This window comes from Chryseobacterium sp. UF-81, assembly GCF_058245105.1.
The window spans coordinates 115,344-171,556 of sequence record NZ_JBSIBX010000011.1 but is presented as its reverse complement, the minus strand read 5'-3'; the positions used below and the strand labels follow the sequence as shown (position 1 = coordinate 171,556).

Sequence of the window (56,213 nt, the reverse complement as noted above, 5' to 3'; positions counted from 1 at the left end):
AGATCCTTATACACTCATGGTAGCTGTAGCGCTTTCTGCACAGACCACAGATAAAAAAGTAAACCAGGTAACTCCAGCCCTCTTCGAAGTGGCAGGAACGCCGCAAAGGATGGCCAGGCTGGAGGAATATCAGATCAAGGAGCTGATTAAAGAGATTGGACTTTCCAATACCAAGGCTAAAAACCTTAAGAGAATGGCCGAGCTTTTACTGGAAAGGCATAACGGTATTGTTCCCCAAACCTACGAAGAGCTGGAAGCACTGCCGGGAGTAGGGCATAAAACAGCTTCCGTAGTAATGAGCCAGGGTTTCGGGTTTCCGGCCTTTCCTGTGGATACCCATATTCACAGGTTGATGACACAATGGAAGCTTACTTCAGGAAAGAATGTGGTAGAAACGGAAAAAGATGCCAAAAACATATTTCCTGAAGAGGTATGGAACAAGCTTCATCTTCAGATTATTTTCTACGGAAGGGAATATTCGCCGGCCAGAGGAAAAGGGGAGAAGGATTTTATTACTAAAATGCTATTCGAGAAATAGAATTATTCCTTGTGTAAACTTTTTTGTATAAAATCCCGATTTCTGATTTGTATAGATAGCTCTCTGTATAGTACAGAAGCTAGGTCTATGCTGATATCTGTAAACGGATTTTCATACATCATAGAAAGAGACCCGGTGCCATTTACTGAAATAACAACATGGCAGAAATTATCCTGCATAAAATTTTGAACTTCAATATTGTATTCCTGACAAAGATTAATGAAACCGGTATAAATATTTGTATTTTTAATTTTCTCATCAATGGTATTGATAACCAAGGTGCTGCTTCCTTCGTTTCCTTGCTTTTTCACAATCAGTTCTTCAAAGCTTGAAGTATTAATGACAGGAGTAAATATTTTCTTCATATTTTATATATCCAGCAGCCTTCTGTGATAATTAATCTGCCCCAGATGATAATCCAGATGGGTAATCAGATGAATTAAAAAGTAACCCGTTGTCATTGTATCTTCGAAAACAACAAGAGGATATTCCTTTTCAAGATCTTCAGCGGTTAATTTACTGAGCACATCATCTACCATAGTTGTTGTTGCTGTTACTTTTTCAATAAGTTCTGCCCTTGAAATATCCTTTAATGAAAATTCCAGTTCCCTGTTCCTGACATATCCCGTGTTACCAAGCTCTGCACCTATGTAATTATTGAGGTTTCCAACTAAATGCAGGCAGAGGTTTCCAGCAGAATTTGCAATGTTTTTATCAGTTTTCCAGACTGCCTGTTCATTCTGGTAAGCTTCTATTTCTGTTTTTAATTTATTTAAATCTCTGTTGTAGAGAGATCTTAGGTTTTCTATGATCATAGTAATTGCTATTATTAACTTGTTAAACTTATCTCAAAAAAACAAAAAAGACGGGACATTAAAATTAATCATCCCATCTTTAATATTACCTGTTTAAAGAAATTATTTCTGTTTTTTCGCCCAAAGCTCCATTTTTCTGTTCAGAACATCCAAAGGAAGACAACCTTGGCTCAACACTTCATCGTGGAATTTTGCTAAACTGAATTTAGTGCCTAGTTCCTTTTGATATTTATTTCGTAATTCTAATATTTTCAAAGAACCAATTTTGTAACCTAAAGCCTGACCGGGAATTGCCATATATCTTTCAATTGCAGAAACCGCATTTTCTTCTGAATCAGAAATATTACTGAGATAATACTTTACAGCCTGCTCCCGTGTCATTTTTCCTGTATGAATTCCTGTATCTACAACCAATCTTACAGCTCTCAGCATCTGGTCGCTTAAATACCCCATTTTCTGATAAGGATCCGTATACAGCCCGAATTCCGGCCCTAAGGTTTCGCAATAATGCGCCCAGCCTTCACCATAAGCTCCAAACCATCCGAATCTCATAAACTTGGGTAATTTCGTGTTTTCCTGCTGTAGAGAAATCTGGTAATGGTGCCCCGGAATAGCTTCGTGAAGAAAAAGAGATTCCATCCCTGAAGTTACATTGAATTTGGACGGATCCGGAAGCGGCATATAAAATATTCCCGGTCTTTTTCCGTCCGGAGTCCCCTGGATATATTCTGCACTGGCGCTTGCCTCCCTGAATTTTTCCGTTTGCCTGATCTCAAACTTGGTTTTTGGGGTTACACTGAACATAGTCTTCAGCTTAGGCGTAATCTTCGCTAAAATACCGTTAAAGCCGTCCAAAACTTCTTTGGAAGTCTTATAAGGCATTGCCTTAGGATCTGTCTTTACAAAGTTGATAAATTCTTCCAGTGTTCCTGTAAAGCCTACCTGCTGCTTTACTTTTTCCATTTCTGCACGGAGCATTGCCACCTGCTGCAATCCTATTTTATTGATCTCTTCAGGAGTCTTCTTTGTTGTTGTCCAGCTTTTAGCATAATATCTGTAAATCTCATTCCCGTTCGGAAGGCTGTTATAGCCATCCGTATCCCGTGCTTTCGGAAGATATTCCTTTTCCAGAAATGTTCCCATTTTGGTATAGGCCGGAATGATCTTTTTGGTAATGGCATCAGCATACAGGGCAGAGTACTTATCCTTCTGAGCTTTTGTAAAGCTTTTCGGAAATTTTCTGACAGGCCCGTAGAAAATATTTTTTCCCAGATCGGTTGTGGTGATCTCTTCAGCTTTCATCTGAGGGATCATTTTGACAACCAGTTTTTTAGGAAGCACCATCTTATTGTTGATGCCTTCACGGAAATTTTCTGCTGCAGCATTCATCCAGTCGGGGAATTTTTCCATTCTTTTCAGCCAGTCGTCGTAATCTTTTTCTGTTTTAAAAGGCTGGCTTCCCTCTCCGCTTCCATACAGCGGAAAATTCAGAGGAAGACCTGCAAACTGTGTGAATGGAATGTATTCCGGATGATAGGCATATGCTTCGATTTTATCTTTTAAAGTATAATCCAGAACGTCATAAACAACCTTTTCCTCATCCGAAAGACCTTTATAATCAACATTTTCCAGCTGTTTCTGAACAGAATTGTAAAAAGCGATCTCTCCGGAAATAAAATCCCTGTCAATATTGATGGGAAGCTGGTCATTATACCTCGTATCTCCCTGAGATGTTGCATCTAAAGGATACAATTTAAGATACTGCTCATAATAGTTGGATGCAATAGAATCCATATTGGTGGGCGTTACCTTCGTTAAAGGAGAATCAGATTTTTTGCAGGCTGCCAGGCTGATCAGCAGTCCCAGTCCCAAAATACCTTTTGATAAAATGTTTTTCATTTTCAGAATCTTTATGAAACAAAAGTAAGTATTATTGGCTTATACGGAATAACTAATCATAATGATTTAAAAAAATAATTTTCAAAATATTTTTAACTTTGAATCAATTTTTTATCTTTGTCTAAAACGTTTAACAATCATATTATTACAGCTCTTTTTTAAGAAATAATGAAAGGGATTTTAAAAATTTACCATCCGGAGGAAACCCTAAAATACAATATTAGAAACACTTATTGTAAAGCGGTCTACAGCAACCAACAACATTTACTAGAGGTTGAAATTATAACGGATGACAGTTTGGATCATGTAGATGATGATTCATTACAGTACAACTTTCCGCAGCTTTCACTCGAAGTTTTTGATTTTCCGATCGAATCTAAGGAGCTTGAAGGGAAAACGATCAAAATCGATGATTCTGATGAAGAAACTTATACAGAAGTGGATTTATTTGATGATGAGGATGCATTTATCTATGATAATGAGCTCCAGTTTGAGAAAAGTGAAGAAGGTGAGCTTCAGGTGATCTGGAAAGGAACTATTGACGATTTCTATACAGGATCCGATACGCCTATCCCATTCCGTCTAAAATGCGAATTTAAGCAGGACAATATTGATATAGACGAAGACTAACCGTTTTCTCATCATTTTTTACAGCAGATTTCTTTTCAAAATTTCTTTTGGAAAGAAATTTGCTGTCTCTTAATCATAACAAATTTTAAGTTGTTTTTAAGCAATTTTTAAGAGAGCAATTCATAATATTCCACTACATTTGTCGTTAAATTTTTATAAAAATTCACATTAATGCTGTTAACGGAACTTACTCAGATTTTATTTGCACAGATTACTGCTCCTGCAGTTGCAACAGACGATTTAGAATTTTCATTTTGGAAGATCATGTTCCACGGAGGGGCTTTCGCTAAAATTGTAATGTTTGTCGTTTTGGCCTTGGGTGTATTTTCACTGTATCTGTTCTTTGAACGCTTTTTCTTTATCAAAAGGCTGACTTCAAAAACAGATGCCAATTTTATGGAGAATATTGAAGATTTTATCAAAGAAGGAAAGATAGAGTCGGCAGCGGATTACTGTAAAAGACAGAATTCCCCGGAAGGAAGAATTTTAGAAAAAGGGATCTCAAGATTGGGACGTCCCGTTTCTGACATCGTAAGCGCCATGGAATCGCAGGCCCAGATAGAGGTAGCAAATATGGAGAAGAACCTGAACCTTTTGGCTGTGGTGCCAAGTATTGCACCGATGTTGGGGCTATTAGGAACGGTTATCGGGATGATCATCGCGTTCTTCAACCTTTCCCATGCCACAGGATCTTTCTCGCCCAAAACATTATCTGAAGGTATTTACACAGCCTTGGGACAAACGGCGGTAGGTTTGGCTGTAGCTATTCCCGCCAACTTTTTTTACAATATACTTCTAACGAGAATTGATAAGTTTGTATTGAAAGCGCAGAATATGTCGGGAGAATTTTTAGACCTTATCAACAAACCTTTATAAATCTTTCTTATGAAATCACTACAAATCTGTTTTTCTTTCAGAAATAATAGATTAAGCGATTCCATCTGACCAATAAAAAAGTAAAAAGAAACAGATGAAAATTCAGAGAAGAAATAAAGCAAACCCTGAATTCAGTTTAGCAGCGATGACAGATGTTATCTTGCTGATGCTGATATTCTTTATGATAACTTCCTCAGCAGCCAATCAAAGCGCGATTGATGTAAAGTTGCCAAAAGCGGGTGCGGTAGAAGATAATATTCCCAATCCTTTAACGGTAAGCATTAAACCCGATGGAACTTATTTTGTTGATGATAATCCTGTTACAAGAGAGCAGCTGGAATCAGTAATTGTCAGTAAATTAACGGGTCAGGCGAATAAATCATTTACCATTCGTGCAGATGAAAATACCATGCATAAAGATGTTGTTTTTGCCATGGAAATAGCTGAAAAAAATAAATTTAATATTGCTATTGCAACGGTTAAAGATAAATAACGCCTCCGGAACTGCCGGAAAGAATCATTTAAAATGAAAAGTTACACAGTAAACAAAAATGAACAAAACAGAGACAGGATAAAAAGTGCCATACTTTCTATCCTTATTTGGTCTGCGATTTTGCTTTTTGTTTTTCTTTATAAACTAAAACCTGAGCTGGATAAGCAACCCGATGAGGTGATGACCACTATGCTTGTTAATTTCGGGGACAACCGGAACGGGAACGGAATTGAAGAACCTGCCGATCAGCCGGGAAGTTTGGCTGCAGCTACAGAGGAAGTAACTCCTGAGCCTGCTGAAACACCTGTGCCGGAAACAAAAACGGTCATAAAGCCAGAACCCGCACCTGAACCTAAAAAAACAGAGGTAAAGGAAAAAGTCATTACAGGCAACAATCCGAAAATCAGCGTACCGAAAAAAGAAGAATCAAAAAAGACAGATAAAAAGACATCGACAAGTTCAAGTGCTTCAAAGAATACTAAAAAAGCGGGAGCAACAACATCCAATTCTAAAACCGGAAGCGGTGACGGAAAAGGAACTGCCGCCATCGGAAACCTCATCAGGGGAAGAGGAACAAAAGCCGGAAGCCAGGGTACAGGCGACGGAATAGGAAATGCGGGAGATCCATTAGGTGGTGACGGTAACGGAGACAGTAAAGTAGGAATTGACCGAAAGCTTATAGGATATATTCCCGGAACAATGGGAAGAGGAGGTGCACAGCCAAGCAATAGCTGTACAGCAAGCGGAACCATTACCATTGCTTACACAGTAGATAAAGCCGGAAATGTAGTGTCTGCCAAAAGGTCAGGAGGAACATCCGATCCCTGTATTTCTTCTACCGGAATTTCTTGGGTTAAAAAGTATGTAAAAGCCGAGAAAGCAAGTACATCTTCCACCGGAACTTATAAAATTACATTTTAAAATACAAAAGCACTTTATTCAAGTGCTTTTTTTATTTCATTAATTCTGTTGATCACGGGAAGGGCGAAAATTCCGCTGGTCTGAAGATATAATTCGTAAAATGTTTTTGATTTATCTAAAAAGTCTTTGCTGCTCTCTTGTTTACCCTTAAAATAAAAAAGATTTCCCAGCATTTCATAATAATCTTTATGGTCTCTTTCCTGCCTTTCATTCACAATAGCAATGATCTCTTCTTTTGTTTTTGAGGAAATTTCCGTGAAATCTATTTTAAAAATATCTTTCATCAAAGAATCAAAATCCAGTTCTTTCTGCATTAGGCTTTCTTCAGGTTTGTCCAGGATCAGTTTTTCCAACGCTTGAGTTAACTGACGGATTAATCTTAATGTGAATTCTTTATCTGTGATCATAATGATTTTTTATATTTAAAGTAACTGGTGACTTCGAGTGCCTCAGCCACCTATCGGTGTTTGTCGTTATTTTTGTGATACTTATTCTTAATATTTTTATTGGAAAATATTTGTGATGGCTATTCGTTGGTGGCTGAGGCTCTCGAAGCCACCGTTCCCTTAAGCAAAAAACAAATATGCCAGCGCAATTGCAGTAATAACCCCAACCAAATCCGCCAGAAGCATGGCAATTACCGTATATCTCGTATTCTTCACGGCTACTGCTCCAAAATATACTGCGATCACATAAAACGTAGTATCTGAGCTTCCCTGAAGAACCGCTGCCAATTTCCCCTGGAAGCTGTCTGCCCCAAATGTAGCCATAGTATCCACCATCATTCCCCTCGCGCCAGATCCGGAAAGAGGCTTGATCAGTGCAGTAGGAAGTCCGTCTACGAATCTGGGATCAAAGCCGGCGGTGTTGGCCACCCATTTCATCCCATCAATTATTACATCGAAAACGCCTGAAGTTCTTAAAAGAGAAATTGCGATTAACATTCCCACCAGATAAGGAATGATCTTAACGCAGGTGGTGAAGCCTTCTTTTGCACCCTCAATAAATGCATCGAAAACATTAATTTTTTTATAAACGGCGCCAAGAACAATTGCAAGGAAAATGAAGAGAATCAACCCGTTACTTAATACTTTACTGAACGTATCCAATTCATCCTTGCTTAATTGCACCAAATAAACAACCAGAAGCGCAATAAGAGCTGAAATTCCGCCCACATAAGCAATGACTACCGGACGAAGCAGATTGATCTTCTGATACAGAGATACAATGATCATTGCAGCCAGCGTTGCTGCAAAAGTGGCAATCATGCAGGGAAGAAAAATATCGGTTGGCGTTTTTGAACCCATTGAGGCTCTTATCGCGATAATAGAAACAGGAATTAAAGTCATTCCTCCAGCATGGAGGCACAGAAACATAATCTGTGAATTGCTGGCGGTATCTTTATTTGGATTTAAGGTCTGAAGACTTTCCATCGCCTTTAAGCCAAATGGAGTAGCGGCATTGTCTAATCCCAGGAGATTGGCACTGAAATTCATCAGCATATGCCCGAAAGCCGGATGGTTTTTAGGGATATCAGGAAAAAGTTTTGAGAAAAAAGGCTGGATAAACCGGCTTAAAAGATTGATTCCGCCTGCTTTTTCTGCAATACTCATGAATCCCATAAATAGGGTCATGATCCCAATCAGGCCTATACAGATCTTTACTGCAGTTTCAGAAGTTCCGATCACGCCGTCTGCTTCCTGAACTCTGTAGACCTTTACATTTTGTTTTAAAGAGTCTGTTTTATAATGGATCCTGCTGTCTGCAAAATCGTTTTTTTTCATCAGACTGTCCCGGACAATAGGAGTAAGCGCATTCATCGGCTGTGAAGCGATCTGAACTGTGTCACCGCCTTTTCCTACCACCATATCATTGAAGATGGTTTTGTAGTGGGCAGATGAAATGTATTTAATACTGGCAATGCCAATGGCAATGATAATGAAAGCCGACCAAATTCTGCTGAGGACCATTTAATTAAATTAAAATTTTAGAAAAGATAATAAATTTAATGTAAAACCTGAAAAACTTTTATTACTGGAAGTTTTTATTTTATTTATAATTGAAATGCTTCGACTTCGCTCAGCATGACAATGCTAATGCTAACGGCTTATATATAAGCAAAATAATTTTACCTGTGTCATGCTGAGCGAAGTCGAAGCATCTTTAATTTTTAGTCATTTAAATACACCAGATGTCCCTCAAAGTCATCATCCAGGCTTTTCAAAACCCGGGCATCATTCATTTTCTCGGCAAGGCTGTCAATAAAAAAGCTTTTCTCAAAAAACTGGCGGTGGATTCCCGGGAGCAGCTCCATGAAATAATCCATGCCGATCTTGTTGTTGTGAAGATCCATTTTAGTTTCCAAAGGCTTATTGGGGAACAGTTCTTCATGCATATCTGTAAGTCTTTTGCAGAAATCCAGCGCCTTTTCCGGAGAGGAAACCTTACAGCAGTACATCATAATGAAGCAGCACCACAGAGCGTGCCTGTAAGCATTCCCAATACCATTGTTAGACGCTGTTTTGGGAAATTTTTTCTGTGCTATAGTGAAGGTCTGTACTGTTGCATAAAAGCTTAATAAGGCAAAAAGAGGATGAGGTAAAAGGAGAGATAAAAGACGCATGATCTTTTTCAGGCTCATGCTTCGGATGGTATTTAAAAATATCTTAAAAGTCCTCATAAATAAAATCTCTCCCTAATTAGAGAGAGACTGTATAGTTTTTGTTACAGATCTTAAGCGTTTACAGCTAATAAATTTACTGTTTTAGCTACTGTATCTTTAATTTCAGTTCTTTTTACGATAAAATCTACAAATCCTTTTTCCTGTAGAAATTCAGAGGTTTGGAAGCCTTCAGGAAGATCTCTTCCGATGGTTTCACGGATTACTCTTGGACCTGCGAATCCGATCAGCGCTCCCGGCTCAGCCATAATAATATCTGCTGTCATAGCGAAAGAAGCTGTAATTCCTCCAAAAGTAGGGTCACAAAGATATGCGATGTACAAAAGTCCCGCTTCAGATAGCTGGGCCAATTTAGCCTGTACTTTGGCAAGCTGCATCAGAGAGTAAGTGGCTTCCTGCATTCTCGCTCCTCCGGACTGACAGATGATCATGTACGGAAGTTTGTTGGCAATACAGTAATCTACCGCTCTTCTGATTTTTTCTCCCATTACAGAACCTAAAGAACCCCCGATAAAAGCAAAATCCATACAAGAGACTACCATTTCAGTTCCCTTTACGGTTCCCACGGCATTTCTGATGGAATCTGTAAGCTTTGTTTTAGCTCTTACTTCTTTTAAACGATCTTTATAAGGTTTTGTGTCTTTGAAGTTTAAGATATCAATACTTTCAACATTGGCATCCAGTTCTGTGAATTTCCCTTCGTCAAAAAGGATCTCAAAAAATTCAGCACTTCCTATTCTTACGTGAAATCCGTCTTCAGGAGAAACATAGCTGTTTCTTCTCAACTCATCATGCTCCACTATTTTTCCTGATGGAGTCTGATGCCAAAGGCCTTTGGGAACATCCTTTTTTTCATCAGTAGAGGTCGTAATGTTTTTTGCTTTTCTTTTAAACCAGTCGAATGCCATTTATGAAATTTTAGATTTTGAATTTTAAATTATAGATTCTAAAATGGTGTATTCAATTTAAAATCTATAATTCAAAATTTATAATTTATTTAAGTGTATTTACGTTATTTAAGTCTTCAAACGCTTTAACCAGTCTTGTAGAGAAAGTTTCTTCACCTTTTCTTACCCAAACTCTCGGGTCGTAGAACTTCTTGTTAGGTTTTTCTTCTCCTTCAGGGTTTCCGATTTGAGCTCTTAAATAATCAATATTGTTAACCATATAATCTCTAACGCCTTCTGTATAAGCGAACTGAAGGTCAGTATCGATATTCATTTTAATTACTCCGTAGTCGATAGCTTCTCTGATCTCTTCTAAAGTGGATCCAGATCCTCCGTGGAATACGAAGTTAACCGGCTTGTTTGCTGTCCCGAATTTCTCCTGAACAAATTTCTGGGAATTGTCAAGGATTTTCGGGGTAAGAACCACGTTTCCTGGCTTATAAACTCCGTGTACATTTCCAAATGCTGCTGCAATCGTGAAATTGTCAGAAATAGCTTTTAATTTTTCGTAAGTATAAGCTATATCTTCAGGTTGAGTATATAATTTGGAATTGTCTACATCAGAATTGTCTACACCGTCTTCTTCACCACCTGTAACACCGATCTCAACTTCTAAAGTCATCTGCATTTTAGCCATTCTTTCGAAATATTTAGCAGAGATTTCCAAGTTTTCCTCTAAAGGTTCTTCAGACAGATCCAGCATGTGAGACGAATAAAGAGACTTTCCTGTCTGCTTGTAATGCTCTTCACTTGCATTTAATAATCCATCGATCCAAGGCAACAATTTCTTTGCACAGTGGTCTGTATGTAAAATTACAGTAGCTCCGTAAGCTTCTGCAAGAGTATGAATATGTTTGGCACCGGCAATAGATCCTAAAATTGCAGCTCTCTGACCATCATTGTTTAGTCCTTTTCCTGCGTTGAACGCAGCTCCGCCGTTTGAAAACTGGATAATTACAGGAGAGTTTAATTTCGCTGCAGTTTCCATAACAGCATTTACATTGCTTGAACCAATTACGTTTACTGCAGGCAGTGCAAATTTGTTTTCTTTGGCATACTGAAAAATATCAGTAACTAATTGACCTGTGGCAACTCCTGCCGGAAAAATTCTGCTCATGTTTTACTTTTTATTTTAAATTATTGGGCGTTTTTAAAATTCCTGTAAAGATAATCATTTTTGAGGAATTACTAATTTCTTTTGTCCCTGCCCCAAAGCAGCTTCTGACGGATTGTTTCGTAGAAGCTCAAATGGTTAGGCTGTACCAGAAGGATTTGAAAATTTGCCTTTTTGATGATAATTTCTTTGTCAGTTTCTATATGGACAAGTCTGGAGTCCAGCGAAAGAGAATATTGCGGCACTCTGCTTTCTACTTTAAATTTTATTTCTACTCTGTCATTGACAACCAAAGGTCTCACATTCAGATTGTGGGGAGCAATAGGGGTAATAACAAAATTTTCGTTGTTTGGAGAAATAATCGGTCCGCCACAGCTTAAAGAATAGGCTGTAGATCCTGTAGGCGTAGAAACGATAACTCCATCACCCCAGAATACATTTAAAAATTCGTCATTGATATAAGAATCTACCGTAATCATGGATGTTGTTTCTTTTCTTGATACGGTAACATCATTCAGGGCATATGGGAAAAAATCACCGGATTTGGGAGAAACAACTTCAATAACGGCACGGCGGCTTGTTTTGACGTCGCCTTTTAAGATCGCATCAAGTTCTTTGAACGCTTCCTCTTTCGTAAAGCTGGCCAGAAATCCTAATCTTCCGGTATTCACACCTACAATCGGGATCTCCAGGTCTTCAATAAAGGTGAGTGAATTCACGATCGTTCCGTCACCTCCAAACGTAAAGAAAAGGTCTACTTCCTTATCAAGAAGGTCCTGTTTGTTGTTGAATGTTTCAAATATCTTCGAGAACTGAAGCGCTTCAGCCATTTCATCATACAGAACAGATTTTACGCCTCTGGTTTCAAGTTCTGAAATAAACTTGCTTAAGTATAAAAAAGTATCGAGGTCTTTTTTCTGAGAATATATGGCTGCCTTCATTTTTATATTTCTATGAATTTTTGGAAAAACCCAAATCTGTCCTTAAACAGATCCGATTTTTCATCAGAATAGTATTTTTCAACAATTCTATAATCGTACCGGTCGAAAGTGGCGTCTATCGAAGACAGGTTTTCGTTGCTGATCTTAATGGTTACCTGGATCACTTCATCAGACATAAAAGAAATGAATCCTCCATAGAACTTTGAGTTGTTGCTTTCCACAATGTTGGCAATCTCGGTCATCGAATATTTTCTGGCCGGGGTTTCTATCGTAAGGATGGCTCCGGATTCTGAAAAAAGCGGATAACGGGAAAGATTCTGGAAAATGTCTTCACAGGTGATGTACCCAAGATACTTTTCATTTTTATTGATCACCGGAATCACATTGGCACTGAACGTATAGAAAAGGCGGATGCTGTCCATGATATTATTATCTTCCAGGATGGCAAAACGCTCAATCTGATGCTCCAGGTCCTTGAGTGTTCCATCACCATCATAAAGGAAATCCTCTGCGATGGCTCCATAAAAGTGATGGGATTTTTTTATGAAAACATGGGAATAGCCAAAATCCTCTAATGTATTCCTTGCTGATTCTATTGAGTCAGTCAGGCTAAAACACGGAAAGTCTTTTGAGATATAATCCTTGATAAACATTGTGCTAATTTATAAAAAATTAAATGAAACTTTTTCCCAAAACATCACTTTTTTTCTGGGAAAACTAAAAAAATGATGTTAAAATTTGTTCGTAAAGAAAAAAAAGGTATCTTTGTCGCCTTTCATTTTTACTTTTTATTAGATTTATTTCAAACTGCACTGTCTTTTAAGGACATATGCAGTTTTTTTATTTAAGGGCTTTTGCAAACTCCCACATCACAATTCCACCGCATACACTTACATTCAGGGAGTGCTTGGTTCCAAGCTGTGGAATTTCAAGAAATGCATCAATATTAGGGAGCGCTTCATCACTTATTCCTTCCACCTCATTTCCTAAGATCAGCGCATATTTTCTTGATTTGTCAATGGTGAAATCGGTGATCATCACACTGTCTGTTGTCTGTTCAATTCCTATGATTTGATATCCGCAGCTTTTATAATCGTTAATTGCTGTGTTGATATCGCTTTCGTGGGCCCAGTCCACACTTTCTGTCGCTCCAAGTGCGGCTTTGTGGATCTCACGGTGCGGCGGTTGTGGTGTAATACCACAAAGGATTATTTTTTCGATCAGAAAAGCATCTGCTGTTCTGAAAGATGCCCCTACATTGTGCATGCTCCTCAGGTTGTCTAAAATAATGACTAAAGGAATTTTCTCAACCTTCTTAAATGTTTCTACATCTATTCTGTTAAGTTCTTCCAGTTTTAATTTCTGTACCAATTGTTTTATTTTGTTGAGATTAATTTTCCGTCTCTGTAGATCTCTGTTTTTTCAACACTGCCGTCTTCACGGTAATGAACCCGGGTTCCGTTCCATTTGTCGTTGGCAAATTCTGTTTCGCGCTGCAGTTTTCCGGATGGATAAAACGATTTCCATTTTCCGACAGCCAATCCATTTTCATATTGCCCAATTTGCTTTACCGACTTTCCGTTTTCATAAAAGACTTTGCTTTCACCATGTAATTTAGCGAATTTATAATTAGAAACCTCTGCCACTACACCAGAAGGAGTATAAAAAGTTGCTGTAAAGCTGTTGTCATAGATATTATTATCACCATTTCTGAAAACTTCTTTAGAGGTGAGAACGCCATTTTTGTCGTAATAGACCCATTCTTTCACCTTAAAATCTTTCTTGTACTCGCCTTTAGCCTGAAGTTTTCCATTCTCATGATAGTAAACAGCATCGCCGTCAACTTTTCCTTTTCTCCATTCTAGAATCTGCTTTACCTGTCCGTTATCGTAAAAAGCCTTGCATGATCCCTCCTGAAGTCCGTCTTTGAAACCGCACGGTTTTTGTGCTATTGCCCACGATGATGCGGCCATTAACAGCAGAAAAAAGTATTTCATAGATATTTTTATTTCAAAAATAGCAAAATACTTATATTTGATGTAAAATATTAACATGAAAAAAATATCCACTTTACTGCTGTTGGTATTCGCTTTTCTATTTTCACAGGCACAGAACACCTATTACCCGCAGGCTTTTTTTGATAAAAAAATGGCCAGGGAGATGCTTAGCTTTGGAAATTCTACGATAGAAGGAGTGGCTTCCACGAAGCAGAAAAACAACTGGGGAATCAAACCTCTTCTTGGGGCAAAGCATTATGCTCCCAAAGGAACTGTAGTGATGCTCTTTCCTGTGACTCCTTATTTTGATGAGTTTTACAGCATGAGAAGAAAGTATGAGAATAAGAAAACAACGGTCTATATGTCCGAAGATGCATTTAAATACAGGCTGGAAGCTTTAACGGACGATCACGGGAGGTTTAAGTTTGAAAAATTAAAACCCGGAAAATATTACCTGGAAACGATTGTAAATTTTACAGCAACAGCAAGTTACCAGGAGCAAACCGGGAGATCAGATGCCTATAATGTTTATGGTGGTTATCTGTATTCTACTCCGATATACCAGACCTTTTTCTATGGCTATTCTGCGGCCAACCGCGAAAGTAAATTCGTAGAAATAAAAGCAGACGGAGAAATTAAGGAAATCAACCTTTAAGGTTGATTTTTTACTTTTTCAGTCCCATGATCTGATGGACGCTTCTTTCAATATTTTGCGCCAATGCTTCCATAGGAATATCATTTTCATCATTATTAAAAGGATCTTCAATTTCCTCAGCAATCAGTTCCAGACTCATCAGAACATAATAAACGAATACGGTCAGCGGGATCATCAGAAGCCCGATCGTAATCACATAGGCAACCGGCAGCGCGAGGACATATAAGATGATAAACTTCTTGACAAAGGAAGAATAAGAGTAGGGAATAGGGGTGTTTTTAATTCTCTCGCAGCCTCCGCAGACATCCAGAAACCCGGAAAGCTGAGTATCGAGATACAGCATCTCTATATCCGATATCTTGCCTTCTTTTTTCAGCTGAGTGAGTTTATGGGTCAAAAGAATAACAATTTCACTGGGGCCATGATGCTTCAGGGACTTTTCAATTTCGGAATAATCCTCATCTAAAGCAAGCCTTGTAGATTCCTTAGACAAATGTTTGGCCAGAAAATGGGAAAAATATTTTAAGTATCTGGAAATCTGCTCTGCATCCTGTCGGTTGTCTCCCAAAACAGCATTGATCTTTACAGCAAAATTTCGGGTATCATTCACCAGCTTTCCCCAAAGTTTTCTGCCTTCCCACCATCTGTCGTAAGCCGTATTCGTCCTGAAAACCAGCAGTAGCGACAATACAAAGCCCAATAGGGAATGAATCATCCCGACGTTGCTTACTCCTGATTTTGCAGTAAGATGAAGGTATTCCACTTCCAGATACTGAATTCCCCAGGAATAAAGTCCTACAAGGATCATTGTCGGAAAGAGGATCTTCATGGTATCGCTTTTATGCATACTGAAAAGGATCTTCAGGAAATGTTTGGTGTTGTAGGCTCTCATAAATACGCTTAGTGTTACAAAGATAATTTTTTCATTTTATCCCTGCTTTATCATGAAGTTTAAAATAATTTTAAAAATAAGGCAAAATGGCAAAAAGACAGATTGACTGTGGCTAAGACAGGAAGCGACTAAACAATTAAGTTTCTTAAAAACTGTTTGTTCTTTTGTGGTTTCTTATTTGACCACAGATTTCTCAGATTTTCACAGATGATTGCGCATATTTTTTTTAACATTAAGTTCTTTGAAGGAGATAAGAACAGTTAAGAGAAAATCTAATATTTTTTTAGCTCTGGTTCTTAAAGCGAAGCTCAGCTTAATGATCTTAAAATCTTCACAGATCTTAATGTTTCAAATCCTGTTTATAAAAATCTCTGATTTTTAAACTAACGTGTACTTCTTGTTCTCAATATTTTAAACTAAAAAATAACTAAAGTGTTTAAAAACTTTTGTCCTTTTGTTGTTTAAATCAGGGCCCAGAATTCCCGATACCATTTTTTAATTTTCACAGATTTCAAAAAAACACTATTTTTATTTCGTATTAAATAACAAGCAAGATGATCCTCGAAAACGTAGATGTAGTCAACGATATCAGTAAAGAAGATTTTCAGAAAAATTATTTCAAAAAACATAAGCCGCTTTTGATCAAAAATTTTGCGGCCAGATGGGAGGCTTTTGACAAATGGAATCTTGCCTATATCCGTGAAAAAGCAGGCGATCAGATCGTGCCGCTGTACGATAATAAACCGGCGGATGCTTCCAAAAGCTCAGATGCCCCTGTGACGAATATGAAGATGAAGGATTACATCGACCGGATTAAAAGTGGGCCATCAGATCTGCGGATCTTTTTCTATATCATTACAGACCGGCTTCCGGAGCTGCTGAAAAATTTCACGTATCCTGACCTGGGAATTAAGTTTTTTAAGCGGCTGCCAACTCTTTTCTTCGGGGGAAGTGAGGCTCATGTTCTGATGCATTATGATGTGGATCTTGGAGACTTTCTTCACATTCATTTTGAAGGTAAAAAGAGAATACTGTTATTTGATCAAAAGCAGTCTGCCTTTTTATATAAAGTACCGCTTTCTGTGCATACGGTTTATGATATCGATTATGAAAATCCTGATTATGAGAAGTTTCCGGCCCTACAATATGCTAAAGGATATGAAATTTTTATGGAACATGGGGATGCGCTTTTCATTCCCGGGGCATTCTGGCATTTCAACAGATACCTGGAACCGGGATTTTCTATGTCACTCAGGGCTCTTCCCAATAAACCGAACGTTTTTGCCAATATGATGTACCATGTTTTTATCATGAGGTATACAGATAAGCTTCTTCGTAAGCTGTTTAAGGCTAAGTGGGTGAATTACAAGCAGAAATGGGCTTATGAAAAGGGGATGGAAGCTTTTGAAAAGAAAAGGAAATAGTCTGGAAGGCCGAAGAGGGAAGATGGGAGTTACTGTTTCTCCTAATGCTTCTTGATTGTAATTCAAGAAAGTCAATGTTGGAAAGACAAATGCTAAAAAAAATAATTACAAAAATATTCAGTGGTTCTGTAGAGCTTGGGAAACTTTCATCTTCCGGCACCCACCTTCCATCTTATTCATTAATAAGTCCGAAGATCTTAGCATCTACAAACTTTCCTTTTTCAAAAAAGTAATCACGGAGAGTTCCTTCATCTTTAAAGTTTAAAGATCGTAAAAGTTTTTCAGAAGCAATGTTTGAGGGATCTATGAATGCGTCTACCCGGTGCAGCCCCATGCTTTCGAAACCAAAAGTAAGAATAGACAGAATGGCTTCTTTCATATAAGATTTTCTCCAGAATTTCGGGTTAAGTTCATAACCGATCTCGGCTCTGAAGTGTTCCCGGTGCCAGTTGTGGTAACCGCAGGTTCCTATGACCTTTTGTTCGGATTTTAATTCCAGGGCCCATCGGTAGCCTTTTCCCTTTTCAAATTCACTATTAAAATGTTGGATGATGTTTCGGGCATCTTCCGGTATTTTAAAGGTCTCAAGGTCATAATATTCCATGACCTCTTGCAGAGAAAAATACTCAAAGAGATCTTCTGCATCATCAGGAGTAAGTTGTCTTAAAAGCAGTCTTTCAGTTTCCAGAACAGGATACATCATAGAATTTTTTTACTGAAAAATACAATAAATATTTTATTCTGGAATATATAATGCCATTTTTGATCCCCATAGCGAGATTAATTTTCATCACAATTTCCAACCCTGAATTTATTTTAATTAAATTTGGGGCTCATTTTTTATTATGGCAAAAACGAAGAAGGAAACCCCGTTAATGACACAGTATAATACCATCAAGGCTAAATACCCTGATGCACTGCTGTTGTTCAGGGTAGGAGACTTTTATGAAACATTTGGGCAGGATGCTGTAAGAACATCTCAGATCCTGGGCATTGTTCTTACCAAAAGAGCCAATGGAGAAGGGCATATAGAGTTGGCGGGATTTCCACACCATTCAGTAGACTCCTATCTTCCAAAATTGGTAAGGGCCGGAATGAGAGTTGCCATCTGTGATCAGCTGGAAGATCCGAAAATGGTCAAAGGAATTGTAAAAAGAGGCGTTACAGAACTTGTGACACCAGGAGTTACCTTCAACGACCAGGTATTAAATTCAAAAAAGAATAATTTCCTTCTTTCTCTGCATAAAGAAAAAGAGAAGTACGGAATTGCCATGGTAGATGTTTCTACCGGCGAGTTTTTGGTGAGCGAAGGAAATCTGGAAAAGATCCTGCATATCATCAATACTTTTGATCCCAGTGAAATTGTGTATCAAAGAAGTGTTCAGCTACCGGAACAGCTCAAAAATAAAAGTGCCTTTAAGCTTGAGGACTGGGCTTTCCAGTATAATTTTGCTTACGAAAAACTGACTTCCCATTTTAAAACGAATTCTTTAAAAGGTTTTGGTACAGAAAGTCTTCCACTGGCTATTACAGCAGCGGGAGCCATTTTCGCTTACCTGGTAGAAGATACACACCACAATCTGCTGGCCCATATCACAAAGCTTCAGATCATTCCACAGGAAGATTACCTGATGATGGACAACTTTACCCTGAGAAACCTTGAAATTGTTTATCCAAGCAATCCACAGGGAAAATCACTCCTGGATATTATTGATAAGACCTCTACCCCGATGGGTGGAAGGTTGTTGAGAAGAAGAATCATTCTTCCGTTAAAATCTGTGGAAGAGATTATGAGAAGACTTTCCCTGATTGATTTCCTGAATGAGCATGATCATCTGAAATATGAGATCTGCCAGCTGCTGAAATCCATCTCAGACCTGGACCGTCTGATGGGAAAACTGGCTGCAGAAAAGATATCCCCGAAAGAACTGGGCTATCTGCGCCAAAGTCTGATTAATATTCATCAGATCAAAGCATTGCTTCATCCGCATGCAGATGTTCTGGCCTGGCTGGATCCGTTGTTTGATATGGATGAACTGATCAAATTTCTACAGAATCATCTCAATGAAGAACTTCCTGTGAACATTTCCAAAGGAAATATTATTAAAGAAAGTATTTCGGAAGAGCTTGACCGGTTGAGAAACCTTCAAAGCAAAGGCCGCGGTTTTCTGGACGAAATGTGCCAGAGAGAAATAGAAAGAACAGGAATTTCCAGCCTTAAAATTGATTTTAATAATGTTTTCGGATATTATATAGAAGTAAGAAATGCCCACAAAGACAAAGTTCCCGCTGATTGGCTGAGAAAACAAACGCTTGTGAATGCAGAACGTTACATTACCGAAGAGCTGAAAGAATACGAAAGCCAGATCCTGGGAGCCGAAGAAAAAATAAGTATTCTGGAAAATGAGCTTTATAGAAATGTATGCTCTGAAACAATGGTCTATATGGACCAGATACAGGGGAATTCCAATATTATTGCACAGCTTGATGTTGCTGTAGGATTATCAGAACTTGCTGTTTCTGAAAGCTATACGAAACCGGTTCTTAACCAGGGCTATGCCATTGATTTAAAAGAAGCAAGGCACCCGATTATTGAAAATGCGCTTCCTTTGGGAGAAAAATACATTCCCAACGATATATTTTTAGACAAAGATTCCCAGCAGATCATCATGGTGACAGGTCCAAACATGGCCGGTAAGTCGGCAATTCTGCGCCAGACGGCTATTGTGTGTCTTCTGGCTCAAATTGGAAGTTTTGTTCCTGCAAAACATGCTGAAATTGGGATTCTGGATAAAATTTTTACAAGGGTAGGAGCGACGGATAATATTTCTGCAGGTGAATCTACTTTTATGGTAGAAATGAACGAAGCTGCGAATATTTTGAATAATATCTCAGAACGCAGCCTGATCCTTTTAGATGAGATCGGACGTGGAACATCTACTTATGATGGGGTTTCTATTGCGTGGGCTATTGCAGAATACCTTCACCAGCATCCTACGCAGGCGAAAACTTTATTTGCGACGCATTACCATGAGCTGAACGAAATGACCGTTAATTTTGAAAGAGTGAAAAACTTCCATGTTTCCATACAGGAAAATAAAGGAAATATCATTTTCTTAAGAAAACTGATTCCGGGAGGAAGTGAACACAGCTTCGGTATTCACGTGGCCAAACTTGCGGGAATGCCTGCAAAAGTGGTCAACAGGGCCAATGAGATCCTGAAGACCCTTGAAGCCAGCCGCACACAGAGTACGGGAACTTCCGAAAGCATCAAAAGGGTAACCGAAGAAAATATGCAGCTCTCTTTTTTCCAGCTGGATGATCCTGTTCTGGAAAACATACGTGAAGAACTCACGAAAATAGACATCAATACATTAACACCAATTGAAGCATTAATGAAGCTGAATTCGATAAAAAAAATGATTGGAGGTTAGCTTGAGTAGCCTTTTTGATCAATCTGTATCAATCTAAATATAAGGAAATGACCGGATAAATTCCGGTCATTCATATTTTTATTATAGCGATTAACAGCAGTATCCATCACTGCCTTTCGGTCCGATAATCATGAAATGACTGGGTACTCCTCTGAGTTTACACAGGCCTTCGGCACATGAAGCGCCTCCGTTGATCTCTTTCAGCTCTTTTTTTGTGAGTTTTCTGCTTTGGAAGGTTGATTTTTTCATATCAATTGTTTTGTAGTTGATTTAAATTCTTAACAACAGTATCCATCCTGAATACCATAAACGCCATACAATTCTACTCCGGTCTCCGGGTCAATACAGCTTACGACTCTGGGACATACAGGTCTAAGGCCTCCACTGATTTCTTTCAATTCTTTTTTTGAAAGCTTTCTGGGTTGAAGATTTGATTTTTTCATAATAATTTTAATTTGGTTGTAGCTAATTTACATTTTATTTTATATAATTCTATCAATGGTGATAAAAAAAATAAAAATCATTAACAAAGTTTAACAGATTGATACTTAGGAAAAGAAAAGCATTTACTAATTTTAAGCATGAAGAATTTATTAGCCATATTTATCCTTTTTGTAGCTTATGCTGCCATGGGTGCACAACAGACAGAAGTTTCCGTTATGAAATATGAAGACCTTGAAAAACGTATTCAGAAGGATAATGATAAGTTGCTGGTTGTCAATTTCTGGGCGACTACCTGTGCACCTTGTGTGAAAGAACTGCCGCATTTTATGGAGATCAATAATAAATTGAAAGATCAGCCAAACTTTAAAATGATTTTGGTTTCATTGGACAGGCTAGTGGATAAAGGAAGAGTATTGAAATTTATAAATAATAAAAATCTTACGGCAGAAGTAGTCCTGCTGGATGATATTAAAAGAATGAATACCTGGATCCCCAGGTTTGAAAAAGAATGGGACGGAAATATTCCGGTGACGATCTTCTATAAAAATGGAGAAAAAGTGCATTTCAATGATGGTGAAATGAGTAAGGAAGACCTGGAAAAGACCATCAATAACAATTTAAAATAAAAAATATCATATGAAAAATCTGAAAATTTTAATGGCTGCATGTATTACCGTGCTCGGACTTCTGAGTTTTTCAACAACAGGCAACAAAGCTGAGTTTTCTCAGCAAATATCTGCAAACACTTCTGTAAAAGGATATGAAGTCGGGGATGAGGCCGCTGATTTTAAGCTGAAGAATATTGATGGAAAAATGGTCTCTTTAATCGATTTTAAAAGTGCGAAAGGATTTATACTAGTATTTACCTGCAACCATTGCCCATACGCGAAAAAGTATGAAGAAAGGATCGTGGAGCTGGATAAAAAGTTCAAGGATCAGGGCTATCCGGTTATTGCCATTAATCCAAATGATCCCAATATACAGCCGGAAGATGGCTACAAGCAAATGATCGAAAGAGCAAAGCAGAAAGGCTTTACTTTTCCTTATCTTGTAGATGAAGGACAAAAGATATACCCACTTTACGGAGCCACAAAAACGCCTCATGTTTTTGTCCTTCAAAAAGAAAACGGGAAAAATATTGTAAAATATATCGGTGCCATCGACAACAATTATGAAAATCCGGACGATGTATCAGAATATTATGTTCAGGATGCTGTCAACGCTCTGATCAAAGGCGAGCCTGTGAAAATGACAAAAACAGTAGCTATAGGATGTACAATTAAAGTAAAGAAATAATATCTTTGCTTTACCATCTATACTGAATCGGTATTCCAAGAATACCGATTTTTTATCGCTAAAAATTGAATTCTGCTGCATTATTCAATAGGAGCGGGCTTTAGCCCGCTTAACTAATAATCAGTTAAAGGCTTTAGCCGAAATCTAAACACATGAAATTTAAATTCAGCCTTACCTATCTTCTTCTTACTATTGTTATCTTTCTTACAGAGGTCCTGATTGCTACAAAACTGGCGGATATTTTCTTTGTAAGAGCTTATCTTGGTGATGTGATCGTCGTTATGCTTGTTTACACATTTGCTAAAACCTTTGTCAAGATCAATGATGAAAAGCTTATCCTAGGGATTTTAATTTTTTCCTGTATTGTGGAATTTGCGCAATACTTCAATGTTGCAGAAAAACTAGGCTTCCGTCCTGGAAGCCTGATGTATATTGTAATTGGAAATTCTTTCTCCTGGATCGATATTCTGTGTTATATCGCGGGATGTGTGTTGCTCTGTATTTTTGTAAAACTAAATCCGGGAAAAAAGGAAAAGACTATTGCAGGCTGAATACCAAAGGCTGTCTCATGGTGCTCCGGACTTTTTTGCCATCCTGTTCAGCAGGAATCCATTGTGTTTTCACCATTTTCAGAGCTCTCAGAAACTCATCTTTCACCATTTTATATTCATAGGATTCTATTTTAATATCTGTCATATTTCCCTCTGCGTCTACAATAAAAATAGCAACAGCTTTTGCTCTCATGATTTCCGCTTTTACCAATCCGGAGGTCCGGAAATTCTTTAAAATTTCCTTTACAAATGCCTGATGCCCGCCAGGAAACGCAGCGGATTGACTTGGTTTGGACACCACATCTGCCGATGGTTTCGATACCGGAATGACCGTTGAATCTTTTTGCGCAGCTATAGAAGCCGTACAGAACAGAAGAATGAGAAGCAAATATTTTTTTATAGGATAAAAGTTATCTGCCAAAACTGTCATATTTATCTTCAGCATATTTTATAAAACGGTTAAGCAAAGCAACATTATCTTTTTCCATTGGCGAAAGTTCCTTGTCAACATTATTTGAAACAGGAATATACCAGTCCGTCTGCTCAAAGAAATATCTGTAGGTTTCCTTTTTGAAGGAATAACCATGTCTTGCAAAAACAGAATTTTTGATGATCTCAAGATCTATTTTCCGCAAGTTTTTAAGGTCTTTCTCAGTCAGTTTCTGCTTAGAAGCATTCAGGCTAAAAATAGCTTCGGAAGCCACTCTGTTTTTAGAGGTGGTATAGCTTTCCGTCTTTCCGGTTTCCTCATCCGTATATTTTTCCACAAAATCTTTAGGATTGGCCCAGTCAACCAGATCAGAATCCTTATCCAGCATGAAATTCGGATTGTATACAAACGCCTTTTTTGAAAGCTTAATGGTTTTTAAAGGCGATTTTACTGCAGCTTTATTAAAAGCATTCCACTTTCCGGTGATGCTGTCGCCACTTAATTTCACTTCAAACCTGCCGTCTGTTTTGTCATTTCCGGGCTCATCCAATACGAAAGATTTTGTACTTTCGTTAAAAATACCTCTGAAAGGACGCTGGTTTCCATTCACAATGCTCTGTCCGTAGACACTGTCTTTGGTTATCCTGTTGATCTTCAGAGAAATTCTCTTATTGACATAATCCTCATATTCCTCACCGTCTTCAGCAGTAATCATTTCCTTACCGGCAAAATCACCCATATAAATTCCGTAATATTCTTTATAAATCTCAGGAACTACTGCTGAATCCTTTTTGGCAATTACAGAATCTTTTTCTGTTCCGTTCATCTTTCCGTCCTTCTTACAGCTCAACAGGGAAACTGTCAGTAAGGAAGCAAGGGTGTAATTTAAAATTTTCATAGATGTTTTTTTGTTATTAGATATTCAATTAAAAGGATATTGGGGATCCAGCCCAGCCATGCAATGATCTGGTAGACATCCATAGGATTGGGATGGAATAAATATACGATAATAACTTTCCAGATCCGTAAAGTAAGGGCAGATAAACTAAGCGCAAAGCTTCGCCACATCCACTGCTTATGTTCTTTAAATCTTTTTTTTCTTGCCGATTGATAGGCTTTATATGTAGTAAACCACCAAAGGGACCCTAGAATAACGAACGAAATTTTAGATAAAAAGCCTCCGTTGGCAAAAAATCCCATATAAATTCCAGACGGAGCAGCAAGGATCAGAATTAAAAAAATATAGACTTTGCCAATATTTTTATGAAAGTTTCTAAGGCCAAAATCCTTTCGCAGGATAGCCAAAAATCCTGAAAGGAGCACAAAAATACTGGTATATACATGTGTATAGAAAAAGGAAAGATATTCCGGTCTGTCCTGAACTTCTGTCTGCTTGATCATCAGAAAGCTTACATTAGGATTGAACGGAATATATTCCAGTGTGATTTTAATCATCAACCAAAAGAAATATCCAAACCCTATGATGAGAAGGATTTTAAAAATGGAAAAAATATTTCTTTTAGCAGGGATCATTGTTCGTTATTCAAAGTTTAGAGTGAGAGGAAAACTATAATAGCTTCGAAGAATCTTTCCATTGGATTCCAGGGGCTTCAATTTGGGTTTCAAAGATTTTATAGCTCTTACTATTTCTTTATTGAAATCAGCATTGTCTCCGGTTACTAAGATATCTTCTATTTTACCTTTTGCATTAACTGTAATTTTTGCTTTCGAAGTGATGGTACCTGTCATACTATTGATCCCTTTTATTCGGTTCAGTTTTATTTTATCCGCAAGATCTTTTCGGAATTTCATCAGCCCCCCAGGGTATCGTAAAGTATCAGAGCCTTCTGAAATATTTTGAACAGAAGGTGTTTTTATAGTGTCAAGTGTTTGCGTATATGCTGTTATTGTACTTAAAAATAAGATGAATAATATTATTTTTTTCATCATGATAAATTATTTAAATGTTGTGCAATAAGCCATCCCTCACTCCAGCATGCCTGAAAATTGAAACCTCCCGTCACAGCATCAATATTTAAAACCTCTCCGGCGATGTGAAAATTCGGGAGCAGTTTTGAAGACATGTTTTTGAAGTTAATTTCCTTTAAATCAACACCTCCGGCAGTTACAAATTCGTCTTTAAAAGTAGATTTTCCGGTCACTTTCAATTTTTTTCTGCAAAGGTTTTCAAGGATCTTCTGCATTTCTTTAGCTGAAATATTGGAGACCTGTTTGTTAAGATCAACTTTTGAAACATCCAATATTTTCTGCCAGAACCGGTTGGTGATTTCAAAAATTTTTGCCTGTCCAATTGTCTTTTTCGGATTAGACTGTTTAAAGTTATGGAAACTTTCTTCAGCCTCATCCACAGATTTTGAAATAAAATTCACTTCAATTTCAAATTGATACTTTGCTTTTGCGAGACTTATGGCTTCCCATGCAGAAATTTTCAGTACCGCAGGCCCTGAAAGCCCCCAGTGCGTAATCAGCAAAGGGCCGCTTTCTTCCGTTTTTAGGGAAGGAATTGAAACCTCTGCATTCTCAAAGCTGGTTCCCGGAATATCCTGTAACAACTCATCTTTGATATTAAAGGTAAAAAGCGAAGGAACGAGATCCACAATCTTATGGCCCAGGTTTTCAACGATCTTCAAGGACTTCGGAGAACTTCCGGTTGTATAAATGATATAATCTGCCTCAAAATCGCCTAAACTTGTTTTTACCAGATATTTTTCATCCTGCTTTTCTATTTCTTTTACGGAACATTTTGTTTTAACCTCTACCTTTTTATTCTGAATTTCATTCTGGAAAGTATGGATAATGGTTTGTGAGGAATTGCTTTCCGGAAAAACGCGGTTATCATTCTCTATTTTTAAAGGAACGCTGCGCTGATCGAACCAATCCATGGTGTCTCCCGGCTGAAATTTGGTGAAAACACTTAGAAGTTCTTTATTTCCCCTTGGATAAAACTGAACCAGTTCCCTTGGATCAAAACAGGCATGCGTCACATTGCAGCGCCCGCCACCTGAAATTTTCACCTTCTGAAGTACATCCGAATTCTGTTCCAGGATGGTGATATTGTATTTTTTCTCGTCTAGATTCGATGCGCAGAAAAAGCCTGCCGCACCGCCTCCGATAATGATGATCTGTTTCATGTAATGGTAATCCTATGCTGAAGATTATTTTTTCAAAAGTACAATTTTTATAAACCATCTTATTTGAGTAATTTTGAAGATTATAATTTTTGAACTTTAAAGTTTAAATTATTAACCACAAAAGGCAGAAAAGCTTTTGTAACACTTAAGATTTATTGATAGAGTTTACAGAACACTTAAATTTTTGAAAATCTTTGATTTTCTTATGTAATCTTCTATATAGCATGCTTATCAGCTTAGTTTATTTTAAAATGTCAATATCTTGTGTGCCTTTTGTGGTTGAAAAATGGAAAGAACTTTATAGAGCATATTTAAAACTTATTTACATGATTTTTTACCACAAATTCGAAGTACGCTGGAGTGATCTTGATGCCAACAAGCACTTAGCCAATTCATCATATGTACAGTATTGTGCCCAGTCCAGAATGGCCTTTATGACCAAAGAAAAAATGGGCGTTACCCAGCTGAGCCGATGGGGAATCGGGCCCGTGATTCTTCATGAAAGATATTCTTTTTTCAAGGAGATCTACGCCGATCAGACGGTTATCGTAAGCCTTGAGATCGACGGATGTTCGGAAGATTCTTCAATCTACAGATTTCTCCATAAATTCTATACGCCGGACGGAGTGCACTGTGCGACTGCAGAGGCTACAGGAGTATGGATCGATATGATGCTGAGAAAAATGACGACGCCACCGGATGATGTGGTAGAAGCAATGAATAAATACAAAAGCCCTGAAACCATTGTAATGAGCAGGGAAGACTTCAAAAAGCTTCCTTTTAAGCCTGATAATGTGGATCCGGCAGAATTTAATTAATTCAAAGTTCACGGTTCAAAGTTGAATGTCATCTATACATTTTACCCTGGACATTAATACAAAAAATTATGTTTGAAGATAAATCACAGGAACTGACGCCAATCTCTAAATTAGGAGAATTTGGCCTTATAAAACATTTGACGCAATATTTTCCACTCTCCAATGAGTCATCTGAACTCGGAGTAGGAGATGACGGCGCAGTTATCAATCCTGAAAATAAAAGAGTTGTTCTTACAACGGACGTCCTTGCGGAAGGGGTTCATTTTAATTTGGGCTATGTTCCTTTAAAGCATTTAGGATACAAAGCTGTTGTGGTAAACCTCAGCGATATTGCAGCAATGAACGCCGTGCCTACACAGATTTTGGTTTCTATGGCCGTTTCCAGCCGTTTTCCGGTAGAAGCTCTGGAAGAAATTTATTCCGGAATTCAGGCTGCTTGTGCAAGATATAAAGTTGATCTTATTGGTGGAGATACCACAAGCTCAAATTCCGGACTTGTTATGAGCATCACGGCTGTCGGACTTGAAAGTGAAGAGAATATTGTAAAAAGAAGCGGGGCAAAACCGAACGACCTTCTGGTGGTAAGCGGAGATTTGGGTGGTGCCTATATGGGACTGCAGATTCTTGAAAGAGAGCATGCCGTTTTCCTTGCAAATCCTAATATGCAGCCGGAAATGGAAGGCTATGACTATATCCTTGAAAGACAGCTTAAACCCGAAGCGAGAACAGATGTAAAAATAATCCTGGAAGAACTGGATATCAAACCTACTTCAATGATCGATATTTCTGATGGTCTGGCTTCTGAGATTCTGCATCTTTCTGACCAGTCGAAAACCGGATTCAGACTGTATGAAGAAAAGATCCCGATGGACAGTCTTACGATTTCCACGGCTGACGAAATGAACCTTAACCCGGTAATGACTGCATTAAGCGGTGGTGAAGACTATGAACTCTTGTTCACCATTTCCCCAAATGATTTTGATAAAATTAAGAATCACCCTGATTTTACGATCATTGGTCATGCGGTAGACAATGAAGAAGGCAACTATATGGTTGCAAGAGGCTCCAACCAGCTTGTTCCCCTTACAGCACAGGGGTGGGATGCTTTTTTAAACAGCCAGCAAAAATAAATTAGAATTATTTTATTTGAATATTGTAGGAACCACAGCAAAAAGTACTGTGGTTTTTGTTTTTTTTCAAGGCATTATATTGTGTTTGAATGTTAATTAAAAAACATTTATCCTCCGAAAGAAAAATTTATAGTTCAGCCATGTAAAAGAGAACAGCCACTTAGACCTGAATTTATCATCACTGAACAGATTAGTCTGCAAAACCAGCAGGTTTTATCTCAGATAGGGAGAAGTACGATTTGTCAATTATCATGATGTTTTTCCGTTTGGTCATATCATTTGAGCACTTAATCAAGTAATTTTTGTGACCGTTCCTTAAAAGTCTCTCTTTGCATAAAATTTAAATTATGAAGAGAAATCTTTTGGCAGCTGCCTGCTGCCTGCTCGGATATTGGGTCAGTGCACAATCCGGAATATCGGGAGAGCTTAAGACTGAATATATCCCTTTTTCCAGGTACATCCGTCCCGAAGACAGTGTGAAAACCCATTCTAAAAGTGACTTTAAAAGAGCAGATCTTAATCTCAGCATTCCATTGTCCGTAAAAAAAGACAGCAGCGGCAAGGTGAAGGCCTGGTCACTTTTACTTAGCGGGTCATACGCAAAAATGGCCCACAAAGATTATGAAAAGCAGCTGTTTCCTGACCAGATGCTGAATGCACAAGCCGGAATCCAGCACATAAGACCATTAGGAAAAAAATGGAGCATGATGATGACCGCTACAGTAGGAGTGTACACCGATCTTGAGCAGATAAGTTCTGATGATATTCTCGGACAGGGAGGAATATTATTTATCAGACACTTCAATCCCAATCTGGCTTTGGGAGGAGGGCCTGTATTGACAACTGCCTTTGGAGTTCCTATGATATTACCGTGGATCTATTTCGACTGGAAAACCAATGGTAAGATTAAATTCAACATCAACTTCCCGGAAGGAATGGAGGCGGGTTACCTGTTTTCAGACAAATTTGCTTTAAAAGCTGTTGTAAACCTCAGCGGGATGACGGTAGAAAGAAATAAAGACGGAAAATCCATGTTGTTAGGGTACCAACAGATCACAGCCGGAATCAGGCCGGAACTCAAGCTGAATGACAAGCTAAGCCTTCGTCTTACAGGAGGAACAGCACTGCTGAGGAGTTTCAATGAGAACGACAGAAAGATCAAAAGTATCTTTAAAGACAAAAAAATGGATGACCCCAAGTTTGCCAGCACATTTTATGCAGCCGTATCACTGAGATGGAATTTGCCTTAAATTAAGATGGAAGATGGGAGCAGGAAGATGGAGCTGGCTATCCAACAGTTTTTCGCTTTTAGTCTATTGATTATTAGTGTCCTTTTAGATTCAAATGAAAAAGAAAATTATTTAATTTTCGACAGCAATAACTTCTCTCTCCCAGCTTCCCTCTTCCTTTCTATTTGCTAATAAGCTTCTTATACACTACCTGATTAAGCAGTTCCTCCTTTCGTGTACGGGAAATGGGAAGCTCGGTTTTATTGATGTAAAGACGTCCCCCTGAGATCATGTCGATGTGGGTGATGTTGATCAGGAAAGATTTGTGGATCCTGAAAAAATGTTCTGAAGGCAGCGATTCTTCAATAGCCTTCATGGTCTGGTGAATCACCAGGGATTTGTCTTTAAATTGCAGCTTGGTGTAGTTTTGCATACTTTCGACATACAGAATATCTACCCAGGACACTTTTATAAAGGTGTCAGACTGTCTGACATACAGAAAAGGATCGTCAAAAGGAGAATTCTTCTTCATCTTTTCAGAAACAATAAATTGCTGTTGCGCTTTATTTACCGCCTGATAGAAACGGTTAAAAGCAATGGGTTTCAGAAGATAATCTACAACCTGCAGGCGGTAGCCTTCCAGGGCATATTCGGAATAGGCTGTTGTAAGGATGCATAAAGGTGGATTTTCAAGCTGTTCCAGGAACTCAAGACCGCTTAAGTAAGGCATATTAATATCCAGAAAAAGAAGATCAATTTCTTTTTCCTTTACGATTGCATCGGCTTCCAGTGCTGTGGCGCAGGTGCCTTCAACGGATAAAAAGTCGATCTGGTCTGCCAGTTCTTTAAGGTGAAATCTGGCCAAAGGTTCATCATCGATGATCAGACATTTCATTTTAGGGATATTACTGCTCATTAGTGTCAGATAATTGTAAGGTTAGGGTTACTTTGTATATATTATCAGCTGCCGTAATCGTAAGTTCGTGGGCATTCGGATACTGTAATTTTAAACGCTTTTGCACATTTTGAAGGCCAATTCCGCCGGAACCGTCCTTCTTTTTATAAGTTGCCGGTTCTGAATAAGAGTTTTCAGCATAAAACAAAAGAAAACCGTCTTTTTCTATACAGGAAATCTTTACATAGCCCTTATGACCAGGCAGTCTGCAGACATATTTAAATGCATTCTCGATAAATGAAACCAGAAGGAGAGGAGCAATAAATGATCTGCTGTTTCCGATATTCCAGTCTGCATTTACTTCCAGCTCATTTCCCCATCTTAATTTCTCAACTTCTACCAGATTCTGCAGATGTTCAATATCCTTATCCAGCGGAACCAGGCTCTGGCTGCAGTGATAGAGCTGGTAACGGAGAATGTCTGAAAATTTGAGCAGCAGATAATCAGCAAGTTTTGTATCCGCTTTCATCAGAATATGAATATGATTCAGAATATTGAAAACCACATGAGGATTGATCTGATCCTGCAGCAGCTTGAGCTGATTTTCTAAATGAGCCTGCTGAAGAAGAATATGATCCCGTTCTATTTTTCCGTGCTCCTGGTAAAATTTGATCCCGCAGGTAGATCCGTTGATGAGAAATGAAGCGGGAAGGGCAAGATAGAATCCCTGCCATAAAAAAGGAAGATGATCAATAAAATGATCAGGAAGCTGATTTTTTGAGTTGATCTCAATATATGTAAAGATCAGGGAATAAATAAAGCTTAATAAAAGTACAGATCCTGTGACATGGATCAGAAATAACTTCATCTTTTTCGACCGTAAGGCTTTTGGAAGAAGCTTTGTCGTAAGAAAATGAGTCAGAAAAAATGAGGTAATGACCAGAGCAATAGTCTGATAGATGGAAGAAGCCTTTTCAGAAGTAGCCTGTAAATTAATATATACTGCTGCTGCAAATACAAGCCAGAAAATGATAATAAAAATATATTCTCTTAAAATAAATGGTTTGGTCATGGAGAAATAAGTAGATTAATAAAAAATTAGAAACTGCAGGGGCACAGTTTCTAATAAGTAAAGATAATTTAAGTTTTTAGAATAAGAAATAGCCTATTCCGAGACTAAAGCCGTTAGGTTTAGATTTAAACTCTTTACTGATGCTTGTAAGTCCTGTTTCATATCTCAGGTCTGCCGTAAAGTTTTTATAATCTATCCCGATACCTCCCGTAATTCCGATGTTTGATTTATCAAAGCTTTTAAAGCCTTCCTGCAATGATTTGGATGTTGATAGATTGTTTTTGAACGCATAGCTGTAAACCCCACCGGCAAATGCTCTTACATTAAAATCCTTGGTATTGACAAATTTATACCCAATTACTACTGGGATGTCAATAGAATTCCAGGTCAGCTTTGGAGAGCTTCCGTCTTTGGTATTGTAAGAGGTCTTTCTCTTGTTAAATAAAGCTTCACCTTGCACATACAGGCTTCCGATATCCATTCTTGTCATAACTCCTCCCTGATATCCAAAACCGTATTTCCCTTCTAGCGAAGAAGATGCCGCTGAGGTTTTTGTGTAGGTCGCGCCACCCTTTATCCCGATGTGGAAGGCTGGAGTTTGCTGAGCTTTGGTTTCAACCGAGCAGGTAATACATAATAAAAATGAGCTTAGTGCTAAAATCTGTTTCATAAATTGCTGTAATAATTTGATGCAAAACAACAACTATCACAAGCCGGATAAAACTTTATTTGATGAATGGCAGAAATGCATTGACAAGGATCTGTTTTTAACTGAAAAGCAAAAAAAATCGGAAGAGGGTACTTCCGATGGTATTTTTTAAAAAGGTTGTTCTTCGCAATTAGATGGTGGATTACATCCTCCTCCTCCGCCACCTCCGGGATTTCCTACAGAGATACATCTTCCCGGGTTTCCATCATCATCCATTTCACAGGCTCTTCCAAAAGCACAGTCACAGTCCGTCCAGCAATAAGCAGATTCACCGTTCGTATGACAGCCATCGATACCTGCACCAAGAATCGTTAACAGGTCCTTTCTTAATAGTTTTTTCATTTTTCTCATAATAAATTGATTTTTGTAAGTTAATAGTCTGATGTATAGGTAAATATAATCAAAAAATTAAATACTTTTCATCAACAGGAGAAATAAGAGATAAAAACTTCGCACAACACAAAAGAAACAACCCACTGCATCTGCAATGGGTTGATCTATTTTTATTTACTGAAATTTAATTGTAAAGGAAGATTGACCACAGAAAGAACAGGTTGTCCATTTGATTCTGCCGGTCTCCATTTGCCTTTATTTCTGATCCGGTAAAAACCAGCTTCTATAAATGCATTTACATCTTCATTATTGCCCTTCACTTTCACATGATATGCATTCCCTTTAGAGTCTAAAGTGAACTTTAAAGTTATTTTATAAGGATTAACTGCAAAGTTCAGGAAACTGAGATCCACTGCATCATTTAAAAGCTTTTGAAACGAAGCCTTTCCGGTTTCATATTCAGCTTCCTTGGTAATCTTGGGAGCGATAGGAGGCGGAACATCCTTTATCGTTTTCTTTTCCTCTTCAGAGATTTTCTCTAAGGCATTTTTGTATGCCGATATCTTTTCTTCCGTAAGTAGCCACTCCTGCTTAGTCCTTTCATCATTAGGTTTCGGATATTTCTTGTATAAAGATTTTATTTTTCTTTCATACCGCGAATCTGCCTTCTCAAATTCAGATATCTGAGCTTGGCTGAACGCAAAAAACAGGATGAATGCCAATGCTGAAAGTCTTTTCATCAGTATTAAGCTTTTACAATATTAATGATGACCTCAACCGCTTTCTCCATGCTTTCCAGAGCAACATACTCATAAGGACCGTGGAAGTTCATTCCGCCTGCGAAAATATTCGGACATGGCAGCCCCATATAAGAAAGCTGAGCTCCGTCCGTACCTCCCCGGATTGCTTTTATTTTAGGCTCTATATTTGCTTCTTTCATGGCCTTTGCAGCAAGATCTATGATGTGCATTTTTCCTTCGAACTGCTGCTTCATGTTTCTGTACTGCTCCTTTATTTCCACTTCAGCAGTGCCTTCACCATATTTTTGGTTGAATTCAGCTACTTTTTCTTCCATGAATTTTTTTCTGGCTTCATACTTTTCCTCATCATGATCACGAATGATATATTGAAGCTTAGCCTCAGAAATATCAGCCGTAATATCCATTAAGTGATAGAATCCGTCAAAACCTTTAGTCGTAGCCGGAGTTTCATTCGCTGGAAGCATTTGGATAAATTCAGCGGCTAAAAGACCGGCATTAATCATTTTTCCGTAAGCATAACCCGGGTGAACGCTCAATCCGTGGATTTTTACCACAGCTCCTGCAGCATTGAAGTTTTCATATTCCAATTCTCCCACTTCGCTTCCATCCATAGTATAGGCCCATTCTGCACCGAATTTAGCCACATCAAATTTATGGGCACCTCTTCCGATCTCTTCATCCGGGGTAAATCCTACGGCAATTCTTCCGTGCTTAATTTCAGGATGCGCAATAAGATATTCAGCAGCCGTTACTATTTCTGCACAGCCCGCTTTATCATCTGCACCCAAAAGCGTATTTCCGTCTGTAGTAATAAGCGTTTGCCCGATATATTTTTTTAAGCTTTCAAATTTTGAAGAAGACAGCGTGAATCCGGTAGTTTCATTTAAAAGAAGATCACCTCCGTCATAGTTTTCCCAAATCTGAGGTTTTACATTTTCTCCACTGAAATCCGGAGAAGTATCATAATGTGAGATAAACCCGATTGTCGGCCTGTCGTCATTCTCTAAATTAGAAGGAACATAGCCCATAATATAACCGTTGGCATCAATGGAAACATCTGCCAGGCCGATTGTTTTCAGTTCTTCAGCAATATAATTTGCAATATCCCACTGGCGTGGAGTAGAAGGAGTTGCTTCGCTTTCCGCATCACTGGTTGAATATATCTTTACATAAGCGAGAAAACGGTTCAGCAATTTCTCTTTCCACAATGGGTTGAATTCTATTATACTCATCGATCATAAATTTCCAACAAATATACAATGTAAATTTTTCAAATTTAAAATTTAGGCCATCTTTCTGGCATATTTCAACCCGTAAAAGCGTTTCCGTTTTTCAATTCCAAACAGTGATTTCGATAATCAAATAAATTGTTATAACTTGCATCAATTATGATGTCCAAACGTTGCAAATATGCTTTGAAAGCAATGGTCAGATTGGCAAAAAACTACAATCAGGGGTTTTTGTCAACAGCTATTATCGCACAGGATGAGAATATTTCCAAAAAATTTCTAGAACAGATCCTTCTTGAGCTGAAAAGAGCCAAGCTGGTCAACAGCAAGCAGGGAACAACGGGCGGTTATTACCTGCTGAAATCGCCTGATGATATTTCACTGGCAGATATCTACCGTATTTTTGAAGGACCAATTGCTTTAACACCCTGTATTTCATTGAATTTCTATGAACCTTGTGACGACTGTGTTGATGAGGCAACGTGCTATCTTAGAAATGAACTGATTATCGTGAGAGAAAAAACCAGAAAAAGCATGATGGAAGCTACCCTTACTTCCTTTATAAAAAACAGTTGAAAATTTTTTTAATTTTTATATCCCACTAATTTGGTAGGATAAGTGGGATTTATATATATTTGCAGAAGTTAATTTCAATTCAACATGGAAAATACTCTGAAAATAGAATTTAATAGCCTACTTGAAAATGCCTCTACAGGTGTTTTAAATGCCGATTTTTTGCAGGTTCTGGCAGAAAAATTTCCGGGGGAAGTTATATTTTCTACCAGCTTCAGCTATGAAGACCAGGTTGTGAATCATCTGATAAAAAACCTTGATATTGATATTTTCACACTCGATACGGGACGCCTTTTTGAGCAGACCTATGAAACCTGGACCTCCTCACGGGCTTTTTTCAAAAAGAACATCAAAGCCTATTATCCGGATCCGGAAGCACTGCAGCAATTCGTCTCAGAAAACGGGCCGGATTCCTTTTATCAGTCTGTGGAAAATAGAAAAGCCTGCTGTAATATCAGAAAAGTGCAGCCTCTGAAAAAAGCTCTTCAGGGGTATAAAGTCTGGATAACGGGCTTACGTTCGGAACATTCCGCGGGCAGGGGACAGATGCCACAGCTGGAATGGGATCCGGATCATCAGATCATTAAATTTCATCCCATTCTTCACTGGACTACACAGCAGGTGGCAGAATATGTTCAGACCCATCAGCTGCCTTATAATTACCTCCATAAAAAAGGATTTGTAAGCATCGGATGCGAGCCCTGTACAAGGGCCATTAAAGAGGGGGAAGATTTCAGAGCCGGCCGCTGGTGGTGGGAAGATGCAGATAAGAAAGAATGCGGCTTACATGTTCATCAATAAAAAAAATAGTATGTCATTATATCAGTTAAATTATTTAGATCAGTTGGAATCAGAGTCCATTTACATCCTTAGGGAGGTTGCGGGACAGTTTGAACGACCGGCTTTACTGTTCAGTGGTGGAAAAGACAGCATTGTTCTGGCCCATCTGGCAGCAAAAGCATTTCCACACGGAAAGATCCCTTTTACATTTGTACATGTCGACACCGGGCACAATTTTCAGGAAGTTTTAAGCTTTAGGGATCAGCTGGCCGAAGAACTGAATGTGGATCTGGTTGTGCGGAAAGTGGAAGATACCATTCAGAAAAGAAAACTGACAGAACCGAAAGGCAAATTTCCAAGCCGGAACTGGCTTCAGACCTTTACGCTGCTTGATGTAATTGAAGAGTTTGAATTTGATGCGTGCATCGGGGGAGCAAGGAGAGATGAAGAAAAAGCCCGGGCTAAAGAGAGAATATTTTCTGTAAGGGACGAATTCGGACAGTGGGATCCCAAACTCCAGCGCCCCGAACTCTGGAATATTTTTAACGGAAAGATCCATAAAGGAGAAAATGTGAGGGTATTCCCGATAAGCAACTGGACCGAACTTGATGTCTGGAACTATATCCGCAGAGAACATATAGATCTGCCTTCCATTTACTTTTCGCACGAAAGAGAAGTGGTAGACCTTAACGGACAATGGATCGCTAATTCTGAGTTTGCCGTTTTGGAAGAAACAGACATTGTAACAACAAAACGGATCCGTTACCGCACGGTAGGTGATATGACTTGTACTGCCGCCGTAGAATCTGATGCGGCTACCGTTGACCGGGTAATTGAAGAGATCGTTGCGACCCGGATTTCGGAAAGAGGAGAGACCCGGATTGACGACCGCGTTACTGAAGCAGCCATGGAAGACCGGAAAAAAGGAGGCTATTTCTAATAGTACTGAGTGATGAGTAATATAAACAGCTAACTATTACTTATTACCCATCACTCAGTACTTGTCATTGTATCACTTATAAATAAAAAAACGTGGATATATTAAGATTAATAACAGCAGGAAGCGTAGATGACGGTAAAAGCACCCTCATCGGAAGACTGCTTTACGATAGCAAAAGTATTTTGCAGGATCAGCTGGAAGTACTTGAGAAACACTCTAAAAACAAAAATGATGATGGAGTAGACCTTGCTCTTTTAACGGATGGGCTCCGTGCAGAACGGGAGCAGGGGATAACCATTGATGTCGCTTACCGATATTTTTCGACATCAAAAAGAAAATTTATTATTGCAGATGCTCCGGGACATGTTCAGTATACCCGAAACATGATTACCGGAGCTTCTAATTCAGATCTTATGGTCATTCTTATTGATGCCCGTAAAGGAGTTATTGAGCAGACGAGGAGACATTCCATTATTGCCTCATTGCTTAAGCTGAAAAAGGTAGCCGTTGCGATCAACAAAATGGATATGGTGGATTATTCGGAAGATGTTTTTGAAACCATCAAAGCAGATTATTCTAAGATTGCAGAGGGGCTGGGCTTAAATGATGTTACCTATTTCCCGATTTCAGCATTGAAAGGAGATAACATTGTTTCCTTATCTCCTGTTACAGACTGGTATAAAGGAAGTTCCCTTCTTGAGTACCTGGAAGAAGTACAGCTTGATCAGGAACAGAACAGCGGCAGCCGTTTTCAGGTGCAGTATGTCATCCGTCCGCAGACTGAAGAATTACATGATTACCGCGGTTATGCCGGGCAGATCGTCAGCGGAAGTTTTCAGAAAGGGAATAAAATAGCCATACTTCCGGCAGGGATCATTACAGAAATATCTGCCATAGAAGTCAACGGAGCTGAAGTGCAGGAGGCATTTGAAGGACAGCCCGTTGTTATCCAGATTAAAGATGATATAGATGTGAGCAGAGGAGATTTCTTTACCTCGGCAGAAGAGCTTCCCAACGTTGAAAAAGAAATAGAAGTATTGCTGTGCTGGCTTGATCATAAAGCCCTGCAGCCGGGCAATAAATACCTTCTGCAACATCACAGCAGGCAGTTGAAAGCCGTGATAAAACAGGTTGATTATAAGATCAATGTCAATACACTGGAAAAAGAAACGGCGGAAGAAGACATCAGGCTCAACGAAATTGCAAAAGTAACCATACGGACAGCACAGCCTTTAGTATTTGATGATTTTATAAGCAATAAAAAAACAGGATCCGCAATCCTGGTGGATGAGACATCCAATGCTACCGTTGCGGCCTGTATAATTCAGTAGAAAATGGAGATGTCAGATCATTTTATTAAGAAGATCCTTGAAAAAAAGCAAATTAGTTCCATCCGGTTCTTTGATCAGAACAAAATGGAAAAGTTTGTCACTGAACTGTATAATGTCCTGTTTCTTCCCAAACAGATAAACACGGGCAGTGAACTCCAATATGAATTTCAGGAACTAAGTAAACTTCTTTTGGACTTAATGGGAAGTACGGCTGCCGATGAGGTTTCCGTAGAAAAGCAGGCCCATGTTTTTTTTCTGGCCCTTCCTGATATCTATGATAAACTGATACTCGATGCTGAATCTATCCTGGAATTTGATCCTGCAACAGAGTCTTTGGAAGAGATACTTCTTTCTTATCCCGGCTTTTTTGCAACCTATGCTTATAGAATTTCGCATCAGCTTTGGATTCAGAAAGTAAAAACACTGCCGCGTGTCATCTCAGAATATGGGCACAGCAGGACGGGAATAGACATTCATCCCGGGGCGGTCATTGGAGATCATTTCTTTATTGACCACGGAACAGGGATAGTGATCGGAGAAACCACAGTTATAGGGAATCATGTGAAACTGTATCAGGGAGTAACACTGGGCGCCCTGAATGTTTCAAAAGATAAAGCCAATGAGAAAAGGCATCCCAATATTGAAGATTACGTGATCATTTACTCAGGAGCGACCATTTTAGGAGGAGATACTACCATCGGCAGGGACAGTGTCATCGGAGGAAATGTGTGGATCACCCAAAATGTACCTTCCAGTTCTCTGGTTTATAATAAAAGTGAAATAAAAATAAAAGATAACGGGCCTCTTCCTGAATCTTTAACATTTGTGATATAGCATTTTAGAATAAAAAATAAACCATTAAGACCCAATGAGATCTAAGAAAATTAAGTTTTCTGCTTAATGAATATCCAAAGATATTTTTCTTAATAATCTTAACGGCTTAATAAATCTTAATGGTTAAAAGATATGGTTTTAATTAAACCAATGGCAAAATAAACAAAAAACAACATAAAACTGAATCGGTATGAAGTTCCAAAACACATTAGAAACCATCGGAAATACCCCGGTCGTAAAAATTAATCAGCTTTTCGGTGCCGGACATGAAATCTGGATCAAGCTGGAAAAAGCAAATCCGGGAGGAAGCATTAAAGACAGAATTGCTTTATCAATGATCGAAGACGCTGAATCTAAAGGAATTTTGAATAAAGACAGTGTAATTATAGAGCCTACAAGCGGGAACACAGGAATAGGACTTGCCCTGGTAGCTGCTGTAAAAAATTATAGGCTGATTCTCGTGATGCCGGAAAGTATGAGTTTGGAACGCCGTAAAATTATGGAATCATATGGAGCAGAATTCGTTCTGACTCCCAGAGAAAAAGGGATGAAAGGAGCCATTGAAAAAGCAGAAGAACTGGCAAAGGAAACCCCGAATTCATGGATCCCGAGGCAGTTTGATAACCCGGCTAATGTAAAAGTCCATATAGAAACCACAGCCCGGGAAATCCTTAAAGACTTTCCGGAAGGACTCGATTACCTTATCACCGGAGTCGGAACAGGAGGACATATCACCGGAATTGCACAGGTGCTTAAGCAGAAGTTTCCCAATATCAAAGTAATTGCTGTTGAGCCCGAGCTGTCTCCCGTACTCAGTGGAGGCACTCCCGCTCCACATCCTCTGCAGGGTCTGGGTGCCGGATTTATTCCATCCATACTGGATACCGCAATATTAGATGAAATTGTTCAGATCAATAAAGATGAAGCCTTTGAATACACAAAAAATGCCGCCAAAAAAGAAGGTCTTTTTGTTGGAATTTCCACAGGGGCAGCTTTGGCTGCCGTAGCCAAAAAACTGCCTGAAATTCCTGAAGGATCTACCATCCTAACGGTAAACTATGATACAGGCGAAAGATACCTGTCCATCGAAGGACTGTTCTAAGCACCTCTAATAAAAAGATTAAAAATGAAACAAAATAGTAATTCACCACAGGTTTTCCTGGTAGGTGCAGGGCCCGGCGACCCTGATCTCATCACTGTAAAAGCTGTAAAAGCCATTGCTGCGGCGGATGTCATCTTATGTGACCGTCTTGTAAGCCCGGAAATATTATCCCGTTACGCCAATAAAAAATCCGAAATTATTTATGTCGGAAAAGAATGCAGTAAAAATGCCTCTACACCGCAGTCCCGAATCAATACATTAATCGTTGATTATGCTTCTCAGGGGAAAATAGTGGTAAGGCTTAAAGGTGGCGACATATCCTTTTTTTCCAACGTTCTGGACGAGCTGAAGGCACTCAAAGAACATCATATTTCATTTGAAATTATACCGGGTATTACAGCGGCTTCAGGTGCAGCAGCCTACGCAGGAATACCTTTGACAGCGAGAGGCTATGCCACATCGGTCCGTTTCCTGACTTATTATAAAACAGAAATTCTCAGTGATAAATACTGGAAAGAGCTTGGAACATCAGAAGATACCCTTGTTTTTTATATGTCTAAAGGAAACCTGAATGGGCTGGTAGATAAATTTTTGGCATTAGGAAAAAGCGAAGATAAAAAGATTGCAGTCATTGAACAGGCTACCACACCTTATCAGAAAGTATATACCTCATCCATAGAAGATTTCCATACAAATTTTGGAAATACAAATTTTGTATCCCCATCACTGGTCATCATAGGCAAAGTGGTAAACCTGCACGAGGATTTTTCCTGGCTGAAAACACCTATACAGGAAGGGATTTATTTTAAATCTGTGACCAACGGAACTTTGGTGTCAAACAATCAAAACCTATTCGAATATGCTGTCTGAAACTAAACTAAAAGAACTTAAAGAAATATCCGGTGGTTTTTCGAGAGATGAAGCTATCTGGGCCAGCGGCTTTCTGGCAGGTCTTGCAGGCTCTTCTGCTGCTGTACAGGAGATTCTTCCTCTAGCTCATCCCGAAACGGTTTCTGCAAAGAAAATTACCCTGGCCTACGGTACTGAAACAGGTAACAGCAAAAAGCTGGCGGTAGAGCTTGCAGGAATCATCAAGAAAAAAGGTGTCCAGGTAAAGCTGGCAGACCTTTCCCAGTATAAGCCGAAAGACCTTGCCAAAGAAGACCTTTTCTTTATCATCATCAGCACGCAGGGAGAAGGAGAGCCGCCTATTCTTGCGAAAAAGTTTTACGATTACCTTCATGAAAATGATTTGGAAATCAGTAATTTAAAGTTTGGAGTTCTGGCTTTGGGCGACAGCAGTTACCCTCTGTTCTGCAAAACCGGGGAAGATATCGATTCCCGTTTTGAACTACTGGGAGCACAGCGTATCCTTCCTTTAAAAAAATGTGATATAGATTACGAAGAAGAAGCTCATGCCTGGGCCGAACATATTCTGAATGTTGCTGATAAAACGAAAGAAAGCAGCCCCAAAAGTACAGTTGGTCCCAAAATATCAACCGGAAGGAAAAAATACCAGGGGAAAATATCAACCATCATCAATTTAAATGATATAGGGTCTGATAAAGAAACCTACCACATTGAAATAGAAACGGAAGAACCTGTAGTCTACAGTCCGGGTGATGCGTTGGGAGTTATCGCCCTTAACCCGAAACATGAAGTGGATAAAATCATTACCCTTACCGGAATTGACCCTCAGAAACAGATTACAACCGCAAAAATTACAGCCGGAGCAGAAGAGCTTCTCTGCAAACATCTTAATATCAGCTATCTCCTTAAAACAACAGTGGATCAATATGCACAGATCACGGGACATCATATTCCTGAAGTAAGATTGAGTCTTCTTGATCTCCTGCGTATCTATCCGGTGAAAAATGCAGAGGATTTTGAACAGGTAATTAAGGCTTTAACAGCCCAGTCACCGCGGTTATATTCCATTTCTTCATCGCCGGAAGCTCATGGCGATACCGAAATTCACATCACCGTAACAAAATCTGAATTTTTTATTAATGATAAAAAGCAGAACGGATTATGCAGCAGCTTCCTTGCTGAATTTAAGGAAGGAGAAAACCTTGAATTTTATATCCAGGAAGCCAAACATTTCAGACTTCCCAAGCCCGATAAAGATATCATTATGATTGGTCCCGGAACAGGGATTGCACCTTTCAGGTCCTTTCTTTACGAACGCGATGCGATGGGTGCGGAGGGGAGAAACTGGCTCTTTTTCGGAGACCGGACTTTCGTTTCAGATTTTCTTTATCAGGCGGAAATTCAGGATTTTCTCAAAACAGGGACTTTGAATCATCTCGATCTGGCCTTTTCCAGGGACACTTCCGAAAAAATATACGTTCAGCACAGGCTGGAGCAAAAAGCCCAGGAAGTCTATCATTGGCTGGAAAGCGGAGCCTCACTCTATGTCTGCGGAACCAGAGATCCCATGAGTAAAGATGTTGAAAAAACTATTCTGGACATTCTTCAGGATAAAGGCAAACACAGCCGGGAAGAAGCTTTGGCCTACCTTGAAGACTTAGAGCTCAGCGGCAGATATGTAAAAGATGTGTACTAAATCATAAACGGATAAATATGACAGATAAGAATAACCTTTCTCCTGTAGAAAGAATCAAAACCAGCAGCAACGGCCTGAGGGGAACCTTAAAGGAGAGCCTTTTGGATGATTTCACCGGAGCCATCAGAGAAGATGACCAAACCCTCATCAAATTTCACGGCATGTACCAGCAGGACGATAGGGACAGACGCGAAGACAGAATAAAGAAAAAGCTGGAATGGCTGTATTCCTATATGATACGCCTCAGGCTTCCGGGAGGTTTTCTCACCCCTGAACAATGGAGCGGACTTAATGAAATTGCAGGAGAACATTCCACCGGGGTTATCAAAATAACCACACGCCAGACCATTCAGCTGCACGGGATTTTAAAATCTCATGTAAAACCTACCATTCAGAGCTTCAATCTCCAGCATCTGGATTCCATTGCAGCATGTGGTGATGTGAACAGAAATGTAACCTGTACCTCAAATCCTTCCGAATCGCCTTTGCATCAGGAAGCCTATGAATTGGCAGCAAAAATAAGCGAAATGTGCCTGCCCAAAACAAAAGCGTATTATGATCTGTGGATCGATGACGAATTGGTTGTTGACAGAAAAGCAGAAGAAGACCCTTTATACCAGGACAGATATTTGCCCAGAAAACTGAAAATTGGAATTGCCGTTCCGCCCAATAACGATGTGGATGTTTTTATTAATGACATCGCACTGATTGCCATCATTGAAGATGATAAAATTGCCGGCTATAACATTGCTGCAGGGGGAGGATTGGGTGCCACACATGGAAACGAATCAACCTATGCCCGCCTGGCATCACTTCTTGGTTTTGTAGATACAGAAGAGAAAGTACTGAAAGCAGTGTATGAAATTATCACGGTACAGCGTGACTTCGGGAACAGAAGTGACAGGAAATTATCCAGATTAAAATATACGATAGACAAACTTGGCATTGAAGGATATAGAACTGAAGTAGAAAAAAGATGCGGTTTTAGTTTTGAACCCGCCAGGGAATTTAAGTTTGAGCAGAGAAAAGACCGCTATGGCTGGGTAAAGAACCATGAGGGAAAATGGTTTTATACCTTATTTGTAGAACACGGACGGGTACTCGATATAGAAGGATATCCTCTAAAATCGGGGCTGTTGAAAATTGCTGAAACCGGAAAAGCCAATTTCCGTTTTACCTGTAATCAAAACCTCATCCTTTCTGATATTCTCGAACAGGATAAACCTGAAATTGAAGCATTGCTTAAAGAGTCAGGAATATTCACTTATACTGACGAAGCCAGTGCCCTGCGTAAAAACTCGGTAGCCTGTGTAGCATTGAATACCTGTTCATTGGCTTTGGCAGAAGCTCAGCGGTATTTACCCTCTTTAGTCACAAAAATAGAACCCGTCCTTGAAAAGTACGGACTTCAGAATGAAGATATTACCATCAGAATGACAGGCTGTCCTAATGGATGCGGAAGATCGCCTAATGCTGAAATCGGATTTGTAGGCACAGCGTATGGCAAATATAACCTTCATATCGGCGGCGACAGGCTGGGTATGCGCCTGAATACAAAATTTAAAGAAAACATTGGTGAAGAAGAGATCATAGAAACCCTTGACCAGCTTTTCGGAATCTATTCGGAAGAAAGATATGCAGAAGAAACATTTGGTGATTTCTCTTACCGCTATTTACAAACCATAAAATAAAAAAATATGACTAACCTCCTTTACCGGTATACAAAAGCCGGAAAATATTATCAGCGTCTTTTAGGGCTCCGAATGTGTATGTGCTGTTCATTAATTGACGACGCATAAAATCATTTTTCAACCCTAAAATTAAAAACAAGTGAAATCCGCACACCATCTATATTTTAAACAGAAAATCCATCTTATACTATTTACTCTTTCCTTTACTGGCTTAGTACAGGCACAGCAGCTTATTGAGGTAAGCGGAACAATCAGACATACAGACACCCAAAAAGGAATTGCCGGAGCAAACATCCTGGTAGAAAATACCCGGGATACAGCCATTACCGATCAGGATGGAAATTTTCAGCTCAGAACAAGGGTGAAAATACCCTTCAGAATTGTTATTGCCAAGGACGGTTTTGCCAGCCAGACTACTGAAATATTGTCATTGTCCAGTAAAATTGCAGTAGAATTGAATCCTCAGAACACAATCATTAATGAAGTAGTGATTTCCGCTTCACGTGTTCCCGAAAAAATACTGAGATCGCCGATTGCCATTGAAAAGATTGATATAAAAACCATCCGGGAAAGCCCGGCGGCCTCATTCTACGAAACATTGGAAAATGTAAAAGGATTGCAGCTTTTAACCTCAAGCCTTACTTTAAAAGTTCCCAATTCCAGAGGATTCAATTCTCCGAATAACTTCAGATTCATGCAGCTGGTAGACGGTGTGGATGTGCAGTCTGCCACGCTTGGGGTTCCATTGGGAAATGCCATAGGTCCGACGGAATTGGATATCCAGTCCATGGAAATTACTCCCGGAGCCGCTTCTGCCCTGTATGGGATGAATGCCGTGAACGGACTCGCCAGCCTGCAGACAAAAGATCCCTTCACTTCAGAAGGCGTGAGCCTCTATTTCAGGGGCGGCGTGAACCATGTCGATAATGTGGATCATAAAACAGCTGCCTTAGGAGAAAGTGCCGTCAGAATTGCAAAAGTTCTCAACAAGAATTTTGCCGTAAAGATCAATGCTTCCTATTTCAGCGGGGTTGACTGGATCTCGGATAACCGTACAGACCAGAATCCCAATTCAATGATTACTGCCAACCCAAACTTTCCCGGGACCAACAACCCGGCTGAAGATCTTTGGAACAAATATGGAGACGAAAGAAACAACCGAACGTCTGTAAAAGTGAATTACAACGGAAAACCAACTACGTTTAACATATCAAGGACGGGATATAATGAAAAAGATCTGATAAGTCCTGAAGTGAAGAATGTAAAATTTGATGCCGGATTATACTACCGTTTTGGAGATCAGTGGAAAACCTCTTACGTTTACCGCTACGGGCTTCTGGATGGCACCTTTCAGAGAGGAAATAAAATCCGACTTCAGAATGCAACCGTACAGAATCATAAAGTAGAACTTACAGGGAAAGAATTGACATTCAGGGCCTATATGTCTGTAGAGAATACCGGAGATTCTTATAATCTTAAACCTCTGGCTGATAATCTGGACCTTACCAATCTTTCCAACACCAACTGGAAAAACATTTTCCAGACCGTTTTGCAGGACAGGCTTAATTCCGGAGTGAATCTGAATGACGCTTTTATTTTGGCAAGACGGGAAGCCGATAAAAACAGGGTGATTCCGGGAACGCAGGCTTTTGAGCAGCTAAAAAACACAATCATAGGCATTAATAACTGGGACTCAGCCAATTCAGGAATTGCCGGAGCACCGGCCACCGGAGGAGCAAAACTTGAACAGAAATCCCGTTTTTATCAGGGCGAAATGACTTACGATTTAACAAGGTTTGTGAAGGTTTTCAATCTTCTTGTCGGGGCAGATTACCGCCTTTACAGCATTACTCCGGATGGAAATAACTTTGTTGATTTCGACAGGCCTGTCAGCGAACGGAATATTCCTTTACCAGATGGTACTTTTGGACACAATGTCATTTACCGGAAATATGGAGCATTTGCCCAGCTGACAAGGCTTTTTTTCGACGATAAACTAAAAGTGAATCTGGCTCTTCGTGCAGACCGAAATCCTGAGTTTGAAACCAAATTAAATCCAAGGGTAAGTGTAGTGTATTCTCCGGTTAACCAACATAATTTCCGGGTTTCCTTTCAAAACGGGTACCGTTTTCCTTCTTTATTTGAAGCCCTTTCATTCGTTAATAACGGAAATGTAAGAAGAGTGGGAGGGTTGTCGAAAGCCAATGAAGGATTGGGTTACCTTGAAAATTCATATACGCTGGCTTCTATTGACCAATTCATTTCTGCTGTCAATAAAGATGTGGACGGAGGCCTCAGTCAGAACCAGGCTGCATTGAAAAACAGAAACCTGTTGTCCGCTGCCAATCTTCCTAAATTACAGCCTGAAAAGGTAACGTCTTTTGAAATAGGTTATAAATCAGCTTTATTCAACAGCAGACTGATTATCGACTGGGACTTTTATTATAATGTTTACGAAGGATTTCTGGGACAGGTAGAAGTAGCGGTGCCTAAAAATGAAAATATAGGCAGTGACAATGCGGTTTTAGCGATGCTTGACCGAAGTAAGCAGGACCGGTACAGGGTGTATACGAATAGCAACAGTCAATACAAAAGCCTCGGAACGTCTTTGGGAATCCGTTATAACCTGGTGAAAAACTATAATGTGAACGTGAACGTTTCGTATAATGACCTGGTTTCAACTAACACTTCAGATCTTTTTATTACAGCTTTCAATACCCCTAAATGGGCCGTCAATTTAAGTGTTGGCAACAGAGAGATCATCAAAAATATAGGATTTACGGTTGCTGCGAGATGGCAGGACAGTTTCTTATGGGAAAGCCCATTGGCCTCCGGAAATATTCCTTCCTATTATACCATTGATGCACAGGCAACCTGGAGAATTCCTGAAATAAAGGCAAGCATTAAAATAGGAGCAACGAATCTGCTTAACCGACGGTATTTTCAGTATGCCGCAGGACCCGAGATCGGAGGTCTGTATTATTTAGCATTTACCTATGATCTAAAACTTTAAATAGATGAGTAACTTTTTATATCCCATATTTTTAAAACTCGAGGAATTATCACTGCTCATTATTGGCGGCGGCAATATTGCCCTGGAAAAGCTGGAATCTGTTCTGGCTAATTCTCCGGGAGCGCGCATCAGGCTTGTAGCACTGGAAATAAGTGATCAGGTTAAAGAACTGAAGCAGAATTATCCCAACCTTACCTTACATGAAAGGTCTTTTACGGATAACGATTTTAACCGTGCAGATCTTGCCATTGTTGCGGTTAATGATATTTTCGTCGCTGAGCAGATCCGTGACAGGGCTCATCAAAATAATACACTGGTGAATATTGCCGATAAACCGGATCTGTGTGATTTCTATCTGGGTTCCATTGTAAGAAAAGGAAACCTTAAAATTGCAGTTTCTACCAACGGAAAATCTCCGACGGTAGCTAAACGGTTACGTGAGATTTTATCGGAAACAATTCCTGATGAAGAAATGGATGGGCTCTTAGACAATATGCAAAACATCCGCAATCAGTTAAAAGGAGACTTTACTTACAAGGTAAAAGAACTCAATAGGCTTACAACACAGTACCTGGATGAAAAAAAGGACCCGCCCGCTGAAACGAAACTGGAGATGGAAAAATTAATCAACATCACCAAAACAGTACAGAGGAGGGCTAATATTTATTTGGGAATCATAGGTGTCCTGACACTTATAGGTGTATTGGGGCTGATTATTTACCAGTTTAACCTGTCTGAAGATATCCAGGGTTTTCTCAGTAAAGACGGGCATATCTTTTACTGGATGCTGCTGGCCGGATTTCTGGCAGAAATTGTCGCCGGATCCATGGGTATGGGATATGGAGTGATCTGTACAACAATCCTTCTGCTTCTGAATGTTCCGCCTCCGGTGGTGAGTGCAAGTATTCATTCGGCAGAATCATTTACATCGGCAGCTGGAAGCATCAGCCATTATAAACTGGGGAATGTGAACAAAAAAATGGTCTTGGTTTTGTTTCCTATGGCGGCTGTGGGAGCTTTTACCGGAGCATTCGCACTGTCTCATTTCGGGGAACACTATGCCCATATCGTAAAGCCGGTTATTGCCTGCTATACCCTTTATTTAGGAATCAATATCCTTAGAAATGCTTTTAAAGGTAAAAATAAAAAATCAGGAAACAGGAGACAGAAAAAGAGAACCAACCTCAGAATATTGGGATTGGCAGGAGGTTTTATTGATTCTTTCGCTGGAGGAGGCTGGGGACCGCTGGTGACCGGAACCCTGATTAAAGAGGGAAGAACACCGCGGTATGTAGTGGGCAGTTCGACTATGGCTAAATTTTTACTGACCGTAGTCAGTGCACTGACTTTTATTTTCACCATTGGGATCCATCACTGGAATATTGTGCTTGGTCTTCTTTTGGGAGGTGTTTTTACAGCCCCTTTTTCAGCAATGTTTGCCTCGCGTCTTCCTGCCAAAAAAATGTTTGCGGTAGTGGGTGTGGTGGTAATTGTCATGAGTCTGATTACGATTGTAAAATCATTAATCTAGCTGTTTTTTGAATCATCATATAGAAGATCAACAAAGCTTTCCGTGCCTGGTCTGGTTTATCCGGAGCTCCATATCAGTTATCGAAATTTTAAATTGAATATAAATATTTGAAAATCAAAATAATGTTAGATTTGTATGCCTCATCTGTAAACTTGTTTAGTTTTATTATATTTGAGAAAATCAAAAAGTAAAAATGTTTCTTACTGAATGTCCTAGAGATGCCATGCAGGGTTGGGGAGAATTTATCCCTACCGGCAAAAAAATAGATTACATCAACTCTCTGATGGAGGTTGGCTTTGATGTATTGGACTGTCTGAGCTTTGTTTCCCCGAAAGCAATTCCACAGATGGCCGATTCTGATGAGGTAGCTCAAAATATTGATAAATCCTTGTCCAATACAAAAGTTTCCGCAATCATCGGGAATTACAGAGGTGCTGAAAAAGCATTAAAACATCAGAGTGTAGATATTTTAGGCTTTCCGTTCTCTATTTCGGAAACATTCCAGCACAGGAATACGAACAAAAGCCAGGAAGAGGCTTTTGAGGAGATCATCAGAATGCTTGAGCTCGTAAAAAGTGAAGGAAAGCAGCTGAATATCTACTTTTCTATGGCCTTTGGAAATCCTTACGGGGAAATGTGGAAATGGGAAGATGTAGATTTCTGGGCCAAAAAGTTTTCAGAAATTGGAATTAAAGATGTTTTGCTTTCAGACACCACAGGCGTGGCCACTCCTGAAACGATTGCTCTTTTATTCGAAAAAATTCCATCCAAATATCCTGAGATCAATTTCGGAGGGCATTTTCATAACCGCTATGAAGATTCCTATTCAAAACTGAAAGCAGCTTATGATAAAGGCTGCAGAAGATTCGACAGTGCAATTAAAGGAATCGGAGGCTGCCCTATGGCCAAAGATGATCTGGTAGGAAATATGCCTACAGAACAGGTAATCAACTTTATGAGCGTAGAAAAAGCAGAGCACAAGCTGAATCTGCTGAATTTTGAAAGCTCATATAATAAGGCTAAGGATATTTTTCATTTTTAATAATGAACATGTAGTAAATTACTGCAGATTGCACAGAATATAAATAAGTTAGATAATATAATAATCTTTGTCATCCGTGAAATCTGTGGGAACATAATCAAATAGGAGCGGGTTTTAACCCGCTCTCTTATATTAAAAACTCGATCGGCTTTAGCCAAAACTTATCATTTAACACCAAAATAAACGAAATGTCACCAATCATCTCACCATCCGAACTAAAAAGTATTTTTCAGAATCCAAATCTTATCATCCTTGATGCCAGAGCAGGAAAAGATGTGTATCAAACCTATCTTGGTAAGCATATCAAAGGTGCCCGGTTTATAGATCTGGATAAAGATCTTGCCGAGATTGGGGAAAATGCCGCTTTTGGAGGAAGACACCCGCTTCCTGATGTTACAAAATTTGCTGAAACATTGTCAGATCTCGGAGTTTCAGAAGATGCTCATATTGTTATCTACGATGATAAGAACGGAGCCAATGCTGCAGCAAGAGCCTGGTGGATGCTGAGATCTTTCGGCTTTGATAATGTCCGGGTTCTGGATGGGGGCATACAGTCTGCCGAGAAAGAAGGTATAGAATTTTCGTCAGGTGAAGAAGCTTTTGAAAAAACTTCTGTGATCAAAAAAGAAGGCTGGCTTCTCCCAATTAAAAGCTTGGAAGCTGTTGAAAATGAGCTGTTAAACCGTTATTCAACTGTTGTTGATGTAAGAGATGCTTATCGTTACAAAGGTGAATCGGAGCCCATCGATCTGATAGCCGGGCATATTCCGGGAGCGATAAACATTCCTTTTTCGGAAAATCTTGATGAGACCGGAAACTTTCTGAAACCAGAAATTTTAAAAGAAAAATATACAGAGCTCTTAAAAGACAAACCTCAGCATCTGATCATCCATTGCGGATCCGGAGTTACGGCCTGTCATACCATTTTAGCATTGGAGTATGCGGGTTTTCCTACTCCTGACCTCTATGTTGGTTCATGGAGCGAATGGAGCCGTAGAGAAGGGAAAGAGATTGCGAGAGAGATTTAAAGGCTGGAAACTGGAAGATAGGGGCTGGAAGTTATATTAGTCTTATTATTTCTGATAGCTTGTTTTTAAAAACTATTATCTGAACTTACAAACAAAGATATTTAAATAGAAAAGCCCGGAAATTTCCGGGCTTTTTTATTGTATTAGTATAAAAAAGAGAGTTTTATATTGGAAGAGAGTGGCTTTACGAACTCTAAAAACTTCCATCCTCCCGCCTTCATCTTCCTTACTGAGTCTAAAGCATTCCCAATTCAAACTTCGCCTCTTCACTCATCATATCCTTGTTCCAGCTTGGCTCGAAAGTCAGTTCTAAGTCTACACTTTTCACGCCTTCCACTTCTCCTACCTTGTCTTTCACTTCCTGCGGCAGGCTTTCTGCAACCGGACAGTTCGGGGTAGTAAGGGTCATTATAATTTTTACATCGCCATCCTCGGAGATCTGTACATCATATATCAGTCCTAATTCGTAAATATCTACCGGGATTTCCGGGTCGTATACGGATTTTAAGACGCTGATGATTTCCTCACCAATGTCAGCAATTTGATCGTCTGTAAATTTCATTTTTTAATCTAGATTGATATTCCTTTTCAACAAATCTTCCTGACGCATCCGCCGGAAAACATTTGCCAAAGTTAAGACATCTTTTTCACAATAATCAACTATTCGCTGCAAGTCTTTTTCTATGTAGTAGATTGATGAAACCATTGAACCGTCTATATCATCTTTGGGTGTAGGAATTCCGAAGACATGAGCCAGCAATTCCAGGGAAACAAAACTTTTATAATCTCCGAATTTCCAAAGCTCCATCGTGTCAATATGCGGAATTTCCCAAGGCTTTTTTCCAAACATCTGGAATGGAATCGGAGGTTGGATGCCATTAATCAGGTATCGTCTTGCAATCCACGGAAAATCAAATTCTTTTCCGTTGTGGGCACAAAGGATCACGTTATTCAGTCTCGGGCTGTTAAAGATTTCTCCGAATTCCTGAAGTAATTTTTTCTCATCGTGGCCCGAAAAGCTTTTGATTTTTAAAGTTTCATTTTTTTCGACCATTCCGATGGTAATGCAGATGATTTTCCCAAACTCAGCCATAATGCCGGCACGGTCATAAAACTCTGCGGCAGTAACGTCTTCCTTTCTCTGGAACCTTGTTTTCTTGTCCCAGAGTTTCTGTTCTGTTTCAGGAAGTTCTTCCCATGATCCTGATCCCGGAACGGTCTCAATATCAAGGAATAAGATCTTTTCTAATGGAATGTGCTGTATCATATGTGTTTGTGTTTATCCTATTGGCATTCCGTTTTTTACGGGTAGTGAAGGAGTTAAAAGAGTAACTTCTTTTTTATCTTCACCATAAACTCCCATCACAAGACACTCACTGAAGAAATTGGCGATCTGTTTTCTGGGAAAATTCACGACGGCCATTACCTGTTTTCCTATCAATTCCTCCTTTTGATAAAGGGAAGTTATCTGTGCAGAGGATTTTTTAATTCCAAGATCACCAAAATCAATTTCCAGTTGGTAAGATGGGTTTCTTGCTTTCTCAAAATCGTTAACTGAAACTATCGTTCCGCATCGCATGTCTATTTTTTCAAAGTCTGTCCAGGATATTTCCGGCTTTATCGTCATGGTAATGAGTGGATTAAATGTTCTACTTCTAATTTCTCTGCTTCATATTTTTTCTGAAGTTCCGATCCTTCGCCCATTCTCCTGTAATATTCCAGTGCCTGGCCTCCAAAGAATTTCTTATAGTGATCCGAGACTTCCGGGATCTGCGGGAAAACTTTATGGAAAAGCATTTCATAATAAGCCTGAAATTCCCGTTCGTTTTTGTCTTCGATGACCTGTCCGGGAGCTTTCTGCCGTACATGGAGCATCTCATGGGCGACCATATTCAGGACAAGGTTCAGATCAAAATCAAATAAATTTTTCGGAATCATTACAGTTTGTGGGCCTCCCAACACTCCTTCTGCCGTCAAAAGCATAGAAGTGGGGGAAAGCTCTTCCCGGAATCCAAAACCTGCAAAGTTTTCATGCTCCAGGTCAAAGGAATGGATTAAAAATTTGGCGGCATCCAGAATTTGGTCGTGTTCTTTATAAGCCTCAAGATGTAAATTGATCTGCTCGAAATTCATTCAGAATATGTTTTAAACAAATGTATTAAAATATTTATAGTATTAGTTTCTCAAAATGAAATTTAGAGAAGGTTTGTCCGTACTGTTAATTCCATAAGAAGCGAATAATTTACAATGTAAAATGATAAAATAATAAAGGTGAAATTAATCAAATTGTGGTTTTTGAAATATAAATTACTGAATTATAATAATTTATTATTAAAATATTATGCATAATGACAAAATTAATTAAATTTACAAAAACATACATTATGAAAATATCCATTCTCTCGATTTCTTTATATAAGAAAACCTCAATTGATATTACTCTTCAATCCTCTAAACCTTAACCGTAGGAAAAATCTACAGGCGTATCGAAATATATCGATATGTTATCTTTTGATTAATTGCAGAAAAACAACAATTTTGCACAAAATTATTCTCGATAGTTGGAATTAATAATTGCATTAATAAAGTAAGATTCTAAAAACACATTAAACTAAAAGAAACTCAACTGTAAAAGCTATAATTTTTTAAGTATTAAAATGATGTATTGATGTAATCTAATCTTGTTTATTTGGATATAAATTAAGATTAACGGACTATTAAATTTAATTATTACTTTAAATTTTAAATTAAGAATATGAGAAAAGAAATACGCAAAATATTGATACTTCCCGTTTATTTCATTATCAATATATTTAATGCACAAATTGGCATTGGTACAAGCAATCCACAAGGGATTCTACATGTAGATGGTGCAAAGGATAATCCGGCTTCGGGAACATTAACACCAACACAAATTTCCAATGATGTTATTGTAGATAAAGCAACAGGTTTTATTGGAGCGGGGGTTCTGAATCCTCAGGTTCAGCTGGATATGAGATCAGCAGGAAGTGAAAACTCTCTTGGTTTAGGTACAACCACTATGTCGGCAGCAACAGCGGGTGCAGGGGCTACACGATACGACGTAAATAGTGTACCGGTAGGCGCTAAAATAGAAGTGTCTGACGGGGTAGCATGGAACAAAGCCTATATTGCCCCTCAAAAGGCGGTGGTTGTTCTTCGTAAAGTTTCAAGTCAGTCAATACCAACAGCTACTGCTACAACTATTATTAACTGGAACGAAGTACGTGACATGAGCAATAGTTTCGATCCCACTTCCGGTGAATTTACGGCTCCCCGGGACGGAACCTATACTTTCTTATTAACATTTAATTTTAACGGTGTAGTGATTAATGACGGTTCCAGAGTTGAATCCCAATTTTATAATCCCACTACAAGCACTGTTCTTGCCAGTGTATATAAAACTTTCGGTCAGTCTATGACAGGTACAGCAGATGACGCAAATTCTACACGTTCAACGCAGGCTGGAGGATCGAGTACCGTTACCCTTACTTTGACTGCAGGGACTAAGGTCAGTGTGAGGTTATATCAAAACCTTACTTCAGGTGCTATCCCACTTAGGGTTACCAGTAATGCTTCGGATCCTGCAAACCCGGATGATGGATTTAATAATTTAACCATAATAGAACACTAAGATATAGATCATGAAAAAGCAAATCGGTATAACTTATAAACTATTCGCTTGTATTTTATTTTTTTCTGCAATTAAAGCAACTGCACAAGTAGGTTTTTTTACTTCAACTCCTGCGCAACCTTTACATATAGATGCGGGAAAAGATAATGGTTCCGCTCCCGATGCAACAAAAATATCTAATGATGTTGTTATTTCATCAGAAGGCCAGATAGGCGTTGGCCTTTTAAATCCAGTTACTAAAGTTGACCTCCGTTCTTCGAACGACCAGAGAATCATTGGTTTGGGCAGTAATACACAGAGCCCTTCCGCAGCAGGTGGAGGAGCAATACGTTACAATGCCGGAGGATTTTTAGAATATTCTGATGGCGAACAATGGATAGCGCTGCCTCTAGCCCCTCCGACCAAAGCATTGGTGAATGCCAGCAAAGCCTCTGCACAAAGCATTTCAAGTGCTACTACAACGGTCATTACAGGCTGGACGGAAACCGTTGATTTAGGCGCCGGCGCCGGTGGGGACTTCGATCCTGTAAACGGAATTTTTAAAGCTCCACGTGATGGTTTCTACCTTGTTTCTTTTAACATTACCCTGGCTAACGGAAATATACCCAAAAATACATATATAGAAACTGCCATAGAGAGCAGTCAGAGCACTAATAACATCCCTGTTTTTAAAACTATAAATTCCTATCCTGCTTTTCAAGCTGGTGCAGTAAGTAATTTTATAGGAGGCAATTGTAACGCTATTTTCAATCTTAAAAAAGATGATACTATACAATTTAGTGTGAGACATAATATAGGGAGTGCCCGAAACACTCTAAATGACGGTAAATTAAATAATTTAAGTATCAGTGAATTGTAAAAAATATATGATGATAGGACCAAAAAATAGAATAAAAAGATTGATCAGTGTCTTTATTGTTTTACCAATTGCAGTAACACAGATAAATGCCCAGATAGGAATAGGAGGGGTATCCAATCCCACCAATCCTGTCGAAATTAAAACAGATGCAGGTAATATTATCATTACTAATTCCGGAAGAATAGGTGCACTGACAGCTAACCCAAAAGTAGCCCTGGATTTACGGGGCGGTATCAATAACGGGACTATAGCTATTGGAAATACTACAAAAACAGCTGCTCAGGCTGGTGCCGGTGCACTACGATATGTGGCCAGTCCTGCCATAGGGGTAAAGGGTTATTTAGAATTTTCCGACGGTACAAATTGGGTAAGCTTTTTCCCTAAAGGAAAACCACGTATTATAGTAATGGCAAGTAAGACCACTCAGGATACCTATGTATTTGAAAGTGCAACTCCTTCAGAAATAGGTCCTAAATCTGGTATTGTCCAGAGAAGGTCTTCTTATTTAACCAATTGGACAGAAAAACTAGACTCTGATTCGGGTGTTCCAACTTCCAACTTCAATCCTGCCACAGGTGAATTTATAGCACCGCGTGACGGTGTATATTTTGCGACTTTTACATTTGCATTACAGTCCAGTCAGGTAAATACCGGTTCTAATAATCAGACAGAGGCGATTTGGGAAGTCAGAAACTCGGCAGGCACCATCACCCAGAGAGTAAAAACAAATAACGGATATTCTTCTGATACCGGAGGAAGCCCCAATGCCGTACCAGTAGGTTCAGCCTGTACTGTGAGTGTTTATTTAAATAAAGGCGACAAATTAAGACCTTTTACCTGGATTACAGTAGCATTTGATGGTACAGTCAGTCAGTTTGATGTCTCAGGAAGTGGGGTTTACAATGCGCTTACAATTGTTGAACAGTAAAATCATTTGAATAATTTAATTATAGCGGAAATGTTAAT

At 39.1% G+C, this 56,213-nt stretch carries 61 protein-coding genes (1 of these 61 only partly in view); 30 read left to right on the top strand and 31 right to left on the bottom strand.

Annotation, left to right across the window (positions count from 1 at the left end; all coding sequences use genetic code 11):
• Positions 1-538, top strand: the 3' portion of a protein-coding gene (locus tag AC4IFE_RS15730) for an endonuclease III domain-containing protein (RefSeq protein ID WP_490758090.1). Its footprint begins 83 nt before the window's first position; only the last 538 of its 621 coding nucleotides appear in the window; its start codon lies off the left edge, out of view; it ends in the stop codon at positions 536-538.
• A 2-nt stretch (positions 539-540) separates the two neighbouring features.
• Here AC4IFE_RS15730 and AC4IFE_RS15725 read toward each other — a convergent pair whose 3' ends face one another.
• The 3 genes from AC4IFE_RS15725 to AC4IFE_RS15715 form a co-directional block, all read right to left on the bottom strand.
• Positions 541-903, bottom strand: a complete 363-nt coding sequence (locus AC4IFE_RS15725; protein ID WP_490758089.1) for a hypothetical protein — start codon at positions 901-903, stop codon at positions 541-543.
• Between the two features lie 3 nt (positions 904-906).
• A complete protein-coding gene (locus AC4IFE_RS15720; protein WP_490758088.1) occupies positions 907-1,353 on the bottom strand; it encodes a DinB family protein in 447 nt (148 codons plus the stop codon).
• Between the two features lie 102 nt (positions 1,354-1,455).
• Positions 1,456-3,252: a DUF885 domain-containing protein gene (locus tag AC4IFE_RS15715; protein ID WP_490758087.1), complete on the bottom strand. Its 1,797-nt coding sequence runs from the start codon at positions 3,250-3,252 to the stop codon at positions 1,456-1,458.
• Positions 3,253-3,420: 168 nt separating this feature from the next.
• Between AC4IFE_RS15715 and AC4IFE_RS15710 the strand changes: the two genes are divergently transcribed.
• From AC4IFE_RS15710 to AC4IFE_RS15695, 4 genes are all read left to right on the top strand, one after another.
• Entirely contained in the window at positions 3,421-3,882 is a 462-nt protein-coding gene (locus AC4IFE_RS15710) for a hypothetical protein (RefSeq protein WP_490758086.1), read from the top strand.
• Between the two features lie 171 nt (positions 3,883-4,053).
• Entirely contained in the window at positions 4,054-4,758 is a 705-nt protein-coding gene (locus AC4IFE_RS15705) for a MotA/TolQ/ExbB proton channel family protein (protein WP_490758085.1), read from the top strand.
• 94 nt (positions 4,759-4,852) lie between these two features.
• A complete protein-coding gene (locus AC4IFE_RS15700; RefSeq protein ID WP_490758084.1) occupies positions 4,853-5,251 on the top strand; it encodes an ExbD/TolR family protein in 399 nt (132 codons plus the stop codon).
• 33 nt (positions 5,252-5,284) lie between these two features.
• Positions 5,285-6,172: a ferric siderophore ABC transporter substrate-binding protein gene (locus tag AC4IFE_RS15695; RefSeq protein WP_490758083.1), complete on the top strand. Its 888-nt coding sequence runs from the start codon at positions 5,285-5,287 to the stop codon at positions 6,170-6,172.
• A gap of 14 nt (positions 6,173-6,186) precedes the next feature.
• Here AC4IFE_RS15695 and AC4IFE_RS15690 read toward each other — a convergent pair whose 3' ends face one another.
• From AC4IFE_RS15690 to AC4IFE_RS15650, 9 genes are all read right to left on the bottom strand, one after another.
• Positions 6,187-6,579: a hypothetical protein gene (locus tag AC4IFE_RS15690; protein ID WP_490758082.1), complete on the bottom strand. Its 393-nt coding sequence runs from the start codon at positions 6,577-6,579 to the stop codon at positions 6,187-6,189.
• Between the two features lie 159 nt (positions 6,580-6,738).
• Complete coding sequence (locus tag AC4IFE_RS15685; protein WP_490758081.1) at positions 6,739-8,142, bottom strand: nucleoside recognition domain-containing protein; 1,404 nt, start codon at positions 8,140-8,142, stop codon at positions 6,739-6,741.
• A gap of 200 nt (positions 8,143-8,342) precedes the next feature.
• Complete coding sequence (locus AC4IFE_RS15680; RefSeq protein ID WP_490758080.1) at positions 8,343-8,852, bottom strand: DUF6973 domain-containing protein; 510 nt, start codon at positions 8,850-8,852, stop codon at positions 8,343-8,345.
• 53 nt (positions 8,853-8,905) lie between these two features.
• Complete coding sequence (gene accD, locus AC4IFE_RS15675) at positions 8,906-9,760, bottom strand: acetyl-CoA carboxylase, carboxyltransferase subunit beta (RefSeq protein ID WP_034739627.1); 855 nt, start codon at positions 9,758-9,760, stop codon at positions 8,906-8,908.
• An 85-nt stretch (positions 9,761-9,845) separates the two neighbouring features.
• Positions 9,846-10,916: a class II fructose-bisphosphate aldolase gene (gene fbaA / locus AC4IFE_RS15670; protein ID WP_490758079.1), complete on the bottom strand. Its 1,071-nt coding sequence runs from the start codon at positions 10,914-10,916 to the stop codon at positions 9,846-9,848.
• 71 nt (positions 10,917-10,987) lie between these two features.
• Positions 10,988-11,854, bottom strand: a complete 867-nt coding sequence (locus AC4IFE_RS15665) for an NAD kinase (protein ID WP_490758078.1) — start codon at positions 11,852-11,854, stop codon at positions 10,988-10,990.
• A gap of 2 nt (positions 11,855-11,856) precedes the next feature.
• Positions 11,857-12,507 (bottom strand): CBS domain-containing protein, encoded by a 651-nt coding sequence (locus AC4IFE_RS15660; RefSeq protein ID WP_490758077.1) that lies wholly within the window; start codon positions 12,505-12,507, stop codon positions 11,857-11,859.
• 187 nt (positions 12,508-12,694) lie between these two features.
• On the bottom strand, positions 12,695-13,225 hold the full coding sequence (locus AC4IFE_RS15655; protein WP_490758076.1) for an RNA methyltransferase: 531 nt from the start codon (positions 13,223-13,225) through the stop codon (positions 12,695-12,697).
• 5 nt (positions 13,226-13,230) lie between these two features.
• The gene (locus AC4IFE_RS15650) at positions 13,231-13,851 is read right to left on the bottom strand and encodes a toxin-antitoxin system YwqK family antitoxin (protein ID WP_490758075.1); all 621 of its coding nucleotides are present in this window, start codon (positions 13,849-13,851) and stop codon (positions 13,231-13,233) included.
• Positions 13,852-13,906: 55 nt separating this feature from the next.
• On the opposite strand from AC4IFE_RS15650, the gene AC4IFE_RS15645 reads away from it, so the two are divergent.
• Positions 13,907-14,506: a hypothetical protein gene (locus AC4IFE_RS15645; RefSeq protein ID WP_490758074.1), complete on the top strand. Its 600-nt coding sequence runs from the start codon at positions 13,907-13,909 to the stop codon at positions 14,504-14,506.
• Between the two features lie 10 nt (positions 14,507-14,516).
• On the opposite strand, the gene AC4IFE_RS15640 is transcribed toward AC4IFE_RS15645, so the two are convergent.
• Entirely contained in the window at positions 14,517-15,398 is an 882-nt protein-coding gene (locus tag AC4IFE_RS15640; RefSeq protein ID WP_490758073.1) for a bestrophin family protein, read from the bottom strand.
• Between the two features lie 554 nt (positions 15,399-15,952).
• Between AC4IFE_RS15640 and AC4IFE_RS15635 the strand changes: the two genes are divergently transcribed.
• Positions 15,953-16,822 carry a cupin-like domain-containing protein gene (locus AC4IFE_RS15635; protein WP_490758072.1) on the top strand — a complete coding sequence of 290 codons (870 nt, stop codon included), beginning with the start codon at positions 15,953-15,955 and terminating at the stop codon, positions 16,820-16,822.
• A 172-nt stretch (positions 16,823-16,994) separates the two neighbouring features.
• Here the strand turns inward: AC4IFE_RS15635 and AC4IFE_RS15630 are convergent, their stop codons facing one another.
• A complete protein-coding gene (locus tag AC4IFE_RS15630; RefSeq protein ID WP_490758071.1) occupies positions 16,995-17,525 on the bottom strand; it encodes a GNAT family N-acetyltransferase in 531 nt (176 codons plus the stop codon).
• A 142-nt stretch (positions 17,526-17,667) separates the two neighbouring features.
• Here AC4IFE_RS15630 and mutS point away from each other — a divergent pair, with 142 nt between their 5' ends.
• On the top strand, positions 17,668-20,256 hold the full coding sequence (gene mutS / locus AC4IFE_RS15625) for a DNA mismatch repair protein MutS (protein WP_490758070.1): 2,589 nt from the start codon (positions 17,668-17,670) through the stop codon (positions 20,254-20,256).
• Positions 20,257-20,346: 90 nt separating this feature from the next.
• Here the strand turns inward: mutS and AC4IFE_RS15620 are convergent, their stop codons facing one another.
• Together AC4IFE_RS15620 and AC4IFE_RS15615 are read right to left on the bottom strand one after the other, a co-directional pair.
• Positions 20,347-20,505 carry a bacteriocin gene (locus tag AC4IFE_RS15620; RefSeq protein ID WP_490758069.1) on the bottom strand — a complete coding sequence of 53 codons (159 nt, stop codon included), beginning with the start codon at positions 20,503-20,505 and terminating at the stop codon, positions 20,347-20,349.
• A 29-nt stretch (positions 20,506-20,534) separates the two neighbouring features.
• Positions 20,535-20,699, bottom strand: a complete 165-nt coding sequence (locus AC4IFE_RS15615; protein ID WP_490758068.1) for a bacteriocin — start codon at positions 20,697-20,699, stop codon at positions 20,535-20,537.
• Positions 20,700-20,837: 138 nt separating this feature from the next.
• On the opposite strand from AC4IFE_RS15615, the gene AC4IFE_RS15610 reads away from it, so the two are divergent.
• The 3 genes from AC4IFE_RS15610 (at position 20,838) to AC4IFE_RS15600 (ending at position 22,547) form a co-directional block, all read left to right on the top strand.
• Positions 20,838-21,326, top strand: coding sequence for a TlpA family protein disulfide reductase (locus tag AC4IFE_RS15610; RefSeq protein WP_490758067.1), 489 nt, complete (start codon positions 20,838-20,840; stop codon positions 21,324-21,326).
• A 10-nt stretch (positions 21,327-21,336) separates the two neighbouring features.
• Positions 21,337-21,996, top strand: coding sequence for a thioredoxin family protein (locus AC4IFE_RS15605; protein WP_490758066.1), 660 nt, complete (start codon positions 21,337-21,339; stop codon positions 21,994-21,996).
• 152 nt (positions 21,997-22,148) lie between these two features.
• Complete coding sequence (locus tag AC4IFE_RS15600) at positions 22,149-22,547, top strand: ribosomal maturation YjgA family protein (RefSeq protein ID WP_490758065.1); 399 nt, start codon at positions 22,149-22,151, stop codon at positions 22,545-22,547.
• Here AC4IFE_RS15600 and AC4IFE_RS15595 read toward each other — a convergent pair.
• The 5 genes from AC4IFE_RS15595 to AC4IFE_RS15575 are packed head-to-tail and all read right to left on the bottom strand — an operon-like array spanning position 22,534 to position 26,129.
• The gene (locus tag AC4IFE_RS15595; protein WP_490758064.1) at positions 22,534-22,992 is read right to left on the bottom strand and encodes an energy transducer TonB; all 459 of its coding nucleotides are present in this window, start codon (positions 22,990-22,992) and stop codon (positions 22,534-22,536) included. The genes AC4IFE_RS15600 and AC4IFE_RS15595 overlap by 14 nt on opposite strands.
• Positions 22,958-23,875: a YARHG domain-containing protein gene (locus AC4IFE_RS15590; protein WP_490758063.1), complete on the bottom strand. Its 918-nt coding sequence runs from the start codon at positions 23,873-23,875 to the stop codon at positions 22,958-22,960. Before AC4IFE_RS15590 ends, AC4IFE_RS15595 begins: the two co-directional genes overlap by 35 nt.
• The gene (locus AC4IFE_RS15585) at positions 23,872-24,510 is read right to left on the bottom strand and encodes a DUF2306 domain-containing protein (RefSeq protein ID WP_490758062.1); all 639 of its coding nucleotides are present in this window, start codon (positions 24,508-24,510) and stop codon (positions 23,872-23,874) included. The genes AC4IFE_RS15590 and AC4IFE_RS15585 overlap by 4 nt, the downstream gene beginning before the upstream one ends.
• Before the next feature lie 6 nt (positions 24,511-24,516).
• Positions 24,517-24,927 (bottom strand): energy transducer TonB, encoded by a 411-nt coding sequence (locus AC4IFE_RS15580; RefSeq protein WP_490758061.1) that lies wholly within the window; start codon positions 24,925-24,927, stop codon positions 24,517-24,519.
• Positions 24,924-26,129: a BaiN/RdsA family NAD(P)/FAD-dependent oxidoreductase gene (locus tag AC4IFE_RS15575; protein WP_490758060.1), complete on the bottom strand. Its 1,206-nt coding sequence runs from the start codon at positions 26,127-26,129 to the stop codon at positions 24,924-24,926. The genes AC4IFE_RS15580 and AC4IFE_RS15575 overlap by 4 nt, the downstream gene beginning before the upstream one ends.
• 326 nt (positions 26,130-26,455) lie before the next feature.
• Between AC4IFE_RS15575 and AC4IFE_RS15570 the strand changes: the two genes are divergently transcribed.
• The 3 genes from AC4IFE_RS15570 (at position 26,456) to AC4IFE_RS15560 (ending at position 29,327) form a co-directional block, all read left to right on the top strand.
• The gene (locus AC4IFE_RS15570; protein ID WP_490758059.1) at positions 26,456-26,947 is read left to right on the top strand and encodes an acyl-CoA thioesterase; all 492 of its coding nucleotides are present in this window, start codon (positions 26,456-26,458) and stop codon (positions 26,945-26,947) included.
• A gap of 68 nt (positions 26,948-27,015) precedes the next feature.
• Entirely contained in the window at positions 27,016-28,077 is a 1,062-nt protein-coding gene (gene thiL, locus AC4IFE_RS15565; RefSeq protein WP_490758058.1) for a thiamine-phosphate kinase, read from the top strand.
• Positions 28,078-28,424: 347 nt separating this feature from the next.
• Positions 28,425-29,327 carry a DUF6268 family outer membrane beta-barrel protein gene (locus tag AC4IFE_RS15560; protein WP_490758057.1) on the top strand — a complete coding sequence of 301 codons (903 nt, stop codon included), beginning with the start codon at positions 28,425-28,427 and terminating at the stop codon, positions 29,325-29,327.
• A gap of 160 nt (positions 29,328-29,487) precedes the next feature.
• Here AC4IFE_RS15560 and AC4IFE_RS15555 read toward each other — a convergent pair whose 3' ends face one another.
• The 6 genes from AC4IFE_RS15555 to pepT all read right to left on the bottom strand — a co-directional run bounded on the left by AC4IFE_RS15555 (position 29,488) and on the right by pepT (position 34,308).
• Complete coding sequence (locus AC4IFE_RS15555) at positions 29,488-30,222, bottom strand: LytR/AlgR family response regulator transcription factor (protein ID WP_490758056.1); 735 nt, start codon at positions 30,220-30,222, stop codon at positions 29,488-29,490.
• Positions 30,212-31,273, bottom strand: a complete 1,062-nt coding sequence (locus AC4IFE_RS15550) for a sensor histidine kinase (RefSeq protein WP_490758055.1) — start codon at positions 31,271-31,273, stop codon at positions 30,212-30,214. Before AC4IFE_RS15550 ends, AC4IFE_RS15555 begins: the two co-directional genes overlap by 11 nt.
• 76 nt (positions 31,274-31,349) lie before the next feature.
• A complete protein-coding gene (locus AC4IFE_RS15545; RefSeq protein WP_490758054.1) occupies positions 31,350-31,943 on the bottom strand; it encodes a porin family protein in 594 nt (197 codons plus the stop codon).
• A 147-nt stretch (positions 31,944-32,090) separates the two neighbouring features.
• Positions 32,091-32,324 carry a hypothetical protein gene (locus AC4IFE_RS15540; RefSeq protein ID WP_490758053.1) on the bottom strand — a complete coding sequence of 78 codons (234 nt, stop codon included), beginning with the start codon at positions 32,322-32,324 and terminating at the stop codon, positions 32,091-32,093.
• Between the two features lie 161 nt (positions 32,325-32,485).
• The gene (locus tag AC4IFE_RS15535; protein ID WP_490758052.1) at positions 32,486-33,055 is read right to left on the bottom strand and encodes a hypothetical protein; all 570 of its coding nucleotides are present in this window, start codon (positions 33,053-33,055) and stop codon (positions 32,486-32,488) included.
• 5 nt (positions 33,056-33,060) lie between these two features.
• Positions 33,061-34,308 (bottom strand): peptidase T, encoded by a 1,248-nt coding sequence (pepT, locus tag AC4IFE_RS15530; RefSeq protein WP_490758051.1) that lies wholly within the window; start codon positions 34,306-34,308, stop codon positions 33,061-33,063.
• Positions 34,309-34,464: 156 nt separating this feature from the next.
• Between pepT and AC4IFE_RS15525 the strand changes: the two genes are divergently transcribed.
• The 13 genes from AC4IFE_RS15525 to AC4IFE_RS15465 all read left to right on the top strand — a co-directional run bounded on the left by AC4IFE_RS15525 (position 34,465) and on the right by AC4IFE_RS15465 (position 50,736).
• On the top strand, positions 34,465-34,881 hold the full coding sequence (locus AC4IFE_RS15525; protein WP_490758050.1) for an RrF2 family transcriptional regulator: 417 nt from the start codon (positions 34,465-34,467) through the stop codon (positions 34,879-34,881).
• Between the two features lie 84 nt (positions 34,882-34,965).
• Entirely contained in the window at positions 34,966-35,679 is a 714-nt protein-coding gene (locus tag AC4IFE_RS15520; protein WP_490758049.1) for a phosphoadenylyl-sulfate reductase, read from the top strand.
• Positions 35,680-35,689: 10 nt separating this feature from the next.
• Positions 35,690-36,598 (top strand): sulfate adenylyltransferase subunit CysD, encoded by a 909-nt coding sequence (gene cysD / locus AC4IFE_RS15515; protein ID WP_490758048.1) that lies wholly within the window; start codon positions 35,690-35,692, stop codon positions 36,596-36,598.
• A 92-nt stretch (positions 36,599-36,690) separates the two neighbouring features.
• Positions 36,691-37,929 (top strand): sulfate adenylyltransferase subunit 1, encoded by a 1,239-nt coding sequence (locus tag AC4IFE_RS15510; RefSeq protein ID WP_490758047.1) that lies wholly within the window; start codon positions 36,691-36,693, stop codon positions 37,927-37,929.
• A 9-nt stretch (positions 37,930-37,938) separates the two neighbouring features.
• Positions 37,939-38,763, top strand: a complete 825-nt coding sequence (gene epsC / locus AC4IFE_RS15505; protein ID WP_490758046.1) for a serine O-acetyltransferase EpsC — start codon at positions 37,939-37,941, stop codon at positions 38,761-38,763.
• A 190-nt stretch (positions 38,764-38,953) separates the two neighbouring features.
• On the top strand, positions 38,954-39,865 hold the full coding sequence (gene cysK / locus AC4IFE_RS15500) for a cysteine synthase A (RefSeq protein WP_490758045.1): 912 nt from the start codon (positions 38,954-38,956) through the stop codon (positions 39,863-39,865).
• Positions 39,866-39,889: 24 nt separating this feature from the next.
• On the top strand, positions 39,890-40,735 hold the full coding sequence (gene cobA, locus AC4IFE_RS15495; RefSeq protein WP_490758044.1) for a uroporphyrinogen-III C-methyltransferase: 846 nt from the start codon (positions 39,890-39,892) through the stop codon (positions 40,733-40,735).
• Positions 40,725-42,431, top strand: coding sequence for a diflavin oxidoreductase (locus tag AC4IFE_RS15490; protein ID WP_490758043.1), 1,707 nt, complete (start codon positions 40,725-40,727; stop codon positions 42,429-42,431). Before cobA ends, AC4IFE_RS15490 begins: the two co-directional genes overlap by 11 nt.
• A gap of 17 nt (positions 42,432-42,448) precedes the next feature.
• Complete coding sequence (gene cysI / locus AC4IFE_RS15485; protein ID WP_490758042.1) at positions 42,449-44,122, top strand: assimilatory sulfite reductase (NADPH) hemoprotein subunit; 1,674 nt, start codon at positions 42,449-42,451, stop codon at positions 44,120-44,122.
• A 139-nt stretch (positions 44,123-44,261) separates the two neighbouring features.
• Positions 44,262-47,135 carry a TonB-dependent receptor gene (locus AC4IFE_RS15480; protein ID WP_490758041.1) on the top strand — a complete coding sequence of 958 codons (2,874 nt, stop codon included), beginning with the start codon at positions 44,262-44,264 and terminating at the stop codon, positions 47,133-47,135.
• 4 nt (positions 47,136-47,139) lie between these two features.
• Positions 47,140-48,666: a TSUP family transporter gene (locus AC4IFE_RS15475; protein ID WP_490758040.1), complete on the top strand. Its 1,527-nt coding sequence runs from the start codon at positions 47,140-47,142 to the stop codon at positions 48,664-48,666.
• A gap of 193 nt (positions 48,667-48,859) precedes the next feature.
• Positions 48,860-49,708: a hydroxymethylglutaryl-CoA lyase gene (locus AC4IFE_RS15470; RefSeq protein ID WP_490758039.1), complete on the top strand. Its 849-nt coding sequence runs from the start codon at positions 48,860-48,862 to the stop codon at positions 49,706-49,708.
• 188 nt (positions 49,709-49,896) lie between these two features.
• Positions 49,897-50,736: a sulfurtransferase gene (locus AC4IFE_RS15465; RefSeq protein ID WP_490758038.1), complete on the top strand. Its 840-nt coding sequence runs from the start codon at positions 49,897-49,899 to the stop codon at positions 50,734-50,736.
• Positions 50,737-50,971: 235 nt separating this feature from the next.
• Here AC4IFE_RS15465 and AC4IFE_RS15460 read toward each other — a convergent pair whose 3' ends face one another.
• From AC4IFE_RS15460 to AC4IFE_RS15445, 4 genes are read right to left on the bottom strand one after another with little or no spacing between them, the layout of a single operon-like run.
• Complete coding sequence (locus AC4IFE_RS15460) at positions 50,972-51,298, bottom strand: SUF system Fe-S cluster assembly protein (protein ID WP_111954157.1); 327 nt, start codon at positions 51,296-51,298, stop codon at positions 50,972-50,974.
• 3 nt (positions 51,299-51,301) lie between these two features.
• On the bottom strand, positions 51,302-52,003 hold the full coding sequence (locus AC4IFE_RS15455; protein ID WP_490758037.1) for a 3'-5' exonuclease: 702 nt from the start codon (positions 52,001-52,003) through the stop codon (positions 51,302-51,304).
• Between the two features lie 12 nt (positions 52,004-52,015).
• The gene (locus AC4IFE_RS15450; protein WP_490758036.1) at positions 52,016-52,363 is read right to left on the bottom strand and encodes a tRNA-binding protein; all 348 of its coding nucleotides are present in this window, start codon (positions 52,361-52,363) and stop codon (positions 52,016-52,018) included.
• Positions 52,360-52,869: a hypothetical protein gene (locus AC4IFE_RS15445; protein WP_490758035.1), complete on the bottom strand. Its 510-nt coding sequence runs from the start codon at positions 52,867-52,869 to the stop codon at positions 52,360-52,362. Before AC4IFE_RS15445 ends, AC4IFE_RS15450 begins: the two co-directional genes overlap by 4 nt.
• 622 nt (positions 52,870-53,491) lie before the next feature.
• On the opposite strand from AC4IFE_RS15445, the gene AC4IFE_RS15440 reads away from it, so the two are divergent.
• Genes AC4IFE_RS15440 through AC4IFE_RS15430 form a run of 3 tightly spaced genes read left to right on the top strand, consistent with a single transcriptional unit; the run spans position 53,492 to position 56,175 of the window.
• Positions 53,492-54,388 (top strand): complement C1q domain-containing protein, encoded by an 897-nt coding sequence (locus AC4IFE_RS15440; protein WP_490758034.1) that lies wholly within the window; start codon positions 53,492-53,494, stop codon positions 54,386-54,388.
• A gap of 10 nt (positions 54,389-54,398) precedes the next feature.
• Entirely contained in the window at positions 54,399-55,247 is an 849-nt protein-coding gene (locus AC4IFE_RS15435; protein ID WP_490758033.1) for a hypothetical protein, read from the top strand.
• Between the two features lie 7 nt (positions 55,248-55,254).
• The gene (locus AC4IFE_RS15430; protein WP_490758032.1) at positions 55,255-56,175 is read left to right on the top strand and encodes a hypothetical protein; all 921 of its coding nucleotides are present in this window, start codon (positions 55,255-55,257) and stop codon (positions 56,173-56,175) included.
• Positions 56,176-56,213 lie beyond the last annotated feature (38 nt).

Bases quoted from the DNA above. Each gene is read 5' to 3' on its own strand.
- AC4IFE_RS15710 (WP_490758086.1), top strand. From the start codon at position 3,421: ATGAAAGGGATTTTAAAAATTTACCATCCGGAGGAAACCCTAAAATAC.
- AC4IFE_RS15475 (WP_490758040.1), top strand. From the start codon at position 47,140: ATGAGTAACTTTTTATATCCCATATTTTTAAAACTCGAGGAATTATCA.
- pepT (WP_490758051.1), bottom strand. From the start codon at position 34,308: ATGAGTATAATAGAATTCAACCCATTGTGGAAAGAGAAATTGCTGAAC.
- AC4IFE_RS15520 (WP_490758049.1), top strand. From the start codon at position 34,966: ATGGAAAATACTCTGAAAATAGAATTTAATAGCCTACTTGAAAATGCC.
- AC4IFE_RS15600 (WP_490758065.1), top strand. From the start codon at position 22,149: ATGAAATTTAAATTCAGCCTTACCTATCTTCTTCTTACTATTGTTATC.
- AC4IFE_RS15620 (WP_490758069.1), bottom strand. From the start codon at position 20,505: ATGAAAAAATCAACCTTCCAAAGCAGAAAACTCACAAAAAAAGAGCTG.
- AC4IFE_RS15535 (WP_490758052.1), bottom strand. From the start codon at position 33,055: ATGAAAAGACTTTCAGCATTGGCATTCATCCTGTTTTTTGCGTTCAGC.
- AC4IFE_RS15550 (WP_490758055.1), bottom strand. From the start codon at position 31,273: ATGACCAAACCATTTATTTTAAGAGAATATATTTTTATTATCATTTTC.
- AC4IFE_RS15555 (WP_490758056.1), bottom strand. From the start codon at position 30,222: ATGAGCAGTAATATCCCTAAAATGAAATGTCTGATCATCGATGATGAA.
- AC4IFE_RS15445 (WP_490758035.1), bottom strand. From the start codon at position 52,869: ATGAATTTCGAGCAGATCAATTTACATCTTGAGGCTTATAAAGAACAC.
- cysD (WP_490758048.1), top strand. From the start codon at position 35,690: ATGTCATTATATCAGTTAAATTATTTAGATCAGTTGGAATCAGAGTCC.
- AC4IFE_RS15725 (WP_490758089.1), bottom strand. From the start codon at position 903: ATGAAGAAAATATTTACTCCTGTCATTAATACTTCAAGCTTTGAAGAA.
- AC4IFE_RS15430 (WP_490758032.1), top strand. From the start codon at position 55,255: ATGATGATAGGACCAAAAAATAGAATAAAAAGATTGATCAGTGTCTTT.
- cysI (WP_490758042.1), top strand. From the start codon at position 42,449: ATGACAGATAAGAATAACCTTTCTCCTGTAGAAAGAATCAAAACCAGC.
- AC4IFE_RS15720 (WP_490758088.1), bottom strand. From the start codon at position 1,353: ATGATCATAGAAAACCTAAGATCTCTCTACAACAGAGATTTAAATAAA.
- AC4IFE_RS15665 (WP_490758078.1), bottom strand. From the start codon at position 11,854: ATGAAGGCAGCCATATATTCTCAGAAAAAAGACCTCGATACTTTTTTA.
- AC4IFE_RS15570 (WP_490758059.1), top strand. From the start codon at position 26,456: ATGATTTTTTACCACAAATTCGAAGTACGCTGGAGTGATCTTGATGCC.
- AC4IFE_RS15650 (WP_490758075.1), bottom strand. From the start codon at position 13,851: ATGAAATACTTTTTTCTGCTGTTAATGGCCGCATCATCGTGGGCAATA.
- AC4IFE_RS15435 (WP_490758033.1), top strand. From the start codon at position 54,399: ATGAAAAAGCAAATCGGTATAACTTATAAACTATTCGCTTGTATTTTA.
- AC4IFE_RS15660 (WP_490758077.1), bottom strand. From the start codon at position 12,507: ATGTTTATCAAGGATTATATCTCAAAAGACTTTCCGTGTTTTAGCCTG.
- AC4IFE_RS15680 (WP_490758080.1), bottom strand. From the start codon at position 8,852: ATGAGGACTTTTAAGATATTTTTAAATACCATCCGAAGCATGAGCCTG.
- AC4IFE_RS15460 (WP_111954157.1), bottom strand. From the start codon at position 51,298: ATGAAATTTACAGACGATCAAATTGCTGACATTGGTGAGGAAATCATC.
- AC4IFE_RS15590 (WP_490758063.1), bottom strand. From the start codon at position 23,875: ATGAAAATTTTAAATTACACCCTTGCTTCCTTACTGACAGTTTCCCTG.
- AC4IFE_RS15470 (WP_490758039.1), top strand. From the start codon at position 48,860: ATGTTTCTTACTGAATGTCCTAGAGATGCCATGCAGGGTTGGGGAGAA.
- AC4IFE_RS15580 (WP_490758061.1), bottom strand. From the start codon at position 24,927: ATGATGAAAAAAATAATATTATTCATCTTATTTTTAAGTACAATAACA.
- AC4IFE_RS15490 (WP_490758043.1), top strand. From the start codon at position 40,725: ATGCTGTCTGAAACTAAACTAAAAGAACTTAAAGAAATATCCGGTGGT.
- AC4IFE_RS15645 (WP_490758074.1), top strand. From the start codon at position 13,907: ATGAAAAAAATATCCACTTTACTGCTGTTGGTATTCGCTTTTCTATTT.
- AC4IFE_RS15635 (WP_490758072.1), top strand. From the start codon at position 15,953: ATGATCCTCGAAAACGTAGATGTAGTCAACGATATCAGTAAAGAAGAT.
- cobA (WP_490758044.1), top strand. From the start codon at position 39,890: ATGAAACAAAATAGTAATTCACCACAGGTTTTCCTGGTAGGTGCAGGG.
- mutS (WP_490758070.1), top strand. From the start codon at position 17,668: ATGGCAAAAACGAAGAAGGAAACCCCGTTAATGACACAGTATAATACC.
- AC4IFE_RS15440 (WP_490758034.1), top strand. From the start codon at position 53,492: ATGAGAAAAGAAATACGCAAAATATTGATACTTCCCGTTTATTTCATT.
- AC4IFE_RS15605 (WP_490758066.1), top strand. From the start codon at position 21,337: ATGAAAAATCTGAAAATTTTAATGGCTGCATGTATTACCGTGCTCGGA.
- AC4IFE_RS15450 (WP_490758036.1), bottom strand. From the start codon at position 52,363: ATGACGATAAAGCCGGAAATATCCTGGACAGACTTTGAAAAAATAGAC.
- AC4IFE_RS15615 (WP_490758068.1), bottom strand. From the start codon at position 20,699: ATGAAAAAATCAAATCTTCAACCCAGAAAGCTTTCAAAAAAAGAATTG.
- AC4IFE_RS15685 (WP_490758081.1), bottom strand. From the start codon at position 8,142: ATGGTCCTCAGCAGAATTTGGTCGGCTTTCATTATCATTGCCATTGGC.
- thiL (WP_490758058.1), top strand. From the start codon at position 27,016: ATGTTTGAAGATAAATCACAGGAACTGACGCCAATCTCTAAATTAGGA.
- AC4IFE_RS15695 (WP_490758083.1), top strand. From the start codon at position 5,285: ATGAAAAGTTACACAGTAAACAAAAATGAACAAAACAGAGACAGGATA.
- AC4IFE_RS15630 (WP_490758071.1), bottom strand. From the start codon at position 17,525: ATGATGTATCCTGTTCTGGAAACTGAAAGACTGCTTTTAAGACAACTT.
- AC4IFE_RS15455 (WP_490758037.1), bottom strand. From the start codon at position 52,003: ATGATACAGCACATTCCATTAGAAAAGATCTTATTCCTTGATATTGAG.
- AC4IFE_RS15640 (WP_490758073.1), bottom strand. From the start codon at position 15,398: ATGAGAGCCTACAACACCAAACATTTCCTGAAGATCCTTTTCAGTATG.
- AC4IFE_RS15560 (WP_490758057.1), top strand. From the start codon at position 28,425: ATGAAGAGAAATCTTTTGGCAGCTGCCTGCTGCCTGCTCGGATATTGG.
- fbaA (WP_490758079.1), bottom strand. From the start codon at position 10,916: ATGAGCAGAATTTTTCCGGCAGGAGTTGCCACAGGTCAATTAGTTACT.
- AC4IFE_RS15525 (WP_490758050.1), top strand. From the start codon at position 34,465: ATGATGTCCAAACGTTGCAAATATGCTTTGAAAGCAATGGTCAGATTG.
- AC4IFE_RS15575 (WP_490758060.1), bottom strand. From the start codon at position 26,129: ATGAAACAGATCATCATTATCGGAGGCGGTGCGGCAGGCTTTTTCTGC.
- AC4IFE_RS15610 (WP_490758067.1), top strand. From the start codon at position 20,838: ATGAAGAATTTATTAGCCATATTTATCCTTTTTGTAGCTTATGCTGCC.
- AC4IFE_RS15705 (WP_490758085.1), top strand. From the start codon at position 4,054: ATGCTGTTAACGGAACTTACTCAGATTTTATTTGCACAGATTACTGCT.
- AC4IFE_RS15545 (WP_490758054.1), bottom strand. From the start codon at position 31,943: ATGAAACAGATTTTAGCACTAAGCTCATTTTTATTATGTATTACCTGC.
- AC4IFE_RS15715 (WP_490758087.1), bottom strand. From the start codon at position 3,252: ATGAAAAACATTTTATCAAAAGGTATTTTGGGACTGGGACTGCTGATC.
- epsC (WP_490758046.1), top strand. From the start codon at position 37,939: ATGTCAGATCATTTTATTAAGAAGATCCTTGAAAAAAAGCAAATTAGT.
- AC4IFE_RS15585 (WP_490758062.1), bottom strand. From the start codon at position 24,510: ATGATCCCTGCTAAAAGAAATATTTTTTCCATTTTTAAAATCCTTCTC.
- AC4IFE_RS15540 (WP_490758053.1), bottom strand. From the start codon at position 32,324: ATGAAAAAACTATTAAGAAAGGACCTGTTAACGATTCTTGGTGCAGGT.
- AC4IFE_RS15700 (WP_490758084.1), top strand. From the start codon at position 4,853: ATGAAAATTCAGAGAAGAAATAAAGCAAACCCTGAATTCAGTTTAGCA.
- AC4IFE_RS15595 (WP_490758064.1), bottom strand. From the start codon at position 22,992: ATGCTGAAGATAAATATGACAGTTTTGGCAGATAACTTTTATCCTATA.
- cysK (WP_490758045.1), top strand. From the start codon at position 38,954: ATGAAGTTCCAAAACACATTAGAAACCATCGGAAATACCCCGGTCGTA.
- accD (WP_034739627.1), bottom strand. From the start codon at position 9,760: ATGGCATTCGACTGGTTTAAAAGAAAAGCAAAAAACATTACGACCTCT.
- AC4IFE_RS15690 (WP_490758082.1), bottom strand. From the start codon at position 6,579: ATGATCACAGATAAAGAATTCACATTAAGATTAATCCGTCAGTTAACT.
- AC4IFE_RS15465 (WP_490758038.1), top strand. From the start codon at position 49,897: ATGTCACCAATCATCTCACCATCCGAACTAAAAAGTATTTTTCAGAAT.